This is a genomic window from Moraxella sp. TY6 (genome assembly GCF_048551375.1).
GTDB lineage: Bacteria > Pseudomonadota > Gammaproteobacteria > Pseudomonadales > Moraxellaceae > Faucicola.
This window is the reverse complement of the sequence record NZ_JBLYZJ010000007.1, coordinates 56383-114053: the sequence shown is the minus strand read 5'-3', so window position 1 is coordinate 114053 and position 57671 is coordinate 56383. Positions and strand designations below refer to the sequence as shown.

Sequence of the window (57671 nt, the reverse complement as noted above, 5' to 3'; positions counted from 1 at the left end):
CCACAGCGACCAATGTTGATGGCGTAAAAGCCCAATTTGGTGATGTTGGTGCAAGCTGTAAATCTTGCCATGACAAATTTAAAGCAGACTAATTTAAAGCAGTAGGACTTACGCAAAAGACACTGGATTCCCACATTCGTGGGAATGACGATTGTTTCTTAAATTTCGTCACCCCTGCGAATGCAGGGGTCTAGTGTCTTTTTTAAAGTAGAATCTTTAAGTTTTTGTAAAACCTAAAAATATTAGTTCTTTGCAATTTCTGCCACGTTTAATGGCAACGGACGCAATACCGCCAATTTTTTTAGCAAAGTGGTAGCGTCTGTTGGCAGTTTTTCCCCTGTTTGCCAAAAATGCAACGCTTGCTCACGCACATCGTGAGCAAACGTGCTTTGACTGGTATCAAAATCCGCAAACAAATTATCCTGCGACACCAAAAACCGCTTACCACAACTTAGCGTCAATAAACACTCGATGGCTTGGGGGATGATTTCCACTTTTTCAAAATTACTTTGTTGCTCGGCACTGCGTCCATCTGGGGCGTACCAATAGCCAAAATCATTGAGTAAACGCCGTTGCTTACCTGCTACGCACCAATGGCTGATTTCGTGCAAACTACTGGCAAAAAAGCCATGAGCAAACACAATTTTGGCAGGCTCATCATCAGTGGGGGCAAAATATTCTGGCTCATGCTCCCCTCGTACCAGTATCGTGTTTTTCTCACGAAACCACCCATTAAACTGCTCAATTAACCAATCCACCTCTAACGGCTCAACCGCTTGCCAAAGATAATTGGCAAAATTGGTGGCGTGACGTGGTGGGGCATAGGCTTGGCGAATGGGTAGGGTAGGTGGGGTGGTGATATTTTCGGCTTGATGATAATAAACGAGCGTCAAACAACTATTAAATGGAAGCGTAATAAAGGGAAAAATTGCCAACATGGTGTGCCTTAGAGGGTAAAAATGAAGCTGAATATGATGTAGGATTTACACAGTTTTAACGTTTCCGTTCGTGGTGAGCCTGTCGAACCAAAGGAAGCGTTACCCTTCGACAAGCTCAGGGCGAACGTTTTGTCATTTTCACGTAAGTCCTAAAATGGCTATTATAACAAATTTCTGCCCTTGCTTTTTTGGGCGAATACCATCATATTAATGGTAAATAATTAGAACCCACAGGAGCGAGCCATGACCACCCCCTCAATTTCACAATCCACCGCCACCGCTCTGACAGGTTTGGCAAAATATATCGACCTAAACCGTTGGGAACACAACAACGAAAACCACTACCAATGGCAAGGCGAGATTGCCCTAAGCCAATTCCCACGCCTGTATGACCTGCGTGATCCCAACCACCCCAACGACCAACCGCTAAAAGTTAGCCTCGATATCCAACAAAAAGGCAAAGTGCTATTTTGGCAGTTACAGACCACAGGGGCGATTTGGCAGACTTGTCAACGTTGCCTTGAGCCTGTGGCAGTCAGCCTTGACACCGATAGCCAACTGGCGTTACTCGCTGATGAAAGCCATGTCGCATTACTTGAAGAGGATATGGAATCGATTTTATTATCAGAATTGAGTGATGAGCATAAACTGTGGTTATTGCCGATGATTGAAGATGAATTATTGGTGGATTTGCCGTTAGCCCCTAAGCATGACGATTGCCAAATGGCGGTCAGTGAAGTGGGTGAATTGCCTGAAATCGAAGAAGAACGAGAAAATCCATTTGCAGTATTAGTCAGTCTAAAAATCTAATTTTGTTTGGTAAAAACTAGTTTACTATAGCAATTACGTAAAAGACACTGGATTCCTGCATTCGCAGGAATGACGACATTATTTAGATTAACGTCACCCCTGCGTAGGCAGGGGTCTAGTGTCCGTATTAGCAAGCAATTATTTAAAAACTGAGTAAGTGCTATGTTAAAAAATATGCGAATAAAGACTTTTCAGTTGCGACCGAATAGCGTATAATGTGGCGTTTACAAATTTATCTGATTATCCGTTCTGATAATTTGCCCCACCACATGGGCTAACTCATTGATAGAACGGTGTTTTTATACTGAAGCACAGGAGCTAACCTCATGGCTGTTCAACAAAACCGCAAAAGCCGTTCACGTCGTGATATGCGTCGTTCACATGACCGTATGACCATCAATGCCGTTGCTATCGATGCAACCACTGGCGAAAAACACATTCGTCACCACGCTACCAAAGATGGTTTTTACCGTGGTCGTCAATTATTCAAAGTCGCTGCGGTGGCTGAATAATCACTGATTGACGCATTTGGGTGATGGTTTTTCCGTTGCTATGATGCTAAAAGTGACGATAATAAAAACTGGTGACTGATTTCACCAGTTTTTTTATGCCAAAAATTTTATCCAAAAAATCATTTTTAAATCGCCACAAAATCACTGGCATTTTAATAATTTTATGGCATAATAGCGTTTTATTGAGTGTACAGTTGTACACATTAAATGCTTGTACTTATATAAACAGTATGTTTTGCTTTTACCCCTAACTTTTGTTAAAGTAAAGGCGACAATTTTAGTCAGATTTCCAAAGATAAAGGTAAGGTTATGTCCGTTGCTACCCCATCGCTCACGTCCCCTACGCTTGGCTCGGCTCACTATGCGGTGATTTTTCCGGGGCAAGGCTCACAGTCAGTGGGTATGTTAGCGGATTGGGCGACTCAGTATCCGCAGATTCAGCAGACCTTTGATGAAGCCAGTGAGGCATTGGGGTTTGATTTATGGGCAGTGTGCCAAGGCACGCACCCAACCTTTAATCTTGACGATACTGCTTATACTCAGCCTGCATTGTTGACCGCTAGTATGGCGATTTGGCGTGTGTTGCAAGCTGAATTGGCATTGACCCCCAGTTATTTGGCAGGGCATTCGTTGGGTGAATATAGTGCCTTGTGTGCATCTGGCGTGTTAAGCCTTGCCGATGCGGTGCGATTGGTACACCATCGTGGTCAATATATGACTGAAGCCATGACGAATCAACAAGGCAAAATGTCTGCCATTTTGGGTTTAACGGATGATGAAGTGAGTGATATTTGTCGGCAAGTAGTGGATGATAATGCTAAAGCCGTGGTTAGCCCTGCCAATTTTAATGCCACAGGGCAAGTGGTCATTGCAGGTAATGCCTTGGGTGTGGATTTGGCAAGTGAAGCAGTGTTGGCATTGGGTAAAAAAGCCATGCCATTAAAAGTCAGCGTGCCATCACATTGCCAATTGATGAAACCTGCCAGTGATAAATTGGCAAATCAATTTGATAGCATTGAGTTTGCGTCACCTCGTATTCCTGTGATGCAAAATCGCCATGCCAAAATTGAAACCGATGTATCTGCCATCAAGCAAGCCTTAATTGAGCAATTGAGTGAGCCTGTACTTTGGTCAACCATTGAAGATAACTTAGCCAATCAAGGTGTGACGTTACAGATTGAATGTGGCAGTGGGGCGGTATTGACCAACCTTGCCAAACGTCAAGCCCAAAAAATCCCAACCCTTGCCACTGATAAAGTGGAAAAATTGGAAGCGATTCAACAAGCTATTAATGAGATTAAAAAATAATTTTAACAAAAAGGAACGACTATGAGCCGTCATATCGCATTGGTCACAGGGGCAAGCCGAGGCATTGGCAAAGCCATCGCCCAACGCCTCGCTGATGAGGGATATTTTGTCATTGGTACAGCCACCAGTGAACAAGGAGCGACAGCGATTGGTGACTACCTCAAAGAAGCAGGCGGTCTAGGGCGTGTGCTAAACGTACAACAAGCTGACCAAGTCGAAGCCTTATTTAGCGAAATCGAAAGTACCTATGGTGCGGTGCAAGTATTGGTCAATAATGCAGGGATTACCCAAGACGGTTTATTGATGCGGATGGATGATGACGCTTGGGAAACCGTGCTAAATGTTAATTTAACCGCCGTATATCGCCTTAGCAAACGAGCCATGAAAGGCATGATGAAAGCCCGTCACGGTCGTATCATCAATATCACCTCGGTAGTCGCCACCATGGGCAATGCAGGGCAGACTAACTACGCCGCCACAAAGGCAGGGGTCGAGGGCTTTACTCGTTCATTGGCTCGTGAAATCGGCTCACGTCAAATTACCGTCAACTGTGTTGCCCCTGGATTTATCGAAACGGATATGACCGATAGCCTAGATGAACGCTTGATTAGCTCGATGCTTGCCAATGTGCCACTGGGTCGCTTAGGTCGCCCAGAAGACGTGGCAGCAGCGGTGAAATTTTTAGCCAGTGACGAAGCCAGTTATATCACAGGGGCTGTGCTTGCCGTCAATGGCGGTATGTATATGTAATACTTTACCGCAAAACTGAAACATTGTATTATGATTTGTTTTTACCATCCAACCCCATAACCTATATGCAAGGAGAATCGCATGAGTGAAGTTGAAAGCAAAGTAAAAGCCGCAGTGGCAGAACAATTGGGTATCAATGCCGATGACATCAAAACCGAAGCGTCATTTATGGACGACTTAGGAGCGGATTCGCTTGACCTTGTTGAGCTAGTGATGTCATTTGAAAATGAGTTTGGTATCACCATTCCAGACGAAGATTCAGCTCAATTAACCACGGTTAAAAGTGCCATTGACTACGTTCAATCAAAAATCTAATTGATTTTTACCTAATATTGGCATTATTAAATCCCTCTTTGAATAAAGGGGGATTTTTTTATATTAGGTTGATGTATCAGAACAACCCCCCTCTTTTGTAAATGGGGGTTGGGGGAGATTCAAAAAATAGGGTGCAATATCAATCACCGCCCCAACACAATTTCTAAGACAAATTTCGTCCCCACAAACGCCACTGCCAGCAAAATCACGCCATACAAGGTCATATTACTGGCTTTAATCCCTCGCCAACCTGACCGCCAATGCCCAATCAATAACGCCCCAAACACCAGCCACGACAGCACACTAAATACCGTTTTATGTACCAAGTGTTGTCCCAGCAAGTCTTGCGTATCCATCAGACCAGAGGCTAACGCAAACGACAACAACACAAACCCCACCATTATCATGTCAAATAACAGCGTTTCCATGCTTTGCAGTGAGGGCAGTTTATCCACCCAAATGCGGTGAATGGTTTGGCGTTTCAACTCTTTGATTTGTAAGCGTAACATCACGGCTTGCACCGCTGACATAAACAGCACCGAATAGGCTGCCAATGACAGCAAAATATGCGACTGCAATAGCGGACTGATATGGCTCAACGGTTGATAAGGGGCATTACCTGTATAGCCTAGCACCACCCCAGCCAATGCCAACGGCGTTGCCAAAATCCCCAGTGGCAAAATCGGACGATATAAGCAAAACCCCCAATAAAACAACAACATAAATAACGAGGTCAAGGACAGCACGTTAAATACATTAAAATTTAGCCCATATTGGGTAAAAATCTGTGGGTACAGCAAGCCGACATGAGCCAACAGACCAACGCCAAGCTGACCAAGTACCCAGCCTTTATGAATGGATTTTTTTTGGCTTAACGCCCAAATCAGATACAGGGCGGTCAATCCATAACACACCAATGCCATGACCAAAAGTAAAAACACAATCGCCTCACAGGGTCTTACAAAAAAGAGGGTTTATTGACAATTAAAACCAAGAATTCCCCATTTTAGCAGTAAATGATTAGCAGTTTTAGGCTATTTATCATAAAATAGTAAAAAACTATCTAAAAATTCTATTTCCCAAAATTTGTAATAAGAGAAATCATCATGTTTGATACTTTAACCGAACGACTTTCTGGCAGTTTACGTAACATTGCAGGTACAGGACAACTTACCGAAGACAACATCAAAGACACCTTGCGTGAAGTCCGCATGGCACTGCTAGAGGCAGACGTTGCTTTGCCTGTGACCCGTGACTTTGTCACCCGTGTCAAAGATAAAGCTTTGGGACAAGAAGTCCTCAAAGAACTCGCCCCTGGGCAAGCGTTTGTCAAAATTGTGTATGACGAACTCACCGAGATGATGGGCAGTGCCAATCAAGGCTTAGAAATGACGGGCAAACCGCCTGTGATTTACTTATTAGCAGGCTTGCAAGGGGCAGGGAAGACCACCACTGCAGGTAAACTTGCCAAATACCTCCAAGAACGCCAAAAGAAAAAAGTCATGTTGGTATCAGCGGACGTGTATCGCCCTGCCGCCATCAAACAGCTTGAGCAAGTTGCCGAGCAGGTCAAAGCCCAGTTTGTGCCATCTCATGCGGACGAAAACCCCATCGACATCGCCAAACGTGCCATCGAACAAGCCAAAATTCAATACCAAGACATCTTGATTATCGACACTGCAGGTCGTCTGCACGTTGATGAGGCGATGATGGACGAAATCAAAGCCTTGACTGCTACTGTCAATCCAGCCGAAACGCTATTCGTAGTGGATTCGATGACAGGTCAAGATGCTGCCAATACCGCTAAAGCCTTTAATGACGCATTACCATTGACAGGCGTGATTTTGACCAAGACAGACGGTGATGCTCGTGGTGGTGCAGCCTTGTCGGTGCGTGCGATTACTGGCAAACCGATTAAATTTTTGGGTCGTGGTGAAAAACTCGATGCCCTTGAGCCATTCCACCCAGAGCGTGTGGCACAGCGGATTTTGGGCATGGGTGACGTATTGTCATTGGTCGAAGAAGTCGAAAACAAAATCGACCGTGAAAAAGCCGAAAAAATGGCGAAAAAAATCCAAAAAGGTGGCGAGTTTGACCTTGAGGACTTATTGACCCAATTCCAACAAATGAAAAACTTGGGCGGTATGGCAGGTTTCCTTGATAAAATGCCCGGCATGAGCGGTGCGGATATTCAAAAAGCCGTTGCCGATGCCAAACCAGAAGACAAGGTCAAAGAAATGGAAGCGTTGATTCACTCGATGACCCCATTCGAGCGTCAAAACCCAGACAAAATCAACCCAAGCCGTAAACGCCGTATCGCTGCTGGGGCAGGTAAAGACATTCAACACGTCAACCAACTGCTTAAGCAACACAAGCAAATGGCAAAAATGATGAAAATGCTCTCTGACCCATCAGGTATTAGCAAAATGATGAAAGCCGTACAAGGCTTGACTAAGGGCATGAGCGGTGGTGGAGGCCCTTTGTTTGGGGGAAATAAGCAAGAACAAGAAACTGCCCCTGTGATGGGACAGACCAACTTGCCGACCATGCCACCTGCACCGAAGTTTAAAACTCGCTTTTAAACCAATTTTGATTGATTAATCATTAACCACACCAAAAAACTGATACTCGTTATCAGTTTTTTTATACCCAAAAAATTGTTATCAATCCCAAAAATAGCTTGCAAAAAAAATCGAAATGTTTAACTATGAGTTACCCAATTGTTAAGATTTGTTTTTATTACCAAATACGTCCGATTAATATATAGTCATTTAACTTCAGAATAGTAGTAAATTTAAATTCCGTGGGTTACGCCAAAAAGACGGCTAACCCACGCTACGATGTGTCCTACTTTGAAAGGATTTCACTATAAATAAACAGACGGTATTCATTTAATAGAGTTTTAAGGAGAGGTGCATGGCTGGTATATCACATGACCCATACGCCAATGCCAAAGAGCTGACCTTGCGAGGGATGATTCTTGGGGCAATTATCACGGTGATTTTTACCGCATCCAATGTATATTTGGGGCTAAAAGTGGGTTTGACATTTGCCTCGTCAATTCCTGCGGCAGTGATTTCGATGGCAATTTTGAAATTTGCCAAAGGCAGTAATATTTTAGAAAACAATATGGTGCAAACCCAAGCCTCATCGGCAGGGACGCTGTCATCGATTATTTTTATGTTGCCTGCGTTGTTGATGGTCGGTTATTGGACAAGTTTTCCGTTTTGGCAAACGGCTTTGCTGTGTATTGCAGGCGGTATTTGGGGGGTGATTTTCACGATTCCATTACGCTATGCGATGGTGGTAAATAGCGATTTGCCTTACCCAGAAGGGGTGGCGGCTGCCGAGATTTTGAAGGCAGGCGAGGGCGTGACCGAAGATGAGCATGGTAATTTGGTACATGATGAGTCTGCCAAAGGTGGCACTGGTATCAAAGAAATCGCCATTGGCGGTGCGTTGTCAGGCTTGGTGAGTTTTGCCACAGGCGGACTGCGATTGGTGGCTGATTCAGCCAGTTATTGGTTTAAGGCTGGGGCGGCGATTTTTCAGTTACCGATGGGCTTTTCGCTTGCGTTGTTAGGGGCGGGCTATTTGGTCGGTATCGCAGGCGGTATTGCGATTTTGTTGGGGATTTTTATTGCGTGGGGCGTGGCAGTGCCAATGTTGACCAGCAGTATTCCGCAACCTGCCGATATGGAAATGGTCGCCTTTGCGATGAAACTTTGGAAAGAAAAAGTCCGCTTTATTGGGGCAGGTACGATTGCGATTGCTGCGATTTGGACGTTGATTACCTTGTTTAAACCAATGATGGAAGGTTTCCGTCTGTCAGTTCAAGCCCTCAAAGGTGGCAAAGCAGGCAGTGGTGGTAACCATCGCACGGAGCAAGATTTATCACCCAAAGCCATGTTGGGTTGGGTGTTGGGCATGGGGTTATTGCTTGCCTTGACCTTCTATCAATTTGTGTCAGCCGCCTCATTGCCTGCGACTACCGCATGGTTTTTGGTGGTGGTGTGTACATTATTGGCATTTGTGATTGGCTTTTTGGTGGCGGCAGCTTGCGGTTATATGGCAGGTTTGGTCGGTTCATCGTCTAGCCCAATTTCAGGGATTGGTATTATTTCCATCGTGGCGATTTCGTTGGTATTATTGTTGATTGGCAATGCCAATCCTGCCGTAATGCAAACAGGCGATGGTCAATTTATCACGGCATTGGCGTTGTTCTGTGGCTCGGCAGTGCTATGCGTGGCGACCATTTCTAATGACAATTTACAAGATTTAAAAACAGGTTATCTGGTCAAAGCGACACCGTGGCGACAACAGCTTGCGTTGATTATTGGTGTGGTCGTTGGGGCGTTGGTGATTTCGCCTGTGCTTCAACTACTTTATCAAGCCTATGGCTTTACAGGGGCGATGCCTCGTGAAGGCATGGATGCCACGCAAGCCTTGGGAGCACCACAAGCGACCTTGATGGCGACCATTGCCAAAGGGATTTTTTCGCATAGTCTTGAGTGGAACTATATCTTAATCGGCGTAGCGATTGGCGTGGCATTGATTATCACTGATATTTTGCTCAAAAAAACCTCAGCCAACAAATACAGCCTACCTGTGTTGGCAGTGGGGATGGGTATTTATTTGCCACCTGCGGTCAATATGCCGTTGATTGCTGGCACGGTGTTGGCGTGGTGGGTGAAATCTCGCATTGCCAAACGCAGTAACCCTGCCAATGTGAAACAAAATCTTGACCATGCCGAGCGTACAGGCACACTGTTTGCTGCAGGTCTGATTGTTGGCGAAAGCCTTGTCGGTGTGGTGATGGCGTTTATTATTGCTGCATCTGTGACACAAGGTGGCTCTGATGCACCGCTTGCATTGGCATTGGAAAATTGGGACACCATCGGACAGTGGTTGGGATTGGCTATCTTTGTGGCGGCGACCATTTATTTTGGTAAACGTGTGCTAAATAGTGCCAAAGCCTAAATCAATCTATTGTTCAATTCAAAAAAGCCCAATTGGTTAAATTGGGCTTTTTTTATGGATTTGGATAGACCCTATTGATAACAAGCTTGATTGGCTAAGGCTTTTTTGGCAGTGGGGCTATTTAGGTATTTCCAGTGCCATGCTTCGGTAGCGACGCCACTTTTGCTAGCGACTTTGGTATTAAACGACTGATAAAAACCATATTTATTGGCATTCCCCTTCAACCAACGATAAGACGATGTTTTGCCAAACCCTTGCCCAATGGGAGCAAAATCCACCGCAAACCCTGTATGATGCTCAGAATAGCCAGCAGGGGCTGACCAATGATAGATTTGTTTTGCCGTTAGCCCTTGGGCTTTTTTATGATTGATGAGATTTTGTTGATATTGAATAGAGCGAAAGGCAGAACCAACTTGTAAATTGACTTTATCCTTTGTGGCGGCCTGTCGCATCAGTTTCAAGGCTTTGGCGGCATCTGGGTGTAATTTATCGCCATTGCCAATCGCCACCAAATTCGACTGCTCGGCAAACGCATAATGTAAAATCCCCACTTTATAGGCTTCGGCATTGGGCTTGCAGTTGGTGGGCTTGATAGTGGTTGATTTGATAGTGGTTGATTTGATAGTGGTTGATTTGATAGTGGTTGATTTGATAGTGGTTGATTTGATAGTGGTGGGCTTGATGGTGTTGGGTGATGGTTGCTTGACGACTGTTTTCGTGGGTTTGGTTGATTTTGTCAATTTTGTTAAATTGGCATTGGTGGGCAATGCTGTTTTTTTGCTGGTGGTTTGGCTATTCGTTGGTTTTTTTGTGTTATTGGCTTGCCCTTGATGCCCCAATCCCATGAAAAATATGGCAATGGTGAACCTAACTGGAAAATAAAATGGACGCTGTAATATTGCTTTTGTCATGGGATGATTCAATTTATCTTAATATTTTTGTCATTAGGACTTACGCAAAAGACACTGGATTCCTGCATTCTCAGGATGAGAGCCGTTAAAGCAAAACACAGTTTTGCAGGCTCGCAAGACGAGGGCTATGCCCGAAGTAACGAACATCTTTAATTACTCGTCACCCCTGCGTAGGCAGGGGTCTAGCGTCTTTATTATGCAAGATAAATTTAAAATTTCCGTAAGTCCTAGTCATAATGGTCGCTTATTTGGTTATATTATAGACAAATTAACATAAATTAACATAAATTAACAATAGTTAATTTTTTATGATATGAAAAAGATAGCTATTTAACGCTCATTGATGCTATTTAAATCATACTTTAATGCGTCAAAACACACATCCATCCCAAAACCTCGATATTGTAAAAACCGTAATTGATGGGCTTTTTCTTTTGGGTCGGTAGGGATATTATCGCCATATTTGCGACAGCGTGCTTCGACCGCTTGAGCCAGCCAATCGACTTCATAATCGGCTTGTTCTTCAATATTAGACTGTGTTTCAGCATCATTTTCGATGTCATTAACCAATAAATCATTAAAAAAGTCGCTGTGTTCGGCTATCCAAGTGTTGATACCACTAGCGGATTTGATGGTGGTTAAGCCGTGTTTTTTGAGGGTTTGATAGATGCGAACCGTGCCATATTTTTTGCCGATACTGTCTTTGATGACAGCGGAGGTCATACGTTCGTCAGATTGGTAGCCTTCTTGTTCAAATTCGATGAGTAAGGCTTCAATAGCTTGGGGGTCGCAGTCTTTGGCGAGAAGTTTGTCACGCAGTTCTTTTTTGGATTGCTCTCGTCTGCCGAGATAATAAAACGCCAGCCAACGCATATAGCTCTCGTTTTTGAGTTTATCATGGTGAGCTTGGCGTTCTTCGTCTGTCATTAGCTGACTTTCGATGGTGGCTAGGATAGTTTGAGGATTTGAATTGCTCATTGGTTTATTGTGTTTCTTTTTACATAAAAAATCATCCAAGTAAGGTGCGTCATACGCACCTATTGAAGATATTGATTTTGAATGGTGCGTCAAACGCACCCTACGATAACCGCAAATTATTCCATCCCTTCAACAAACTCTGGCGGTTCGGCATGGTCATCTTCATGGTGTACCAACTCGTCAGGGTGAGCGAGCTTGGCATCACGCACTTTTTGCTCAAGTTCTTGGGCGATTTGTGGATTTTCTTCCAAAAACTTAATCGAATTGGCACGCCCTTGACCGATTTTGCTGTCATTATAGCTGTACCATGCCCCAGATTTTTTGGCAAAGTCCATATCCACCGCAAAATCAAGCACTTCACCCAAATAATTCGTCCCACTGCCATACATGATGTCAAATTTGGTTTCACGGAATGGTGGTGCAAGTTTGTTTTTGATGACTTTGACTTTGGTTTCGTTACCGATGATGGCATCACCATCTTTCACCGAACCAATACGGCGAATGTCAATCCGCACCGAGGCATAGAATTTTAACGCATTACCGCCTGTGGTGGTCTCTGGCGAGCCGAACATCACACCAATTTTCATACGTAATTGGTTGATGAAGACCACCATACAGTTTGAGCGTTTGGCGTTACCTGTGATTTTACGCAACGCTTGGCTCATAAGGCGTGCTTGTAGACCCATGTGACTGTCGCCCATTTCACCTTCGATTTCGGCTTTGGGCGTTAGGGCTGCCACTGAGTCCACTACAATCATATCCACCGCACCCGAACGCACTAGCATATCGGTGATTTCAAGGGCTTGTTCGCCATTGTCGGGTTGAGTTACTAACAAGTTATCCACATCTACGCCAAGTTTTTTGGCATACACAGGGTCAAGGGCGTGTTCAGCGTCAATAAAGGCACACGTTCCGCCTTGTTTTTGGCATTGAGCGATGGCTTGTAGGGTCAGCGTGGTTTTACCTGAGCTTTCTGGCCCGTAGATTTCCACGATACGACCTTTTGGCAAGCCACCAATCCCAAGGGCAATATCTAGCCCCAATGAGCCTGTCGAGATGACATCGACTTTGACTTTGGCAGACTCATCACCCAGACGCATGATGGTGTTTTTGCCGTAAGCTTTTTCGATTTGGGCAAGGGCGGCGGTGAGGGCTTTGGCTTTATTTTCGTCCATAGTAATTTCCTTGTGAATTTAAAAAGTTGTGAATGAGTAAATCGTTTATTCGGTTAAAATTTGGGAGAGATGAAACTTTGTTTTGATGTGGCTATCATAACAAATTTTGGCATAAAAGAAAGGTCAAATAATACATTAAACGACATGTTGTGTCGCATTTGTTTTGATAAGAAGTTTTTGAAGAATAGATTAATGGTTTCAATGACAGGATTTTAAAAAATTAATTGTAAAACCACTAATTATTATATATTATAATATAATATAAATGATTTATTTAAAAATAAGGGATAATGTCATGGATTGGGCAAATTTTACCCCCATAGCCTCATTGATGGGTGGATTACTGATTGGTTTAGCGGCTGCCTTATTGTGGTGGTTTAATGGCAAAATCGCAGGTGTTAGCGGTATTATCGCAGGGCTATTGTCACCCAAGTCAGTTAATTTTAGTTGGCAGGTGTGTTTTGTATTAGGCATATTGCTTGCCCCTTGGTTGTATCAGTTAGTTCGTCCATTACCTGCGGTGACGGTGACTGATTCGCTGTGGCAATATGTGGTGGCAGGGCTGTTGGTTGGGTTTGGCACACGTTTGGGGTCGGGTTGTACCAGTGGGCATGGGATTTGTGGTAATGCTCGCTTGTCAAAACGCTCGATGGTGGCAACGGTTACCTTTATGCTGACTGGGTTTTTGACCGTGTATGTGGGTAAACATATTTTGGGTTTAATATAATAAACGATAAATTAGGAAAGTTTATGCAACAAATTATCGCATTAGTGACAGGGCTGATTTTTGGCATTGGGCTGATTATTGGCGATATGGTGAATCCTGCGAAGGTGCAAGGGTTTTTGGACATATTTGGCAAATGGGATATGTCGCTTGCCTTTGTGATGGGTGGGGGATTGTTGGTGGCGAGTATCAGCTTTGCTTTGGCAAAATCTTGTAGCCGAAGTTTATTGGGTGATGCAATGAGTTTGCCCACTGCGACACAGATTGATAAGCGATTGCTCATCGGTTCGTCACTGTTTGGCATCGGCTGGGGGATTACAGGGATTTGTCCTGCCCCTGCAATGGTACTAGCGAGTACAGGGGCGTGGCAAGGGGTGGTTTTTGTGGTGAGTATGATTTTGGGGATGGGCGTATTTAAATTGACCTTGGAAAAGTATTAGGTTTAATTTTCAGTCAGTTGGGAAATAGCTGTACACTTTATAGATGACATTTTGATGAAATTCATGGATAATAGGGGGGATATTCTTTTGTTATTGGATGACAGCCCTTTTGATTAGGTTTTGTAAAAACTCCCTAATTGTATGGGCTTTTTTGTTATTGCAATATCTTGGTTGCCACTCTGTTTATAGAGGTTTGAATGATTTCAACCGGTGAAGTAACGTCTCTAGCCAATTCCCGTCCAACCCTTGATTACCGCCCCAACAAATTTGCCATGATTGCGTTTTTTGGTCTGCTGATGGCAGGTCTTTTATTCATGGGCTATAGCCTATTTTTTGATATCAGTCATGCTTTTGATACCCCAACCACGATTATGCCGTATGTGTTGCTGGTTTTCGCTTTGCTAATTGCCTTAGGGTTTGAGTTTGTCAATGGTTTTCACGATACTGCCAATGCGGTCGCTACTGTGATTTATACCAATTCCATGCCTGCTCATTATGCCGTGGTGTGGGCAGGTTTTTTTAACTTTTTGGGGGTATTGACCTCCACTGGGTTAGTGGCGTTTGGGATTATTGCGTTGTTGCCTGTTGAGCTGATTTTGCACGTTGGCTCGGCAAGTGGTTTTGCGATGATTTTTGCGTTGCTGTTTGCGGCGATTATTTGGAATCTTGGTACATGGTATTTTGGGATTCCTGCTTCGTCATCCCATACGCTGGTTGGCTCGATTATTGGCGTGGGCGTGGGCAATGCCTTACTGCATGGGCGTGGCTTTACTGCAGGTGTGGATTGGGCACAAGTACAGAAAGTCGGAGCAGCTTTACTGTTTTCACCTTTATTTGGGTTTTGTTTGGCAGCAATTTTGCTACTTATTATCAAACAACTATTCAAACGCCGTCCAGAGCTGTTTGAAGCCCCAAAACCCAACACGCCACCACCGACTTGGGTGCGGAGCATTTTGATTGCTACTTGTACAGGGGTGTCGTTTTTTCATGGCTCAAACGATGGGCAAAAAGGCATGGGTCTGATTATGCTGATTTTGGTTGGGGCGATTCCGATGGTGTATGGGCTAAATGGCAATCTGCAACAGCAACAAATCACCGATTTTGGGCAACACGCCAAAACCGCCTCATTGACCCTGCAACAACAAACGACTACGCCATTAAATAAAGATGCTCGTTTGATTTTATCGGACTATGTCAAAGATAAGAAAATAACCCCTGAAGTCGTACCTGCACTGGCAAGCACGTTGGATACTATCGGTACGCAAATCCAAAAAAATGATAATATTAAGCAATGGGACGGTGCAACGGTGAGCGAAATGCGAAACCAAATGTTCCTAAGCGGTGAAACCATCAAAAACATCCAAAAAAACTCACCAAATGAGTTAAATCCTGCCACCACCAAGCAACTTAAAGCGGTACAAAAAGACATCGACAGTGCCACCAAGTTTATCCCAACATGGGTAAAAGTGATGACGGCAATTGCATTAGGCTTAGGGACGATGATTGGCTGGAAGCGGATTGTGATTACTGTCGGTGAGCGGATTGGCAAGGAACATTTGACCTATGCTCAAGGGGCTTCGGCAGAGTTGGTTGCGATGTCCACCATTGCGGCAGCGGATGGCTTGGGTCTGCCTGTATCGACTACGCATGTGCTGTCATCAGGGGTGGCAGGAACGATGGTCGCCAATGGCTCAGGGCTACAAAAAAGCACCGTGATGAGTTTGTTATCGGCTTGGGTATTGACCTTGCCTGCGACCATGTTGTTATCGGGTGGTTTGTATTGGTTGTTTACTGTGTTGTTTGTGAGGTAACAGTCTAAGAGACTATTAATCTATACCAAAAGCCATTTCAATTATTGAAGTGGCTTTTTTATTATTTTCAATATTACCAAGAATTTTGCTTGTTTGCCAATGATAAAGTGAATGCCTAGCTAAGACACTAATGGTATAATATTGCCAAATTTTTTCCCCACATAAGCGGAACGCCTTACCATGAAAAAAAGCAATAGCACCATTATCGCAGGACACCCATTTTTAACCGATTTCCAAACCCAGCAACTGCTTGACCGCCTTAACCGTCATGCCGACCTCAACTTTACCCAAATCAGCAGTCAGCAAGTCTATGTTTTCTCAAAAGACTTAGCCGAGCATGATTACCAAAAAGCTGTGGATTTACTCAATCATGGCGAGAGTGTCGATTTTGCCAAGTCAAATGACGGTCAGTTGCAAGTCATCGTCAGCCCACGGTTTGGCACGATTAGCCCTTGGGCGAGTAAGGCGACCGATATTTTTAACAACTGTGATGTCAATATCGAGCGTGTCGAGCGAGTGGTGGTCTATACTTTGACAGCGGATAAGCCACTGACAGACAAGCTCCCACACGACCTTGAGCTGATGTTATACGACCGTATGACCCAAAGTTTGTTCTATGATTTGGCAAAAACTCAGCATTTATTTGACGACCACGAACCTGCCCGTTTGCACCATGTCGATGTCATGGGAGCAGGTCGTGAGGCGTTGGTACAAGCCAATACCGAGTTTGGTTTTGCCCTGTCGAGCCAAGATATTGACTACTTAATGAATGCCTATGTCAATGAGCTAAAACGCAATCCGACTGACGTTGAATTGATGATGTTTGCCCAAGCCAATAGCGAACATTGCCGTCATAAGATTTTTAATGCCCAATGGACGATTGACGGTGAATTTCAGCCTAAGTCATTGTTTGGTATGATTAAAAATACCTTTCAACAAAACCCCAACGATATTTTGTCTGCGTATAAAGACAATGCCGCCGTGGTCAAAGGCTCAGATGGACAGCGTTTTTATCCGCTTTTAAACAGTGAAAACAACCACTTAGAATACGGTTTTCACCCACAAGCCATTGATATTTTGATGAAAGTCGAAACCCACAACCACCCAACAGCGATTGCACCGTATTCTGGGGCGGCGACTGGTTCGGGCGGTGAAATCCGTGACGAGGGGGCGACAGGGCGTGGCGGTAAACCAAAAGCAGGTTTGGCAGGTTTTCATGTGTCACATTTGCATTTGCCAGAGATGCCAGAAAAATGGGAGCAGTCTGGCTCAAATGGTAAAGGGGTTTCGACTGCCGATTACGGCAAGCCAGAGCGGATGGCAAGTGCATTGCAAATTATGACCGAAGCCCCATTGGGTTCGGCAGCCTTTAGCAATGAATTTGGTCGTCCGAATTTGGTCGGTTATTTCCGTTCGTTTCAACTAGACACCTCAGCCGAGCAGGACGGTAGCCAAATGCGTGGCTATCATAAGCCGATTATGATTGCAGGCGGTTATGGTAATATCAAACGCAATTTGGTCGAGAAAAATCCAATCCAACAAGGCGATTTACTCATCGTATTGGGTGGTCCTGCGATGCAAATTGGCTTGGGCGGTGGGGCTGCCTCATCGGTGGATAGTGGCGAGCTTGACGAGGGGCTAGACTTTGCCTCGGTGCAACGTGACAATGCCGAGATGGAACGCCGTTGTCAAGAAGTGATTGACCGCTGTTGGGCGATGGCTGGCAACAGTCCTGAAGAAGACAAAAACCCAATCGTGTCGATTCACGATGTTGGGGCAGGTGGTTTGTCAAATGCCATGCCAGAGTTGGTGAATGACCATGAGCTAGGGGCAGTGCTGAACTTGCGGAAAGTGCCGTCACTTGAGCATGGGATGTCACCGATGGCGATTTGGTCGAATGAAGCCCAAGAACGCTATGTATTGGCGATTCGCCCTGAAAGCCGTGAGCTGTTTGATAGTATCTGTGAGCGTGAACGCTGTCCGTATGCGATTTTGGGTGAGGCGACTGATGTCCGTCAGTTGGTGGTTAATGACCCATTGTTGAACAGCAAAGGCGACCAACAACCAGTCGATATGCCATTACAAGTGCTATTGGGCGGTACGCCAAAAATGCAACGCTCATTTAGCCGTAGCACCCCGAATTTAACGCCGTTAAACCTTGAAAATATTGATGTTAAACAGTCGGTCAAAGACGTACTACGTCACCCAACCGTTGCCAGTAAGTCGTTTTTGATTAGCATTGGCGACCGCTCAATCACAGGGATGATAGTGCGTGACCAGTATGTCGGACGCTACCAAGTGCCTGTCGCTGACTGTGCGGTGACTGCCTCTGCCTTGATTAGTCTTGACGGCAAGCCGATGACAGGCGAGGCGATGAGCATGGGCGAGCGTACCCCAGTCGCCTTGATTAATCCGTCTGCGTCTGCACGTTTAGCGGTGGGCGAGGCGATTACCAACATCGCAGGGGCGAATATTGCCAAACTCTCTGACATCACGCTATCCGCCAACTGGATGGCAGGCTGTGGCGAAGACAAAGAAGACCAAGCCTTGTTTGAAGGCGTAAAAGCGGTGGGCGAAGAGCTTTGCCCTGCGTTGGGCATTGCGATTCCTGTCGGTAAAGACAGCCTTTCTATGCGTGCGAATTGGTCAGATGAAAGCGGAAATAAATCAGTCGTATCACCGATGTCATTGATTATCACCGCCTTTGCTCCTGTGCAAAACGTGGCAAAAACTTTGACTCCTGCCCTTGTTGGTGGCGAAACGGCATTGTACCGCCTTGATTTGTCAAAAGGTCAATTCCGTCTAGGCGGTTCGATTCTTGCCCAAACCATGAGCCAACTGGGTGATAATTGCCCAGATTTGGACGACCCACAAGATTTAATCAACTTCTTTAACTTTGTCCAAACCGCCAACAATCAAGGCTTAATCTCTGCCTACCATGACATCGGTGATGGTGGTCTATTGGCAACGGTTGCCGAAATGCAATTCACCAACCGCCAAGGCGTGAAGTTGGTGCTAACTGATGACAACTTGCTAGGTCAATTATTTGCCGAAGAATTGGGTGCGGTGATTCAAGTCAAACCTGAAAACGTCAGCGAGCTACTTGCGGTGGCAGAGCAAACAGGCGTAAGCGACTTGTTAAGCCTAATCGGTCAATCAACCGATGAAGATACTTTGCTGATTCAAACGGCAAAAGAAACACTAGCGTTTAACCGTGCGGAATTGCAACAAGAGTGGTCAAAAGTCAGCTACTATATCGCCAAAGGGCGTGACAATCCTGCTAGCGTTGAGCAAGAATTTGCTTTGATTAGCAATAGCAAACATCAAGGCTTAATCGCCCAAGCCAACTATGACCTAAACCAAGCCATTGAAGCTCCGTATATCAATAGCCGTACCACCCAGCCAAAAGTCGCTATCTTGCGTGAGCAAGGCGTGAACGGTCAGCTTGAGATGGGGGCGGGCTTTGTGCGGGCGGGTTTTGAAGCGGTTGACGTGCATATGAGTGATTTGCTCAAAGGGCGTGTCAATCTGCGTGACTTTGATGGTCTAGTGGCGTGCGGTGGTTTTAGCTACGGTGACGTGCTAGGGGCTGGCTCTGGCTGGGCGAAATCTGTGCTGTTCCATGATGAACTGCGTATGCAGTTTGTGCGGTTCTTCACTCGCCCAGAAACTTTCTCTCTAGGCGTGTGTAACGGCTGTCAAATGATGAGCCAACTCAAAGACTTAATTCCAGGGGCGGAGAATTTCCCACGCTTTATCGCTAACCGTTCGGCACGTTTTGAGGCTCGTACGGTGAATGTGAAAGTCGAGCGTACCAAGTCTGTGCTATTAAAAGGTATGCAAGACAGTATCCTACCGATTGCGGTGGCTCATGGTGAGGGCTTTGCGACCTTGTCGGATGCTGATATCGCAGGTATGTCGGCTCATGGACAGGTGGCGTTACGCTATGTGGATAGCCACGGCACGCCAACTGAGCATTATCCGCTCAATCCAAATGGTTCACCGCAGGGGGTGACAGGGATTTGTAGCACCGATGGGCGTGTTACCTTGATGATGCCACACCCAGAGCGGAATCTGATGGCGTATAACCATAGCTGGAAGCCTGATGAGTGGCAAGAAGATGGGGCGTGGATGCGGATGTTTAGAAATGCAAGGGCTTTCTTGAGATAAATAAAAGAATTTTCACAGTTAAACAAATCAGAGTAATTCTCTAATTACTCTGATTTATCTTTGACAAAATATAATTATCAACTCCGAAACTGTACTGATAATTATTTGAACGATTTGAAATTTCTATAAGAAGTAAAACTAACTGATGTATGTTCGTTATAGGGTTAATAGAATCTACTTTTTGTTGTTGTTTAAATAATTCAGTTGCATTGAAAATTGCAGTTTTATAGTTTCCAGCGATAGAGTTAATGCAACTTTCATTTGTTTCGTAATAGTTTGGGGTATAATTTACTAAAGCATCTTTTACATTAGTTCCTATAGAATTTAGTTGGGTTGATACAAATGGTTTATCATAGAATTCAAAATGTAATATAAACCATAATTCAATACAGGGAAAAGTGTAAACTGGAATGATTTTAGTGTTGTTGTTAGACTTATTATATTTAACTAAAACTTCCAAAAATCTTTTATCTTTAACTGTATCTAAATCAAAAACACAAAAGATATAGCCGAAAAAATCTCCTTCCTTTTCAGCTTTTCTTGCAAGTTTTATAGCTTGAGTTACTATTCCATAACTGTCGGTATGGGTACTCTTTTGAACGGTTACATTTGGAATATCTAAAATGAATTTCAGACTTTCAAAATAATGTTTTTCAGAAATACCTTCAGTTAGTATCAAAATTTTAGGAATAACCTTTCGGGTGTTAGCCTTTCTAGATTCCTTTGCTTTTTTTCTTTTTTCTTTATTTTCAGCTTTTCTGCGTTGTTCAATATTATCAGTTCCCATAACTACTCCTAATTATAATTTCTTAGATTTGGAGTGGCACCAAATGAACCTGAAAGATAACGTAGTTCCCAGTTTTGTCTATCATTTCTGATATTCTCAAATTCCACTAAGGAATAAAGCTCAGAGGCTTGCTCCTTATTTTTCTCAATAAAGTAGATTTGGTCTTTCCTCAAATAATCTTGATTGATTAGATGTGTATCATGAGTCACGCAAATTAATTGATTTTTAGATTTTTGAAAAGATTTAATAAAGTTCCTAACGAGTAATGGGTGTAATGCCGAACTTAACTCGTCAACATAAAATACTTTATTCATCTCTTTGTCATCATTTAGTAATAAAGATGCCAAAGAAAAGAGTTTCTGTGTGCCTTGAGATTCAAGCTCAAAAGGTAAGGGTATATTATTTCCCTCATTATCTTTATGAAAAGTTTGGATTCTATAAGAAAATTTATCTTTATAATCTTCAAGTAGTTTTGTTTTGATTTCAGATGGGATGTCATTAATCTCATTAATTTTATCTAAAAAAGGCAGTTTCTCAATATTTAAATCAACGATATCTACATCTTGCTTACATAAAAAATTCAGTAAATTTTCTTTATTTGAATCTTCATTAGCAATAAATTCAGCCATTTCATCAATATCAAGTTCTTCAGATAAAATAGAATTAAACCAATTATAAATGGGTAAAATTTCCTTACTATTCTCTTGTGAAGCTTTCGATAAGAATAGAACATTCTTTGAGGTTCTTAAAGTAATATCTTCAAAAACTCTCTTTGGTTTTAAATCAGCTCCTAAAGTATATTTGTACTCGCCAGTATCCGATAAATCTCTCATAAAGATATTTCTTTTATAATTTTTGGGATAGTAAGATAAATACTCATGATGAATTTTATGCCTGTCCATACTAATACTATAGTTATAACGAATATTTTCACAATAAAAATTAATTTCAAAAAAAGTTGGTTTTTGGCTACTTCTTTTATCAAATAAAAATGGGATATAGTTAAAAGTGTTATCGGGTTTATTTTTGGTTGAATTTAAGACAAGAGATTTCAAATAGTTTAGAGAGGATAGTAAGTTAGATTTACCAGAAGCATTAGAACCATAAATAACTGCTAGTTTTAACAGTTTTAATTTCTTATCAGGGCTATCTAAGATATGACTTGCGTGGATATCATAAGGTGGTGAAGCAACCATACTTAGTGTTTGGTTATCCTTAAATGAAAGAGAGTTTCCAAGAGTAAAGTCAATAATCATAACAAATTCTCGTATTTTATGGATAATTTATCCAAAATATTAAATAATTTAATTTATACTACTCCTTTTGTGGAATAGATACAATTATAATTGTAAAATGTATCAAAAATCTTATGCTTAATTGGTAAGTCCTTTTATAGTATCATCACCTAAACATAACATAGAGCCACAACCCATGCCAAAACCCAAATCCGACACCCTCACCCTATACCGTTTCAAAGTATCCCTCGACTTTCACCGTAAAGTTCCGATGAAAAAACTACACCGTATTATCTAACAACCCATTTAACATAAAAAAAGCGGTTGTTACACCGCTTTTACTCAAAATAATCCATCAAAAATACCCATTACCAAAATTTCGGAGCATTTTTCACAGTTTTTAGGCTCACTGCACATTTTTCGGCACTGGATTTTTCTTGTCCACCAAACCAACCCACCGCAAACAACGCATTCGGGTCGGTCTTGGCTTTCTCAACATAATGGGCGTGACCCACTACCTTATCATTATAGTCGCCAAGCACATCTTGAGCAGGTTCAAGGTACTGCAAAAAGGCGTTGAGCTTATCCACTTTGCCCTTTTTATTTTTGCTGTCATTGCTTTGAGCGAATAATGGCGAAACAAACTCACTGACATAACGAAGCGTCTTCAAATCCTTACGCACATCATGTTGGGCTTCGGTTTCAAGGTCAGCAAAATGGCTACTTGCCACCGCAATTTTATTGAACAATTTATCCAGTTTTTTGGTCACTGCTGTTTTGGCTTTGGCGTTTTTGCCAGTGGTTGGCTGTGGCAAATGGGTAAAGTTAATTAGTTCCAACAGCACGATTTGGAAGTCATTGGCTCGCACCGCATCAATCGGCATAATCGCCACATCGGTTGACCATTTGATAGGCGGTGAACCGAGGGCTTCGAGCATGGGTTGGGTTTTGGTCTGTAGGATTTCATGGTCACGGTATTCACCTAATAGGCTAAAGGTCTGTTTTAGCACGGTTATCCAGTTGGGGTCGATGCAGTCAGGGCAGAATTTGAATACCTTGAGAGCGGTACGTAGTCGGCGTAAACCCACTCTCAGTTGGTGAACGTGGTTGCCATCTGGGCTACCGTCAGCGATGGCGGTGGCATTGGGCAGGATTTGGGCAAGGCAGTTATTGACGACTTGCTGTAAAAATGCAAATTCCGTGGTGTTTTTATCAACGGCTAACTGCGATAAATTGGCTTTGACAGGGTCGGCAAAGGTCTGTTTTGCCATTAACAAGTTGCCTCGTTGGGCTTTGGTCACGGTAGAAAGATAAAGTTTATATTTCTTACACCAAGTTTTGGCGACTTCGACAAGGTCACTGGCATCGCCTTCAACCAGTTCAAATTCAATTTCATGCACGTCAAATTTTTCGGCTTTGGTTTTACCTGCACCTGTACCGACAGTGCCTAAATCATAGGCAATTTCGATTTTGCTATTGTTCTTTTTGACTATTCGACTGGTGCGGTTGATGTCGGTGAAATACTGCACCGTGAGGCTGTCTGCCAGTTGCTCAAGGGGCATGACTTTGGCAAGTTGTTCGCTCAATTGTTGATTGTCATCAAGTTTGAGTTGTTTTGCCAATTCGCTGACATTGATTTTGGTAGGGGTGTCGCTGATGTCCAAAATAGTATTAAGCTCAAGGCGTTTGGCAACCCCATCACCTGCGGTTTTGAGGGTTTGCACCCATTGATTGTCCTCGTAGCGAATACGTAGGGCAATGCCTCTTTTGGCAAGGTCGTTGTTGGGTGTGTCAAAATAATAGGCGGATAGCCGTTGGCTTTGGGCGGTTTTAGTGGCGATTTGCTTGGCAAGACTGGCTTGGGTAAAAGTAGGAACGCAAAATTTAAGTTCTAGCTCGTGCATGATAAGGCATTTCCCATCAGTTTTGGTAATACTTCAATCATAGCATGATTGGTTATCGCTAACTATCATCGACAACCAACCGTTACAAAACAATGACTTATATAAAGGCTATCTTATCAAAATCAGACTATTTATTGACCAATAGCGTCTAAACCTTCTTCTTTTAGCGATTTTTGTACCGCAGGATTGGCTTCGACATTTTTGACCAATTTTGCTAGGTTTTTCAAGTTTGATAAATCAATTTTCATGCCATTTGCCCAGCGAAGTGTGACGTACAAATACACATCGGCAATGCTAAACTCACCTGCCATGTAGTCTTGATTGGCTAGGTTGTCATCGGCAATTTTATAAATGCTTTGTAGGCGTGCGATGGCGGTTTGGGTGAGTTTGGTTTTTAGCTCATCGGTCAAATCCGCTTCAGCGATAAAGGCGGTTGGGCGGAATAATGGCGTAAAGGCTTTATGCACATCGGCATTGGCGTAGCTTAACCACTGTTGGGCTTTGGCACGTTGGGCGGTGTCGCCAGAACCAAAGATATTGGCAGTTGGGTATTGTTCGTCAAGGTAGTTTAAGATTGCCACGTTTTGCGATAGATAAAAATCACCGTCTTCAAGCAGTGGTACAGCCCCTTGGGGGTTTTTGGCGAGGTATTCTGGGGTTTTTGCATCAGCGTGGCTGATAAGGGCAAGTTCGTAATCCGTGCCTGTGAGGTTTAAGGCGGTATGGGGAACGAATGAGCAAGCCCCTTTGAATGCGTAAAGCTTCATGGTGTTTCCTTTTGGGTGTTGAGTTTTAAATGTTGAACAAGTGCGGTTTTGAGCTATTATAATGATAAGCTTAGAAGGATTTTGTAATTTTAGTTTAAGTTAAATACTGTTTTGTAAATAAAAATTAAAAATAATACGTTATACAGTGTTTTATTCGCCTTATTGGTCTAATCCTTTTATAATGGCTGTTTAAAAATAGCCATATCGCCAAATGTTAGGATAGCCATGAGCCAATCAACCACTAATCAATCAGCCATTACCCAATCCCCAAAAAAGAAAATCAAACCCACCGCCCGAGTACGCAAACGCCTACAAGACGCACCGCCAGTCACTTTAACAATTACCAACCTAGCCCATGATGGGCGTGGCGTGGCGATTTATGGCACTCATCCAGAACATATCGAAGAAAAACACGGCAAAAAAGTCTTTGTCAGCTTTGCCCTACCAAACGAAACCGTCAGCGTGAAAATCACAGGCTCACGCAAAAGCCTTGAAGAGGGCGATACCCTTGAAGTCTTGGCAAACCCCAATGCCGAACGCACCACGCCCCCTTGTCCGCATTTTGGCATATGTGGCGGTTGTAGCTTGCAACATTGGGACGCTGATGGACAGATTAACTTTAAACAATCCGTCCTTGCCGAACTCTTGCAACACCAAGCCAACATTGCCCCAGATAACTGGCTTGCACCGCTCACCGCTGACCGTCTAGGCTACCGCACCAAGGCTCGCATGGGCGTGCGATATGTGGAGAAAAAAGGCACAGCATTGGTTGGATTCCGTGAGCGTAGCAGTAACTTTTTGACCGAACTCAATGAATGCCAAGTATTAGACCCACGTATCGGCTTTGAAATCGAAAATCTCAAGGCTTTGATTAGCGAATTGGATGCTCGTAACGAAATTCCACAGCTTGAAGTGGCGATGGGTGAAACACTTGATGATGTCGCTGATAGCAAAAAATCGGTAGCTGTGATTGTCCGTCACATGGCTGAGTTGGGCGACAGCGATTTGGCAAAATTACAGGCGTTTTTTGCCGAGCGAAATTGGCAGTTATACCTACAATCCAAAGGGGCGGACACGGTGCAACGCATTGACGACCCTAACGGACGTGCCTCAAGCCTGACTGTACCACCGACAGGCGGATTGTTTTATCGTTTGCCAGAGATGGGGATTACCTTTGAGTTTTCACCGCTCGATTTTACCCAAGTCAATCTGTCGATGAACCGCAAAATGACCCAGTTGGCGTTGGATTTGTTGGACTTACAGCAAGGCGAGCGAGTGTTGGACTTGTTCTGTGGTTTGGGCAATTTTAGCTTACCATTGGCAAAGGCAGTGGGCGACACGGGTTTTGTGATTGGCGTTGAAGGCAGTGAGGCAATGACCGAGCGAGCCAAGATGAACGCCAAGGCAAATGGCTTGCACCATACTGACTTTTTTGCACAGGATTTGACCCAAGATTTTTCGGATAAGGAATGGGTCGGTCAAGTCGATGCGTTGCTGATTGACCCACCGAGAAGTGGGGCGATTGAGGTGATGCAGTATTTGGATAAATTCGATGCCAAACGCATTGTGTATGTGTCTTGCAATCCGATTACGCTGGCTCGTGATACGGCTGTGTTGCTAGAAAAAGGCTATCGCTTGACCCATGCAGGGGTGATGGATATGTTCTGCCATACAGGGCATGTGGAAAGTATTGCTAGGTTTGAGAAGATTTGATTTATGTTTATCTGCCGAATTGGTAGTGCCTATTGGGTAAGTGTCATTGATTTACTTTGCTAATCTCCCCCAACCCCCTCTTTAGGAAAGAGGGGGCTATACCCCCATACCCATAACTTAGACTAAAACGGTGGGCAAGCCCCCATTTGGAAAAGGGGGATTTAGGGGGATTAAAACTCACGGTATTTACATTACCGATTCATTTTCGGTTTGATATTACATCAGCAACTATTCTGCGGTTGGTGCTTCTTCGGTTTGGCTGATGGTTTGGTCAACGCCTTTCATGGTCAATTTGATACGACCACGGTTGTCGATGTCTTGTACCAACACATTGACCATTTGCCCTTCTTTTAGCACGTCATTCACCTTTTCGACACGAGCATCGGTGATTTGTGAAATATGTACCAAGCCATCGGTATTTGGCAAGACATTAACAAATGCCCCAAACTCCACCAAACGTACCACTTTACCTGTGTAAACTTTACCAACTTCCACTTCAGCGGTGATGGCTTCGATTTTGGCAATGGCGGCTTTGGTTGACGCTTTGTTTTCACCAAAGATACGGATTGTGCCTTTGTCATCAATATCAATTACCGCACCTGTTTCTTCGGTCAATTGGCGAATGGTTGCACCACCTTTACCAATCACATCACGGATTTTTTCTGGGTCGATGTCGATGACTGCAAAGTTCGGTGCATGGGCGTTGATTTCTTTACGGCTATCATTGATGACTTGATTCATGGCATTCAAGATATGAATACGACCTGCATGGGCTTGGTTTAACGCTTGCTCCATGATGTCAGCGGTGATACCTTCGATTTTGATGTCCATTTGTAGGGCGGTGATACCGTTGGCAGAACCTGCGACTTTAAAGTCCATATCGCCTAGGTGGTCTTCGTCACCTAAAATGTCCGAAAGTACCGCAAAACGTTCGCCTTCTTTGACCAGACCCATCGCAATACCTGCCACAGGGGCTTTTAGCGGTACGCCTGCATCCATCAAGGCAAGGCTTGCACCACAGACAGATGCCATTGATGATGAACCGTTTGATTCGGTGATGTCAGACACGATACGAATCACATAAGGGAAGCGGTCGCTGTCTGGTAGCATGGCTTGCACACCACGGCGGGCAAGGCGACCATGACCGATTTCACGGCGTTTTGGACCACTATCACGACCTGTTTCGCCCACTGAGTAGCTTGGGAAATTATAATGAAGCATAAAGTGGTCTTGCTTCGTGCCAGCTAGGGTGTCAATCATGTTGACATCACGGCTATTGCCAAGCGTGGTGGTAACAAGGGCTTGGGTTTCGCCACGAGTGAACAATGCCGAGCCGTGTGTGTAAGGCAATACGCCCACTTGGATATCCAACGCACGCACGGTTTGTAGGTCACGACCGTCAATACGAGGTTTGCCAGATAGGATGTTGTCACGCACGGTGCGATATTTTAGGGTTTCAAATAATTCTTTGATATCAGCGACTTTATCGGCATAATCTTCAGCGGTTTCATCACCTGCAAGGGCAGTTACGGCTTCGGCTTTGATTTCGTCTAAACGGTTGTAACGGCTGGCTTTTTCGCTGATGGTGTAGGCGTCAGAAATGGCTTGGGCAAATTGGGCTTGGAGGGCATTTTGTAGCTCAACGTTCACAGTTGGGGCGACAAATTCTGCTTTGGCATTACCCACTTGTTTGGCAAAATCATTGATGGCATCAATGACGATTTGTTGTTGCTGATGACCGTATAGCACCGCACCGAGCATTTGGTCTTCTGACAATTCTTTGGCTTCTGACTCGACCATCAAAACGGCAGATTTTGTCCCTGCCACCACCAAATCAAGGTCGCTTTTTTTCATTTCTTCGTAATTTGGGTTTAGCACATATTCGCCATTGATAAAGCCGACTCTTGCCCCACCGATTGGACCATTAAACGGTGCAGATGAAATCGCCAATGCCGCTGATGTACCAATCATGGCAGCGATATCCGCATCTTGTTTTTTGTCTGATGAAATCACAGTCGCAGTGACTTGGATTTCATTGACATAGCCTTCTGGGAATAATGGACGAATCGGACGGTCAATCAAGCGAGAGGTCAAGGTTTCCATCTCTGATGGGCGACCTTCACGTTTGCCGTAGCCCCCCGGAATTTTGCCCGCAGCGTACATTTTTTCTTGATAATTCACGGTCAATGGGAAAAAGTCTTGACCTTCTTTGGCATCGTCTTTGACCACGACAGCGACTAGCACGGTGACACCACCCATGTGGACAAGCACTGAATTGGCTTGACGAGCGACACGCCCTGTTTCTAGGGTAACTTGTTGATTGCCATATTGAAATTCTTTGGTAACGATATTAAACATGATGTTCCTTATAAAAGAGATAACAGGGCTGGCTGAGTAATAGCCCCTAACGTTTGGATTTGTGGGTCGACCGATAAACCCAAACGTTAGAAGCAATCTACTGCTTGCCCAACCCATTGATAATAAAAATAAATATTATTTTGTTAAAATAATGTCATGCCACTATTAATTTTTTGGCATAACCCAACTATTTTACCGATTTTTTGCCAAAACCGCCACCAAAAACCGATAACATTGAGCGTAGAACGTAAAAAACGGCTATCATCACTGATAACCGTTTTTTATAAGCACGTCTGCCAAGCAAAAATTAGCGGCGTAGTCCTAATGCACTGATAAGTGCAGAGTAGCGAGTAGCGTCTTTACGTTTTAGGTAGTCAAGCAAGCTACGGCGAGTGTTTACCATACGAATCAAACCACGACGGCTATGATGGTCAGCTTTGTGGGCTTTGAAGTGTGGTTGTAGGTCGTTGATACGAGCAGTCAATAGGGCTACTTGTACTTCAGGTGAACCAGTGTCATTTTCTGAACGTTTGAATTTGGTGATAACGTCAATACGGTCTTGATTAGTTAACATAACATACTCCAAGGAAAGGCGAGAAAAATCAGGTCAACCACGCCTTTCGGTAGCTGACCGTCTATAAAAATAAGCGTGGTATTTTAACAAAATTTTTAACAAAAACCAAGGTGTTTATTCAAATATCACGCCACCTGCAATTTCTCATGGCTTTCGGCTTTTTTCATCCACCATTGTAACGCCACAATCGCCACGATATACAGCAGTTGTGCTAAAATCGTCTGCACGGTCGGATAAAAGCCAATCGACTCAATTGCAGGCAGGCTTGGCAATACGGTTCGGCTTAAATGCCCCGTCAGTTGTAATGCTGATAAACTCACGCCCAAAATCTTAAAGCCTAAGAAATAAATCACCCATGTTAGCACTTTAAATAATTTGGGAATTGGTAATTTGACCGAAGTTTTAAGCATAACCCATGCCACCACCGCCAAAATCACCAATGCCATGCCAATGCCAAGCAAAAAGTTGCTCATGGTGATATTGGGCAAAATACCAACATAAAAAATAATCGTTTCCGCCCCCTCACGAAATACCGATAAAAAACTCAACCCAAATAGGCTGACAAAACTGCCTGTGGTCAACACTTCGCCCATGTGACGTTTGATAAAGGCGTTCCAACTTTGGATAGACGACTTGCTATGAAGCCATGCCCCAATGCCTATCATCAGCACCACAGCGACAATGCCAATGATTCCCTCAAGCATTTCACGGTTTGCCCCTGAGGTCATCGCAGGGAAAAATTGTTGCAACGCCACCGCCCCTGCGATACTGGCGACCAGTCCTGCACCAACCCCTGCATACACATACTTTTTGCCCTTGGCTTGTTTGGCGACATTCAACGCTGACAGCAAAGCGACAATAATCAGCAACGCCTCCAAGCCCTCACGCAACAAAATCAACATCGAATCCACTGCTGAATATTGGGCAGTGGGGTTGATTTGACGCAATTCATCAATCAATGTTTGTAAATTAGCTTGTTGTTTGGGGTCGTGACCGCTTGCCATCACCACAGGAATTTGGCTTTCTAATCGGCTGTACAGCGAAGGATTGCGTGTGCTGACATCGCCCTCGATACTTGTCCAAATATTGATAAACTCACCCAATTTGGCTTGCCCTGTGGCGGTATCGCCTGTTTGGAATGCCGATAAACCATCTTCGAGTAACTGCACACCTGTGGCAAGGCTCACCCCCTCAACAGGCGTGACAGTGGCGGTGTCACCTGCATTGTAGCTGTCGATGGCTTGTTTGAGTAGGGGCAGTTGGGTGGCAATTTGGGCGGTGTTAATTGGCTGGGTTTCAATTGCCACTCGGAGCAATGCCATCGCCGTTTCGATTTTGCCATAATGCCCCATACTGGTGTTACGCACCACACGCTCATTGGCGAGCCACACCGCATTAAACTGGTTATACGCCGTGCGAAGCTGTGCGACATCGGCATTTGTGGCTTGTAAACTTTGGCTAAACTGCTCATACGCAGGGGCAATTTTTTTGGCAAAATCTTTGCGTTTTTGGCTGTAATCAACTGGATTTTGCTCTTTTTCAAAAGCGTATAAAGCGGTCGATAATGCCGATAAATTCGCCTCGTTGGGGCTGGCAATGGCTTGGCTGATGGCAGTTTTGGCTTGTTGCCCTAGTGGGGAAGTGGTTTGGGGAATGGCGTTAAATTCGCTTTGGATTTGCTCAAGTAACTGCTTGGTGGAGGCGGTATCGCCTGCTTTATTTGCCCCCATCGCATCGGATAATTGGATAAAGATTGGGCTTAAATTGAGTTTTTTAGCCGTATTTGTGTTTACAGTAGCCGAAGCCGTGGTAGTTTTGGTAGTAGTCATGGTTGAAGCAGTCGCAGTTTCGGCATGACTAGTAGTCGCTAAACCTAGACTAAGCAAGGCAGATAAAACAAGGCTTTTGCTAAAATGGGTGGTAAACATAAAATTTTCCCAAAATAAATGGCGGTGACAAATGAAAATCATTAAAGCAGGTAATATAAAAATAGTAAGTGTGTTATTCACTATTTTTTGAATCTCCCCCAACCCCCTCTTTACAAAAGAGGGGGCTTTGTTTTGTCATTAAATTTGATACGAGGGCAAAGTCCCCCTTTTCTAAAGGGGGATTTAGGGGGATTCCACCCTGCAATTTTGCAAATTCAAGCTGAGTTTTTGGCAAAATTACCTTTAACTTTCAAATAACTTCTGCCCCAAATATTCCCCCTGTTTTACCCCACCAAAGCACGCAAACAACCCACTGCCAATATGGGTAATATACTCATTCATTTTATCCACACGCCCTAACGCAGATTGAATCGCCACAAATTGCATGGGGGATTTTTGGAAAGAAATAAACAATAGCCCAGCATCAAACTGACCTGTTTTGCCATCAATGCCACTGCTATACGAATACGAACGGCGAAGCATCTCAATGCCCGTACGTTTGGCAAGCCCCATGTGAGAAATTTCAGGAACGACAGGCTTACCATTGGCATCTTTTTCATGCACATCAAATTCATCAAACTCCGCTTTTTTACCAATGCTCGCCCCTGTGTCACGGTGTCTGCCAAAGGTTTGTTCTTGACCTTTGAGTGACGTTCTATCCCATGTTTCAAGGTGCATTTGGATTTTGCGAGCCACCAAATAAGTGCCACCTTGTAGCCAGTCTGGACTGTCAATCCACAGGTTTTTATCCGCATGTTTAAGGGTATTTTGGTTGGCAGTACCATCTTTAAAACCAAACAAATTACGAGGTGTTTCATGCCCTGTGTCAAAGCCCAAAAAGCCTGCTTGACTCCATTTCATGGTGATATTGCTTCGAGCTTGGCGAACCAACTGACGCACCGCATGAAATGCCACTTGTGGGTCATCGCTACAGGCTTGAATACAGATATCACCACCTGACCATTCTGGGCGAATTTGGTCACGAGGGAATAGTGGCAAATCATTGAAATCTTTAGGTAATTTATCCTCAAGTCCTAGCTTGGTCAAAAACTGACGACTAACCCCAAACGTCAGTGTCAATCCATACGCACCAAGGTTATCCGCTTCACCTGTGTCAGTCGGTGGGACAAATTCGTTGTTGCTATAGGCGTGGATATTTTTACCTTGCGTAAGATTGAGAGAAGCCTGTGTCCAGTCTTTAAACATTTGCTGGATAACTTGACGGTCTTCGGTATGCAAATCCATTACCAAAAAATAAATATGCCGTTGTGATGGCGTGGTAATCCCTGCTTGATGTTCACCATAAAACTCAAACTGATTATCCGCAAAACAATTTTTGGCATTGCTTGCCTCACTGCCTGCGTGTTTGGGATTGGCCTTGGGGTCGCTGTCTTGAGGGGTGTTGGCTTGGGTGGCAGAAGCGGTTGGGTCACTGGCGGATTTTTGGGTAGACTCATTGGTTTTAGCACAGCCGACCAACCCAGCTCCAGTCCCAGCAAGGGCAAGCCCTGCCACCCCAAAATTGCGTAAAAAATGACGGCGATTGGTTTGGTTTGGGGAAAAATCTTCTGCCAAAACCGTAGAATTGCTAGACATGGGTAATGAATCCTTTGATTATTTTGTAAATAGGATTTACGAAAATTATAGCTTCATTTCTCTTAATCAAGACGCTAGACCCCTGTATTCACAGGGGTGACGAGTAATTAAATGTTCGTTACTTCGGGTATAGCCCTCGTCTTGCGAGCCTGCAAAACAGTGTTTTGCTTTAACGGCTCTCATCCTGCGAATGCAGGAATCCAGTGTCTTCTGCGTAATTTCTAATAAAAAACAGTTATTTTAAAATAACACCCATTTGAGCCAATGGTTCTCCCAATTTATTCACCGCTTCGGCTAGGGCTTTGGTGTCATCTTTGGTCAATTGCTCATACGATTTAAAATCTTGTGTACCGACTTGATGTTTGGCAAGCAAATCATTGACCGCCTTAAAGCGTTCTGCCAATGTAGTGGCAAGGGCAGGGTCTTTGGCTTCGATTTTGGGTTTTAGGATTTGGTAAATTTTTTCAGCCCCTTCGATATTGGCTTTAAAATCGTATAAATCGGTTTTGGAAAAAATTTCTTCTTCGCCAGTGATTTTGGTGGTGGATACTTCATTGAGCAAATCCACCGAGCCTTGTACCATTAAATCGCCTGTGACTTCGGCGGTGGGGATTTTGGCACGCAATTCTTTGACATCGGCAATCAACTGTTTACCCAGTGCTTCTGTGCCTTTGGTGGTGTTTTGTGTCCAAAGGATTTTTTCGATGGTGTGAAAACCTGTCCATTTTTCGCCTTGCTCTAGGTCGGCTTCACGGTTGTCAATGCGTGGGTCAAGGTCGCCAAAGCTTTCGGCAATCGGCTCACTGCGTTCAAAGTGCATACGCACCAAGGGATAGAGTTTTTTGGCTTCGGCAACATTACCAGCATTTAGGGCAGTGACGAATTTTTCTGTGCCTACTACCAATTGGTCAATTTCAGCCGTGACCCATGCTTTATACTCAGCCGTTTCTTTACTTAAATCAACCGCAGAAGCAGTCGAAGCAGAAGCGGTGGCAGTCGTTGGGGCTGATGTTGCTGTGCCTGTTGCGGTAGAAGCAGGAGCAGAGGCTGGTGTAGTGTTAGTGGTTTCGGCAGGTTTTTGGCAAGCGGTTAGAGTGGCGAGGGCAAGGCTTAGAGGCAGTAAGGTTTTGATAAATGACATATATTTTTCCTAACAAATTATATAAATAAGAATGATTGTCGGTATTCTAGTACAAATGATAATTGTTATCAATAAATGTTTTAAAAAAAAGCCATACACGAAGGTGTATGGCGGTGGGATTGCTGTAGGGATAAGACGCATCTACATTTGATTTACCCTTGCTTTTTCTCAGCTTTGACAATGGCAATCAAATTATCCACGACTTCTGGTTCAGCAAGGGTCGAGGTATCACCCAAGCCTTCAAACTCATGGGCAGCAAGTTTACGTAAGATACGGCGCATGATTTTGCCAGAGCGAGTTTTTGGCAAGGCTTCGACCAAATACAATGCATCAAGGTTGGCAATCGGTCCAATCTCGGCACGCACATGGCGGTTGATTTCACCTTTGAGCATGTCGCTTGGTTCTTCACCTGCTTTGAGAATCACATAGGCTGCCACGCCTTGCCCTTTAAGGTCGTGAGGCATACCCACAATGGCAGATTCAGCAACCGCTGGGTGCGATACCAAGGCACTTTCAATTTCTGCCGTTCCTAAGCGATGTCCTGATACATTGAGGACATCATCGACACGCCCTGTAATCCAGTAGTGACCGCCTTCATCACGTAATGCCCCATCACCTGTGAAATACGCTCCTTTGTAGGTGCTAAAGTAGGTTTCTAAGAAACGCTGATGGTCGCCCCAAATGGTACGCATTTGTCCTGGCCAGCTGTCCTTGAGAATCAGATTGCCCTCGCATGCTCCTTGTAGTTCATTACCCTCGGCATCGACAATCGCAGGGACGATGCCATATAGCGGATTCATTGCCGAACCCGGTTTGAGGTCAACGGTATTTGGGATTGGGGTCATCAATGCACCGCCCGTTTCGGTTTGCCACCACGTATCAACAATCGGACAGCGACCTTCACCCACCACATTGTAATACCAGCTCCATGCTTCTGGGTTAATCGGCTCACCGACCGAGCCAAGCAAACGCAGGCTTGAGCGATTGGATTTACGCACGAATTCATCACCTTCTTTCATCATGGCACGAATCGCTGTCGGTGCGGTATAAAGAATCGTCACGTCATGTTTGTCAATGATATGACCAATCCTCGCCCAATCTGGGTACTGTGGCACACCCTCAAAAATCACGGTGGTCGTGCCATTGGCAAGCGGTGCATACACCACATAAGTATGACCTGTCACCCAGCCCACATCGGCTGTACACCAAAATACGTCATTGTCTTTGATATCAAACACATCACGGAAGGTGGATAGGGCATAAGTCAAATAACCACCTGTGGTATGTACCACACCTTTTGGCTTGCCTGTACTGCCTGAGGTGTAAAGCAAAAATAGTGGGTCTTCGGCATTCATCGGCTCTGGTGGACAGTCCTCTGACGCATTGTCAATGAGATTGTGATACCAAATATCACGGCGACCACTCATCGGAATGGATTCACCTGTACGGTACACCACGATGACATTTTCGACACATTGCGTACCGTCATGGTCAAGGGCTTTATCCACGTTTTGTTTAAGAGGGGTATGTTTACCACCACGCACCGATTCATCAGCGGTGATGACGATTTTGGATTGGCTGTCGATAATACGGCTGGCAAGGCTTTCGGCAGAAAATCCACCAAATACCAATGAATGCACCGCACCAATTCTAGCACAGGCTAGCATCGCCACGGCGGCTTCTGGAATCATCGGCAAATAGATGGTAACACGGTCGCCTTTTTTGACACCTTTACGGCGTAGGGCATTACCTAGACGGCAGACTTCAGAATGCAATTCTTTATAAGAGATAATTTTGTGCAGGGATGGGTGGTCACCTTCCCAAATGATGGCAGGTTTGTATGGGTTTTCGGCAACATGGCGGTCAAGACAGTTGGCAGATAGGTTTAATTCGCCATCTTCAAACCATTTAATGCTAAAGTTATCAAGGTCATAATTGACGTTTTTGATTTTGGTAGGTTTTTTAATCCAATCGACCAGTTCGGCACGTTTTGCCCAAAAGGCTTCGTTATCCGTGATGGATTCTTGGTAAGTATCGGCGTATTTTTGTGGATTTGAGTTGGCTTTTGCCGAAAATTCAGCACTGTGTGGATAGGTCTTCATTGTACGTTCCCTGTGGTTATGTTGATTGTTATTGGCTAGTGGCATTTTGCTAACAGCTTGATTAATAATTTGATTTTAATTATTTTTCTGTTAAACAAGATGAAATAAGGGCATAACAACCAACGTCCATGAAAATTGCCCTAATGCTAGTGTGGCAAAAAATGAGAAGTTTTGCAATGCCAAATTGGCAAAAAATTGAGGAATTTTTAGATTTTTTGCGAAAGGATGAGAGGGATTATGGAAGGTATTTGAGATTATCTCGTTGTTTAAATCAAAAATAATACAGCGTTTTGTAGGGGCGTATTGTATACGCCCACTAGATTTTTAATTTTAAGTTTGATAGCACTTTTACGCATCATTTTGTTGTGCATGGCTAGGCGGTGCGTCATCAACCTGTAAATCCGCATCATGCGTTGGGGCATGGCTGTGGTGGGTGACTTTGCTTTCTTCATGTGCCATACCACGAGCCGCTTGACGTAGCTCATATTTCTGCACCTTACCTGTGGCAGTTTTTGGCGTAACGGTAAAGATAATATGTTTCGGCACTTGGAAACCTGCCAAATGACGGCGACAATGGGCAATCACATCTTCACGGTCAAGCGTTGCCCCCTCAGTAATCTCGATAAAGGCAACAGGCACTTCACCCCATTTTTCGTGCGGTGCGGCGACCACGCCACAACTGACGATTTCTGGCATACGGTATAAGACGTTTTCAATTTCAATGCTAGAAATATTTTCACCACCAGAGATGATGATGTCTTTCAATCTATCCATGATTTTGATATAGCCGTCTGGGTATTTCACACCCAAATCCCCTGTTTTAAACCAACCACCATCAAAGGCTTCAGCAGTGGCTTTACGGTTTTTGAGGTAGCCTTTCATCACCATATTACCACGAATGGCAAGTTCGCCCATTTCCTCACCGTCCGCTTCGACAGGCTCAGTCGTACCTTGTTTAAACACTTCAAACCCTGCCAATAGGTGGGAGTTTAGCCCTTGGCGTGACTTGAGATTGGCACGTTCACCCACGCTTAATTCATCCCATTCTGGACGCTCGACACAAAAGGTCACAGGCCCATACACTTCGGTCAAGCCATATACATGGGTGATTTTAAAGCCCATTTCTTCCATTTTTTGCAATAATGCCTCTGGCGGTGGTGCACCTGCGACATTGCAACGCACTTCATGTTTAATCGCCTTCTTTAGCTCTTCATTGCCACCTGCAATCATGTTATGCACGATGGGAGCAGAGCTGTAATGGGTGACTTTTTCGTCCGCAATCAAGCGTAAAATCAAGTCGGCATCAATTTTGCGTAAGCATACATTTGCCCCTGCACGCTCGGCAATCGTCCAAGGAAAACTCCAACCATTACAATGAAATAGCGGTAGCGTCCATAGATACACAGGGTGTTTTGGCATATCCCAATCAAGGATGTTTGAAATGGCATTCATGGTCGCCCCACGATGGTGATACACCACACCTTTGGGGATACCTGTCGTGCCAGAGGTGTAATTAAGGGCAATCGCATCCCATTCATCGCTCGGTTTTTCCCAGTTGTTAAGGTCAGTACCACTGGCGATAAACTGCTCATAAGTCATTTGCCCAAACTCACGAGGCGAGGGCATCGCAGGGTCGGTGGCGTGAATAATGATAAGGTCTGGGAAAGATTCTTCAATTAATTCAACGTGTTGCTCAAATTCACTGTCCACAATCAACACTTTGGCTTCACTGTGCTGAAGACAAAATACCAACGCATTGATATCTAGGCGAGTATTGAGGGTACAAAGCACCGCCCCAGCCATTGGCACACCAAACGCCACTTCTACCATCGGTGGGGTGTTGGGCAATAATACAGCGACTGTGTCATCTTTATCAATATCAAGTTTTTTGAGGGCGTCTGCCATCTGACGGCAACGGGTAAAGGTTTCGCCCCATGTTTGGCGTAAATTGTTATGGCTATAATCTTGGTAAATAATGGCAGTGGCATTTGGATAAACTTTGGCACTGCGTTCGATAAATTCAATGGGGGTCAAAGGGACGTAATTGGCAGGGTTTTTATCGAGTCCTGTATGAAAATTTGGCATCATCATTCCTTAATTAATCAATTATCTCAATTGTTGTTCAAGGAAGTGTATGGTCAACGGATTTGTTAAACAATTGGCTACTTCCTTGTAATCCCTTATATTAACAAGGTTTTATGACATTTGATAGGGGGGAAGTATGAAGATTGATAGTTTGTTTTTTTATAATATATAAAAAAATGTTATGAATGATGATGGGTACGCAAGATTTAATAGACTAAAATAGTCATTTGAATGAGAAATACAATTAGTTTTGTAGGGGCGTAATGCTTACGCCCAAAATTTTAACGTGTTCTCTTATCAATTGGCAAAACCCTTAATCTTCGACAAACAATAGCCCCATCGCATATACGCCAATATTCGCAAGGGATACGCTAGCAATCGGCATGACAGGTACATTATACAAGCCCATTGCCCCTAGCATTTGTGACAGTTGCGGTAGATGGGGGTTTTTCTCATAGCTTAACAGGTACAGTTTGCCTGATTTGCCCTGCATTTCGCTGGCAACGATTTCGGCAAGGCGAGATAAGCTTTTGTCAAAACTACGTACTTTTTCATATGCCACAAATTGCCCTTCATCGCCACAAATCACGATGGGTTTGATATTGAGTAGGTTGGCAAAAAACCCTGCTGGGGCAGAGATGCGTTTGGTGCGAATCATGCCTTTGAGGTTATCGACCGTGATAAAGTAGGTGGATTTGGCACGGATTTGATTCAGACGCAAAATGATTTGAGGCACACTGACATCAGGATTTCTGAGCATTTTGGAGGCTTCATATACCAGTACCGCTTCGCCATGTGATACCGAGCGAGTATCGTATAGGTGAATATTGAGTTTACTGGCAAACATTGCTCGAATTTCTTTGATATTTTGATAAGTTTCACTTAAACGTGATGATAGGGATAATATCAATACCTCTTCGTAGCCTTGTTTGACCAGTTCATAAAAAAAATCAATTAACTGGCTTTCGGATGGGGCGGAGGTTTCAGGATAGCTATTGGGGTGTGTCACTAGATAGGTTGCTAATTCATTATTTGTAATAGTTTTTCCATCCAAATAATGATTGCCATTGAGGTGGATATTCATGGGTAGCGTGATGACATTGGCAGGTTTATCAAGGTAATCAAGGCAAGAAGTTGAGGTACTAACGATAATGCGTTTCATGGGTGATGTTAATTCCAAACGATGGTTTATTTTTAGTAAAATTAAATATCGGTATTGTAGTAGAAAGTTAAGTAAAAGTTAATCAATTTTTATAAGGTGTGACAAATGGTAACCGACAAACATTAAAGTCCAATCTACAAATTCACCAGTCACATTTTTTAAAAAAGTTAGTTGTTAAAGCGTGATATGATAAAAGCATTTGCAAATACAAATAGCTATGAATTGTTGCTTTATTCAATAAGGAAATACCATGACAGCCACATCGCCTTATCCTCATATTTTTGAACCCCTTGATTTGGGCTTTACCACACTCAAAAACCGCATGGTGATGGGGTCAATGCACACAGGGCTAGAAGACCGCTTTTTTAATTATGGTAAATTGGCGACCTATTTTGCCGAGCGTGCCAAAGGCGGTGTGGCGATGATGATTACAGGCGGTATCTCGCCCAATCGTGAGGGTTGGTTGATTCCAATGGGTGGGACGCTCAACCAAAAAATTGACGTGTTTAACCATCGCCGTCTGACTAAAGCCGTGCATCAACACGACAGCAAAATCGTCATGCAAATTCTGCACAGTGGACGCTATGGCTATCATCCGTTTGTGGTGTCGGCAAGTGCGACCAAATCGCCGATTTCACCATTCAAACCTCGCCAAATGAGCATCAAAAATATCGAGCAAACCGTCAAAGACTTCGCCCATACCGCAAGCCTTGCCAAACTGGCAGGCTATGATGGCGTGGAAATCATGGGGTCAGAGGGCTATTTGCTCAATCAATTTTTAAGCAACCATGTCAATCAACGCAAAGATGAATATGGCGGTAGTCTAGAAAATCGTATGCGGTTTCCATTAGCCGTGGTGAGAGCGGTGCGTGAGGCGGTTGGCACGGATTTTATCATCACGTTTCGCTTGTCGATGATGGATTTAGTTCCCAATGGCAATACGATGGATGAAGTCATTCAAATTGCCCAAGCCCTTGAGCAGGCAGGCGTGACCATCATTAACACAGGCATTGGCTGGCATGAGGCTCGTGTGCCGACCATTGTCACCTCTGTGCCTCGTGCCACCTTTGCCGATGTGGTGGGCGAGGTCAAAAAGCACGTCAATATCCCTGTGATGGTGGCAAACCGTATCAATATGCCCGAAACTGCCGAACAACTTTTGGCAGATGGCATGGCAGATTTGGTGCAAATGGCTCGTCCGTTTTTGGCAGACCCACATTGGGTCAACAAAGCCGAACAAGGTCAAAGCGAACTTATCAACACCTGTATCGCCTGTAACCAAGCGTGTCTTGACCATACTTTTGAAAATAAACGCTCGACTTGTCTTGTCAATCCGCAAGCCTGTTACGAAACCGAATTGGTGTATAAACCCACCAAAAAACCCAAAAAAATTGCCGTGGTGGGGGCAGGTATGGCAGGGCTTTCCGCCTCGACCGTACTGGCACAGCGTGGGCATCAAGTCACCTTGTTTGAGGCTCAAGACAAGATTGGCGGTCAGTTTAATTATGCCAAAGTCATTCCCGGAAAAGAAGAATTTTATCAAACCATTCGCTACTTTGAGCATTTGTTAAAATCATTGCCAATTGAACTCAAACTGGGGCATAAAGTCACTAAAGCCGAACTCGAAAGCAGTCGTTTTGACGATATTATCATCGCTACAGGGGTCGTGCCTCGCTCGCTCAACATCGAAGGGGCGGAGTTGCCACAGGTCATCAGTTATACCGATTTATTAAGCGGTAAAAAAACCGCAGGGCAAAAAGTCGCTGTGATTGGGGCAGGGGGCATTGGCTTTGATGTCAGTGAGTTTTTGACTTCGCCCCATGTTTTGCCGTTTGACAAAGACCCACAGGGCAATCCGATTGCCAATCCCCATCCGCAAAGCATCGAATCATGGCGTGCCGAGTGGGGCGTGGATAATAATGCCCATTACGACAGCGAGGGCGGACTGGTACAACCTGTCAAAATCGTTCCCATGCGTGAAGTGTATCTCATGCAACGCAAAAAAGGACAACTGGGGCGTGGGCTCAATAAAACCACAGGTTGGGTACACCGCTCACATATCAAAAATCATGGCGTAATTCAGATGGGTGGCATTGCCTACGAAAAAATCACCAACGAAGGCATTTGGATTACCAACATTGAGGGCAATAGCCAACTATTGCGTGTCGATACCATCGTGGTATGTGCAGGGCAAGAGTCGGTAAATGACTTAATGCCCCAAGTAGGCGATAGCCTATCGGGGCAATACCATTTGATTGGTGGGGCGAAATTAGCAGGCGAACTCGATGCCAAACGTGCCATCCGAGAGGGGGCAGAATTGGGAGCGATGTTGTAGTTACCTGTGGATTTTACCAGTTTGGTTTTAACCCATTAATCCATCTTTTTCTTGACCCAATAGTGATATACATTGGCGTAAGGGTCTGGCTCGGCAAGGTTTTGCGGATTGATAAGCTCTTGTTGTTCCAGTAATTCATGCCCAAGATGACGACAAAAGTTCGGAATATCTCGGGTGGTGGCAGGGTCATTGGCGATGATGTGAATGACCTCGCCTGCTTGGGCTTTGCGGATAGTACGGTGCAATAGCATGATGGGTTCTGGGCAAATTAAGCCAAGTGTGTCCAGTTCGTGTTGGGCGATGATTGTATGGGGTTGTTGGTTTGACATAAGATTATAATTCTAAAATGTAGGGTTTAAAAAAATGTATAAATTTTTCAGCATTGACTTTGAACCATTCAAACTGATTCGGTCTATCGGCAATATTTAAAAAATCGCCATTTGTTTTTAAAGTTACAACACAACCTTTGCGATTATTTAATCTATCCCAAATAAGATTTTTGTCGACAGCTTCATAAGATTTGGCTTGAGCAACTTCTGCTAAACGGTCAAAGTTCTCTTTGGCATTATTACCCATAATATTTAACCAAATACCAAGTGAGTTGTCACGAGAACTTACCGTAAAAGAAATATTAAAATAACTTCGACCTATCGCAATATTTGTCCAGTGTTGGGGTAAGGGGTTTTGCATACGAATAGGGCTGTTTGTACTCTCAAAATAGTCTTTCACCGCTTGCCAATATTGTTGTTGTAGAATTTTCGTTTCAGTAACCATTTGATTGGATGTGGTTTTTTTTATAAATTTCGCCCAGTCATTAGGTTGAGAAATCATGTTAAACATGGGGGCAGGTAAGCTATCACCGATTTTATATAATTCTATTTCAATCCCAAAAAAATTAAAGGTTTCATCAGTAATACGGTTTAGCCAATCCAAAGCCGCCCGATGTTCTTCGGTAAATTTTTGAGCAATCCAAATAATTGTGACCGCATCTAGCCCTGCAGCATAAGTCATCAGCTGACCCAAATGGGTGTGGTCAGTTCTTTCTAGCTGATTTTCAATTAATACATAATGGTCGTTAATCGTATCTCGACATAAAATATCAGCACTAAATGCCCCCACTTTTTCTTCTTGAGATAGCACTTCTAGCTCTATACCAATTACTTCACTTAATAATTGGATGTTTTCATTTTTAGCAAGCCAAGGCGTAAAGTCAGTGGCTTCTTTTTGCCAATAATCTCTTAAGTCAAGCTTTTCTAATCTACCTAATGCCATTTAACTAATCCGTAGAATTTTCTTCAATAAAGGTAAAAAACCGCTTTAAATTGGCTTTGAACATAAACGCCACCCCAATCCACGAGGCAAAAGCCACATAACTACTGATGGCAAATAGCCCAAACCCCACACCCAAACAGGTTAAAATCATACTCGGTTGGCTTAAGCGATAGCGGTATAAAATAAACGCCACATAGCAGGATAGCGGAATGGATAAGCCAATCAAGCCATACGGCAGATAATAAAAGCCTTGATAAATTAAGGTGTTATCATGAAACATTGGCAAGCTTTTGAGCGTACCAAATAGCAAAAACAAGCCAATCGCCCCATAAATCAGATAAATGCTAAATTGATTGAGGGTTTTGGCTTGCTCAATCAAGTTGACCACAATCGGCGAAAAACCATGCGTTGATGGGGTGGATGTCGATTGTTCGGACGTACGTTGGCTCATAAAATAACCTTAGATAAAATGACCTTGGGCGTATGCCATACACCCTTACTTGAGAAAATTATGTTAACAATTTTCTGTTAATAATTTTCTCTTAACCAACTACCCAACAAAATCGCCGAGGCGATGCTATCAATCGGTTCTTTTTCACTTTTGATTAAGCCATATTCCCATGCCAAATTTTTGGCTTCACGACTGGTCAAACGTTCATCCGCCATGATGATAGGGCAGGGGATATGAGCCATTTCCAGTTGGTGATTGAGTCTACGCACGAATTTTTTGGCACGGTTGCCCATTTCGGAGGCAGTGCCATCCATGTTGGTGGGGATACCGACCACGATGCTATTGACTTGCCATTCTGCAATCAGTGCCAGCAGTTTTTGCCAATCGGGTACGCCATTACTCATGGGAAATTGCATCAATGGCGTGGCGGTTTGGGTTAAGGTATTGCCCAATGCAATGCCCATTTTTGCCACACCAAAATCTAGCCCCATGATTGTTTTAACAGGGGTTTTAACAGGGGGCTGGATTGCGGTTTTGACAGGTATTTCAACCGATGCTTTCACAGGCGAATGACCATTGTTATCAGACATTATCTCAAGCATGACCAATATCCGTGCTAAATTTATCAAAATTTACCCCAAGTTGGTCAGTGGCAACTTGCCAACGTTCGGCATGAGGTACTTCAAACAACAGTCTGCTATTGGCAGGCATGACCAACCAGTCACCTTGGCTGATTTCCTGTTCCAGTTGCCCTTTTACCCAACTGGTGTGACCAAGACACAGCTCAAAATGCTCCACCCCTTGCCCTATCCCAAGGCTATACAGGATATCTTTACTGGTGGTGATACAGACGTTTTCGGTAATGGCAAATGATGACGACCAGTGGGGTTGCCCTGTGTGTAGCACAAAGCCGACTTCTGGGTTCATTGGACCACCGTCTAGGGGTGTTTTTTGGTAAAGTTTGGGGTCGGTGACGTTGACATCGAGTTCTTCAAATAGCTTGGTAATATGGCTATGTTGAATGGGTTTATTGATGATTAAACCCAGCACGCCTTGGGGGTCGTGGCGACAGATATACACCAATGATTGATGAAAAATCCCCTCATCAATGTTGGGTGAGGCGAGTAAGATGTGGTGAGTAAGATTGTTAAAATTTTTTGACATATTAAATACTTATAATTAGGTTAATCTATAGTCAGTCCAAAATGATAATGAAGACTGCTCGCCCTGAGCTTGTCGAAGGGTAGCGGTCTTCCACTTCGCTAGGCTCGTCTTGCGAAGCAGTGCTTCTCAGGTTCGACAGGCTCACCACGAACGACCTTATGTAATGCAATTCAATTCAAACTATACTAACGGTTTACCAACAAACTCCGAGCGTGTTCCAACGTGGTTTCGGTAATATTGACCCCGCCTGACATCCGAGCCAATTCGTGTACTTGGGCTTCCCCTTGAACAATGCTTAAATGCGATTCGGCTTGGTCGTATTGGGTCTTGTACACCAAAATATGCTGATGGGCTTGCGAGGCAACTTGCGCTTGGTGGGTGATGGCAAGGATTTGTTGCTCTTGCCCCAGTTCACGCAATAGCTCACCGACCACTTGAGCCGTACCACCACTAATCCCCACATCCACCTCATCAAAGACCAGTAATTGCTTGGTGGAATTTGTCTGTTTGGTAGAATTTGGTTGTTTGGTAGAGGCTATCGGTTGATTGATAGATTTACGCTGAGAACCTTGAGCATCAATCACCTGCATCACCAATGCCAAGCGAGATAACTCACCACCCGAGGCGATTTTATGAATCGGTTGCAAAGGCATACCCACGTTGGCACTAAATAATAACTCAATATGGCTAATCCCTTGAGCGGTGGGCTTATCCAGTGGACTAAAGGCAAATTCGGCTTGTACATTTGGCAATGCCAATAATTTTAAACGCTCGACTAAAAGCTGGGTCAACGCCTTGGCATTGGCTTGGCGAGCGGTGTCGAGTTCATTGGCTTTTACCAAAAAGTCTTGATAAGCGGTGTCAATCTGCTCTGCCATCGCTTCTGGCGACATGATGGCGGTCAGTTCGTCCAGTTCGGTTTGCCATGCTTTGCCATCTTCTAGCAAACCCTGTGGCGTGGTTTGGTATTTGCGAGCCAAACGGTGAAAGGTCGAGAGTTTTTCATCTAGTTCCGCTAGTCGTTCTGGGTCAAGGCTTTGCCCTTCAGCATAGTCTATTAAGGTATTATTTACCTCGTCAATTAAGGTTTGGGCTTGGTACAATTGCTCGGCACAATCGACATACGTCTGACTGAGTGACGTTTGGGCTTCACATAGCTTGATGGCCTTGGCAAGTAAGGTGCTGACATCGGGTTCATCGCTATCATTGCCCAGTAGCCCCACCGTGAGGCTGGCTTGTTGCATTAAGCTTTCGAGGTTTGACAATTCATCGTATTCTGCTTCCAATTCCGTATAATTTATATTGGCAATCGGCTCAATATCGGCAAGTTGGTTGGTTAGCAGTTGGATTTGTTGTTGGCGAAAGCGTTCATCTTTGGCATGATTTTCGGCTTGGGTTTTGAGTTTTTCATACTGGCTAAAGACGTGTTTGACATCACTGGCAAGCGAGGTCAAGCCTGTGGCACTGTCAAGCCACTCTGTGACAAACTGCGGACGAAGCAGACTTTGTTGGGCGTGTTGGCTATGGATATTGACCAGTAAACCGCCCAAGGTTTTGAGTTCGCTCATGCTAATCGGTGAGCCATTGAGCCATGCTTTACTGCGAACCGTGCCATTTTGATGAGATAATTGACGGCGAATCAATAAGTTATCTTCTTCCAATGGATGGTTCTGCTCATCTAGCCATGCTTTGACATTTGCCAATTGGCTGACATCAAACTCGGCATATACCTCACTGGTGGTCTGCCCATGCCGAATCAATCCACCATCGGTACGACCGCCCATGCACAGGGTTAATGCGTCCAATAACAATGATTTGCCTGCCCCTGTTTCGCCTGTGATGACGTTAAAGCCTGCATTCATGTCCATCGAGGCATTTTGTACCAATGCCAAATTTTGCAAGGTTAATTGAATCAGCATAACCAGTCCAAGAGAAAAAAATAAGTGTTTGGGTAAAAGGTATTTTTATAATTGGGTCAAATACAAAAATATAAAGCGTTACCCCTAATATCAAGGTATTGCCCACATTAACCCACTGATATACAAAAAAATTTCAAAAAAAACCGATGAAAACACCGTTGAATGGTCTTTTTATCATAAACTTTATGCTAAGATAAACATCGACAAATAGCAATGCTAAACTTGAGTTTTGAGGAAACAATCATGACAGCCACGACCCGTTTTGACCATGTGTCGGTAGAAAAAATTGCCAATGTTTATTATGAAGGGCGTACCTTTAGCCGTACCGTCTGGTTTGAAGACGGACGCAAAAAAATGCTCGGTATCGTACTACCTTGTGACAACGAAATCACCGAATACCTATTCAAAACCGAATCCTCCGAGCGTATCGAAATCTTGGCAGGCGAGTGCGAAGTCAAACGTGCAGACGAAGAAGAATACAGCTATTACCGTGCAGGGCAGGCATTTTTGGTCGAAGGGCATAGTAGCTATGTGATGAAAAATGAAGCCATCGTCCAATATATCTGCCACCTTGAAGGTTAAACGAATACTGTTTTAATTCCCTCTTGCGGAATATATTCCTCACCTTTGAGAAAGGGGGCTTTTCTCTAAGCAAAAATGTATTTACTGGAGAAAGCCCCCTCTTTTGTAAAGAGGGGGTTGGGGGAGATTTAAGAAATATCGAAGAGCAATTACTATTTTTGCATTATCAAGAAGGTCAATCATGGCAAAACCCCTATATTTTTATGGCATTCATGCTGTACAAGCCCTACTCGAACAACGTGGCATGGACGGCGTTGCCCTGTTTGTCCAAGATGGTAAAAAGCCCGATGCTCACCTCGAAGCCATTCTTGAACTTGCCAAACAATACGGCATCAGCGTCCAAACCACCGCCAAAGACCGCCTCACTAAACTTGCCGAAAGCCCCCAACATCAAGGCGTGGTGCTACAAGCTCGCCCTGCCAATTTGCTCGATGAAGCGGATTTAAGACACTTGATTGACAGCCATCAAGCCAAACAGCAACCGATTTTATTGCTAATTCTTGACCAAATCACCGACCCCAACAATCTCGGTGCATGTATTCGCACGGCAGTGGCGATGGGCGTGTCGGCTGTGATTATCCCCAAAAACAACAGCTCAACTATCACGCCTGCGGTGGCAAAAGTGGCAGTTGGGGCGGTGGAAATCATGCCATTTGTACAAGTGACCAACCTCGCTCGCACCTTGACTGAGATTAAAAAACAAGGCGTGTTTGTATTTGGCACGGCTCTTGATGAAACAGCAAAAGCGGTGCAAGACTGTGATTTGACAGGCGATGTGGCGATTGTGATGGGGTCAGAGGGTGATGGGATTCGCCGATTGACGGCAGATACTTGTGACCAGTTGGTGTATATTCCGATGGTGGGTAGTTCGCTTGGGAAAATTGAAAGTTTGAATGTTAGCGTGGCGACTGGCATGGTGCTTTATGAAGCCAGTCGGCAACGTTGTAGGTGGTTTTGTTAAGGATAGTCAAAATTATGAATTATTTATGCTTATATTTTTTTAGTGTGGTTTTATTTCTGTTTTTTTCATCAAGAATTTTTGACTCTATTGTTGGCGTATGTACGGCACTGGTGGCAAGCTTCTGTATTTTATTTATTTTAAAACTTATTAAGCATTCATGGGTATCTTACGGACTGTTCTTTACAATTAGTTTAACATCTTTTGTGGGCATTACTCAAACGCTTACAGGTTCTCACGCTGGTTCTACACTACCATTTTTATTTGGTTTGTCTTTTTATACAACGACATTTGCCTATCTTTCTGCGACAAAAAAAACTTTGAATTTTGTTGATGTATTAAAAGCTTCTAATCCTTTGTTGTTATTAACTGGACCTATTGCTTTATTTGTCAAAGACTATCGCTATAGGGCATTTAAACAAAGATTTAGCTATTTTTTTCCTTATGTCATTGTTGGGGTATTTTTCTATCAAATTATTGCTGTACCCCTTACAAAAACCTTTGAGCTGATAAAATTTACAGATGTTATATCATCTTTGGCTTTTGCAAGTATATTTGAATTATTTGTTTATATGAATTTTTGTGGATTGTCGTTAATCATTTATGGCTTGTTTGGTATTATCGGATACCAAGTACCGCTCAATTTTCGTCAGCCATTTTCAAGTGCTAATATCATTGAGTTTTGGAAAGGATGGCATATTTCACTTTCACTGGTGTTAAAGACGCTTTTTTATGCACCTATAAGAAAAAAGCTTCCTACCAGTATCGCTTTATTAGGGGTTTATATCGCTTCAGCAATGTGGCACGGTGTGACTTTTAATTTTTTATTATGGGGTATTTTTCATGCGTTAATGTTTATACTTACAATCAAACTGTTAAAACATGGTAGAAAATATTTACCTACGATTGTGCTGGTTGTCGCTGTTGTGATAGGACGTCTATTATTCGCTGAGAATCAAACAAATCGCTTATTAGAGAAATTGATGTTTTCTTATGATGGTTTTGGTCATTTGATGAAAGTGTTACTTGAATTACCCAATCATTCAAAAATAGCACTTATATTGGGATTTGGATTGATTTTAATTGAATTTACGCTTAGAAATACTAAGATGGTATCGAGAAGAAATTATAAATTTCTAAGGACACCTATTGCGTTATTAATTCAAGTTACATTATTTATTTTACTAGCAAACGATTTGGGAGGTGGATATGCAGTCTATGGGCAACGTTAATAAAATAATAATGCGGTTTATATTACCACTACTATTTCTAATATATTTTGCATATATTATATTTAATTACACTTATATTGATAACTTTAATAATACAAATAATTTTAATAGAAAGAAAGCATATATTTTGAGTAAAACTAATATTCAAGGGGTTGTTTTGGGGGGGGCAAATGCAGTTTTGGGATTAAGTGCAGAGATATTAACAAAAAATACTAATGATGAATGGGTAAACCTTGCACTTCCGAATGAGGGTTGGTCTGATAATAATTATTGGAATTATGTCGAAAATACATTGACACAAAAACAAAGAACATCTACAAAAATGGTTGTTTATAGTTCATTGTCTTCTACGCGTCTTGGAAACATATCAGAAAGGCTTAATAATAAGAATTATAATGTAATTGGAAAAAAACATATTGCTTTATTGCCTTCTCAAAGTATTTTAAGCCTTTTAAGAAGTTACTATACAAATAAAAAATTAAGAGGAAGCACTAACCCTAAAATTGTTAACCCAAACTTCTACGGTGATTTTGATTTTAGCCCTCATAGCTGTAAGGAATTACCTTCTACTAATAAGGAGCAACTGAATAATAATAGGCAATACAACGAAAATATTCAAGCTATTAAAAAATACATTAAACATCATATTTATTCATATTGGATAGAAAAGCAACTTTCTAAAATACAAGAACTTTTTCCTAATACAACAGTTTACTTCGTGCAACCTAGTGTATTTGATAATAATTTAGATAAAATTAGTTTTATGGAAAATAAGGAAATTATATCCAAGGCTGTCTATGAATATAATCAAAAATTTAATTCACAAGTTATTTTCATAGACCAAGAATATATACCTAATAAAAATTTGTTGTGTGATGCTGGTGGAGTTCACTTAAATGAAACAGGACGGATATGGCGGACGAATAATTTGATTAAGCGTATCTACAAATAGAATGACAAAGGAAAAATCAAAATGCAATTTGCGATTATTGGACTTGGCGTATTTGGGCAAACCAGTGCCAAAGAACTACAAAAACTCGGCAATCAAGTCCTTGCCATCGACATCAACGAAAAGCTCGTGGACGACATCAGCGAATACGTCACTCGTGCGGTCATTGCCGATGCCACGGATAAAGAAACCTTACAAGAACTCGACCTTGCCAACTTTGATGGCGTGCTTGTCAGTATCGGTGACAACCTTGAAGCCAGTCTTCTTTGTACATTAAACCTACTCAGCATGAACGTACGAAACCTATGGGTCAAAGCAAAAACCGACTCGCATCACCAAATCTTGCAAAGCTTGGGCGTCACAAACATCGTGCATCCAGAGCAAGACATGGGTATCAGAATCGCCCAAAAAATGAACTATCCCATGGTCAGACAATACATGGCGTTGGGTGATGAGCAGTTTATGATTCGCCTTGACCCCCCAGAACAATGGCGTGGACATCCTTGGTCAGATATTCAGCAACAACACCCAGACATCCTATTTTTTATGCTAAAACGCAACGGACAACTGTATAACTACCTACCAGCCGATTACTTCTTTCAAGGCGGTGACAAACTCGTGGTAGGGGGCGATGCTGTAAGTTTACGCCGTCTTGCTAAAGCCATTCGTCAAACAGCGATTTAGCGAATAACTGAATAACCGAGCCAATTATGCCGTTTCGTGAAGTCAAAAAAGCCGATAAACCCAAAATTATTGACAAATCCAAACTCACTGCATCCACAATGGGGACTTCGTCAAAACCTACCAAGCCCTCATCAAAGCAAGACGAACCAAGCTCACTGAAACAAGGCTTACAATTATCTTCCCCTGCGATTTTATCGTTGGGGTTTTTAATGCTGATTGCCATTGGTACGGTGTTATTGTCGTTGCCGATTGCCAGTTTCAAGCCGATTAGTGTGTTACAAGCAGGTTTTACCGCCACCTCAGCGGTGACGGTGACAGGGCTAAACGTGGTCGATACCGCCAATTACACCACTTTTGGGCAAATGGTGATTATCGCTTTGATTCAGTTTGGTGGCTTGGGGTTTATGACCTTTGCGATTTTGGTATTGACCAGTTTACAAGGTAAAATGGGGCTATCTGGCTCAATGACTGCCCAAGAAGCCCTCGGTACAAGCGGTAGTGAAATCACCAGTACCGCCAAATCCGTTATCAAAATCGCCTTTATTACCGAGTTTTTGGGATTTATCGCTTTGACCTTGTGCTTATTGCCATTAAAAGGGCTAAAATCCGCCATGTATGAGGCGTTTTTTCTGTGCATTTCGGCATTTAACAACGCAGGTTTTGCCCTCACAGGCAACAACATGACCGAGTATGTGCATACGCCGATGGTTAGTTTTATCATTAGTTTGCTGATTATCACAGGGGGCTTTGGCTTTTTGGTGATTTTGGATATCATCAAACACAAACGCTGGCAAAAATTCACCACCCATACCAAAGTGATGATTATGGGAACGGTGCTACTCAATGTGCTAGGCTGTGTGGGGTATTGGCTACTTGAACGCCACAATCCGCACACGCTTGGCACGTTCAACGGGGTCGAGCAATGGTTTGCGTCATGGTTTATGGCGGTGACTTCTCGTACCGCAGGGTTTAACAATATCGACTACAGCCAAGTGACCGATGCCAGTACCTTGCTGACGTTTATTTTGATGTTTATTGGGGCAGGCTCGATGTCCACAGGGGGCGGTATCAAGATTGGGACGTTTGTCATCATCATGGCGACTACTTGGGCTTACTTGCGTCAAAGGCAACAGGTCACGCTGTTTAACCGTGCGATTCCTGAGCAATTGGTCAAAAAATCCTTTGCAGTAATGAGTATTTCGATTTTGATGATTGGAATGGCAGGGTTTATTTTGACCATTATCGAACCCGAAGGGCATATCGTGGATATTTTGTTTGAGGTTATCTCTGCGTCAGCGACCGTGGGGCTATCTCGCAATTTTACCCCACAGCTCACCGAATTGGGGCAAATCGTCATTATGTTTATGATGTATATGGGGCGATTAGGGCCTCTGACCTTGGCGTATTTTATCGCTACCCCAAAACCCACTCGCATTAAATACCCAGAAACACATACCTTGGTTGGTTAAAAATTAAAAAATAGAAGTTTTACAGCTTGTAAATTCATTTTTTGGTAAGATAAAAATAGAGCGTGTTGTTTACCATTTCTTGAATCTCCCCCAACCCCCTCTTTGCGAAAGAGGGGGCTTTGTCCGCTAAGTAAATTTAATATGGGGGAAAGTCCCCCTTTTTTTAAAGGGGGATTTAGGGGGATTAAAACTGACAATATGTCACATCCATTGTCTTTTGCATAAATACTAATCAATAAAGAAACTATGATGACCGCTTATATTCTCGACACCGAAGCCCATGATTTGACCGCACCGCACGCCACCGAAATCGCCTATATTAAGGTTGGTTTTGTCGATGGCGTGTTGGCATATCTTGACAAAAACGCCTTTGAGCAACGCTACAACCCCCAAAAAGCCATCAGTTTGGGGAGTATGTCCATCACAGGGATTTTTGATGATGATGTGGCGGATATGCCACCGCATACCAGTTTTGAACTGCCGACTGATTGCCAAATTTTGATTGGGCATAATATTGACTTTGATGTCGAAGTGCTTAGTAATGCCGAGTGTGACATGAGCCAAATCAAGCGAGTCTGCACCTTGGCGATGTCACGACATTTTTACCCAAACCTTGATACGCATACGCTTGGGGCAATGCTCTGTCATTTTGAGCCACAAATTGCCAAAAAGAACCTCAAACACGCTCATGGGGCGAAGTATGATATTTGGTTTAATTTTTTGGTGTTAAAGGCGATTTGCCGTGAGCAAGGCATTGATACGATGGATAAATTGGTGGAAATTGCCGAAGTCGCTCGTATTCCTACCGTCATGGGATTTGGTAAGCATAAAGGCGTGGCAATTAAGGATTTGCCAAGTGATTATGTCAGTTGGTTGTTAAAACAGGCGGATTTGGATAGTTATTTGAAATTGGCGTTAGGCAATATCAAGAGTTAGCGGATTTTTGCTTTCGTCGGTGAATGGATTGCCTTATTTCATAAGCTATTAGTGCTACCCAAAAAGCCCAAAACCAATTTAGCATACTGTTAGTCATACCGCCCATGCTAAACCATTTTGGAATAACTTGATTATTTTTAATTTGATAATGATAAACAATAGGGTCGGCAGGGCTATCAGCGTATTCTGTTATTTCCCAATCGTCTTTGATTTGTCTTAAACGAAACGAAAACGCAGGATTATCCTCTTTCGTTTGAGAGGTTTCTTGGGTGCATAAAACGTGATGATTAAGGTCGGTTAATCGGATAAGTGTTGGTTGGTTATTTTCAATGATACAAACACTAAATATCGTATTGGGCTGATGATGTTTGGGAGGCATTAAAGCGTTAAATAATGTGGCTAAAACCGCCCAACACACCATAAATGCCAAAAACTTTAGTAAGCTTTTGACAAATTTATTAGCGAAAATTGGGTGGTTTTTCATCATTTATCCAGTTTTTAATTGCCAAATTGCGGTTTTACAATCACTAAAATCACCACTGCTACCAAAATTAAAGTCGGTGCTTCATTAAACCACCGCCAAAACACATGACTTTTGGCATGAGCATTGGTCATTAACTGCTTGCGATAATGATTCGCCATAAAATGATACACCGTCAATAGCACTACCAACGCAAGCTTAATATGAAGCCAGCCTTGCGTCTTATACGCATCCCAACTCGGCACAAGCATAAGCAACCCAAACGCCCAAGTTGCCACCATTGCAGGGGTCATAATACCTCGATACAGCTTACGCTCCATAATGACAAAACGGTCATGGCTCACTTTATCCTCGCTCATCGCATGATACACAAACAGGCGTGGCAAATAAAACAGCCCTGCAAACCAACAAATCACGCTAATAACGTGCCATGCCTTAAACCATAAAAAATATTCTGCCATAGCCTCACCTGTATTATATTGGTAGATTGAATATATATAATGAGGGTATCATAGCATTGTTTGATAAATATGTGCCAACCATACAAAATAAAGTGATTTTTTATTATTTATAAGTCATTGATAAAAAAGGATATTTTATTTTTCTTTAAAAAAATATCAAAATTTTTGAAAAAAGTGCTTGACGGGGTGTTAAAAATCCTTATAATACGCACCACAACGAAGCGATACTAACTAAGAAAAAGTTAGAAAATAAATCGTAACGTTGACCACCAAATGCGGGAATAGCTCAGTTGGTAGAGCACGACCTTGCCAAGGTCGGGGTCGCGAGTTCGAATCTCGTTTCCCGCTCCATATTAAAGAAAGCCTAACTTAACAGTTAGGCTTTTTTATTGCCTGTAATTCCTCTGATTTCATTCCGTGACCACGATTTTTTATATTTTCCCCAAAATATAATTAAACCAAATTTCCTGTCTATCTACACGATTATCAACTGTTTGCCAAATTTTTAAAGTTTTGATATTTTGCAATTGATTTTCAATAATTTGCCATCGCTGTTCATTGATATCACAAAAAAAACGCCCCTCTTTTTCTCGTTCGCCATCACCGTATTTAAACGAAGCGTATAAAATGCCGTTGGGCGTTAAACAAGTGACTAAATCATTTAAAGTGCTTGGTAAATCGTCAAAAGGCACATGAAGTAAAGACGCACACGCCCAAATACCTGTAAAAGTGTTGAGCCAGTGTTGACGCTGAATTTCATCAAATTTTAAGCATTGCCAATTCACACGTTTATCCGTAACTTTGGCTAAATCAATGAGATTTTGTGAGCCATCAATGGCAGTGACCTCAAAGCCTTGATTAGCAAAAAACACGCTATCACGCCCAGAGCCACAGCCCACATCCAAAATCACTTGCTGACCTTTTGGTAGATGAGCTAAAAATAGCTCATAGATATTTTGCATATCCACATTAATGGTTTGGCTAAAAAAAACGTTAGCGTGGGTCTGATAAAAATTGAGGGTTGTCATCAAAAAATACTCAAGCCTTGTGGTTTTGGTTGCCAAACATGAATCAAATGCTCTTTGGAAAAACGATAGGATTTATTTAGAAAATATTGACGGTCACGCTCATTATTGCCTGTTTGCATAATCAGCGTTTCACGCAAGGGGTGATGACTGCCAATCAAATATTCATTGCGAGTATGTAAACGCTCAAGCAGTTGTAAATCGAAAATTTATTTTAGACTAATCAATAATTCATTTTAGACTAATTTTAAGAAGTTATTTTAGACCAAACCCACTTTATATAGTGAGTTTAATAATTTATTTTATACTAATTATGCAATGCGTCGCCATATATTATACGTCTTGGATGGTTGCACGTTATTATGAGGCTTATCACCACCACTTGAATTTACTGTAAGTAAGTCAGGCTCAGTACCATCATAACCACCATTAGCGAAGTATTTAGAGCCAGAGTCACTGACTGCCGCTAATGTCACATCATGTGAGTGAGTAGGCATTTCATCAATATTAAGTTTATGTTCATATTCACCAAACAATCTGCCATTTTGGCGTGTCCATGCAGGGCTATCAACTTGACTTGAGAAGCCAACGATAGCACGACCCTCTGCTTCACGCTCCCATGTGCCATACCCCTTATATATAGCAACTTCCGCTGGACTATTAAAGTGCTGGCAAGTGACGATAATTTCGCCAATCGCTGTATCTTCAAGCTTACGATTTTCTAACGCTAAAATACGGCTATTTTGTTCAGCGAATTTATTGGAATAATCATTGATTGCCTTTTGTAGTGCGGTATTTTTGGCAAAAGTTGTTATTAGGATGTTAGATAATTGATGATTATCTGCTTTATCTAACGGTACACCTAATCCCTCAATAACGTTGGCAATCTCTTCTTGTACACTATTACACCACATTGGGGTAAGATAGGTGGCATCTTGATTGGGTAAATCAGCATTATCATGGAAGCCGTTTTTACCAGTGCCATTCAGATTTTGGCGAGCGGTGGCTGAGTCAATACGGTGCATAGTTTATCCTGTTGGTTAGTTTTGTACAATCAAATCAATGCGTAAAGCGGCAGGTAAAAAATGACGCTCCAAACATGGCATAGATACGGTTAAAGGGGCTTTGACGGTCACAGTTGCTTTAAATCGTAACCGCTCGCTATTGACTGGGTCGGTGCATTTGCCAGTACATTGCATTGGCACGTAAGTTTTGACGGCTACAATTTGTTGGTTATAACGGTCAAACAGGCTTTGCAAGCCTTGTCGATTCAGCTTAACATGACCTTCTCGCATGACTCGCTCAAGCTCTGCCAAGCGTGTTTGTTCATTGGCTTGGGTATTATCAACGCCACAGCCAAGCGGTAATCCGTACTCACGTTCATAGTCGGCTAAAAGTGCCAAGGGTATGCGTTCGATATTGCTCAAAATCTGCTCATCAGCAGTCAAAATATCGCTGAAAGCCTTGCTGTGAGCCATGATATCATGGTATAATAGCGTGTCTAATGCATTATCATAACTACCACTCGGTAAGTGAGCCATTAAGATATCAGCAATCATTTCTTGGTTGTTTACTGTCATTCTTTTGCCTATTTATTGGGTCACTTGAATTAATCCTGCTCTTATCCAACCCACTTGCTCCATACTGACCGTAGGGTCAAGGTTTTGATTGGGTGTCAGTACCACGTCAGTTACACCAGTCACCCCCAATATCAATGCAGATAACACAGATTCACGGTAGCTTTCCGCAGGTGCAAGACCTGTCAAATACCGCTCAATGATGTTATAAATCTCACCATTATTGATATTTACCCCAACCACTTTGGCAGTGACATCCAATTTAATAACCGTTGGCTTAAAGGCTCGCACGTCCTCAAAGAAAGCAGCAGCGTTTTGTAAGGCGTATTGGGCTTGGGTTAATAGACTATCACTGGGTAAGGTTGCACCATTCGCCCCTGTTGCGGTAATTGCGACATCCACCGAACCCACCCCACGTCTGCGAGGGTAGATAAAGGCATTGGCTACCCCTGCGACTCCTAATACCGCTTGGCGTAAGTCTTCATAGCGTGATAGGGTTTTTCCCAGTTTTTTCTTTTCCCACAGCCGATTTCGCCAGCGTTCAAGGTCTTCACCGTCTGAACCGCCTGATAGGGTGTCAATGGTGACGGTAGGCATGACCCCAGCAATACCAGTGACCCAAAGCAATGAGCCATCACGGTTATAGCTTCCCCCTGCTTTGTCGGCTTGAATTTGCAAGGTCACGGCTTTACCTGCTGTGGTAATGGCTTGATTGGTGGTGTACCAATAGTAGCCTTTGCCATCTGTCAGACGGCTACCGACTGGGATGGTGATACCTGTAATCGTGGCAATGGCTTGGATTTGACCTGTGGCAATACTACCGCCTAAGCGTGGCAAGCCGATTTGGTCAGCGTGGATATATAGATACGGCTCATCAGCAGTTTGTACAAATAATTGACGTACAATGTAAGATTGATGAGCATATAGCCCCTCGACTACCGCAGACGTGCCATCAGCTCGGATACTGGCATCACTGTCATCAGGTATCGCAAGACCAGTCTG

The 57671-nt window shown here is 43.4% G+C and carries 51 protein-coding genes and 1 tRNA gene (2 of these 52 only partly in view); 22 read left to right on the top strand and 30 right to left on the bottom strand.

Annotated elements, in window-relative coordinates; all coding sequences use genetic code 11:
* Positions 1 to 92, top strand: the 3' portion of a protein-coding gene (locus tag ACK1U4_RS07050) for a c-type cytochrome (RefSeq protein ID WP_419400178.1). Its footprint begins 472 nt before the window's first position; only the last 92 of its 564 coding nucleotides appear in the window; its start codon lies beyond the left edge, outside the window; the stop codon is at positions 90 to 92.
* Positions 93 to 242: 150 nt separating this feature from the next.
* Here ACK1U4_RS07050 and ACK1U4_RS07045 read toward each other — a convergent pair whose 3' ends face one another.
* On the bottom strand, positions 243 to 938 hold the full coding sequence (locus ACK1U4_RS07045) for an elongation factor P hydroxylase (protein ID WP_419400177.1): 696 nt from the start codon (positions 936 to 938) through the stop codon (positions 243 to 245).
* A gap of 243 nt (positions 939 to 1181) precedes the next feature.
* Here ACK1U4_RS07045 and ACK1U4_RS07040 point away from each other — a divergent pair, with 243 nt between their 5' ends.
* From ACK1U4_RS07040 to acpP, 5 genes are all read left to right on the top strand, one after another.
* On the top strand, positions 1182 to 1748 hold the full coding sequence (locus ACK1U4_RS07040) for a YceD family protein (protein WP_419400176.1): 567 nt from the start codon (positions 1182 to 1184) through the stop codon (positions 1746 to 1748).
* A 326-nt stretch (positions 1749 to 2074) separates the two neighbouring features.
* Positions 2075 to 2260, top strand: coding sequence for a 50S ribosomal protein L32 (rpmF, locus tag ACK1U4_RS07035; protein ID WP_419400175.1), 186 nt, complete (start codon positions 2075 to 2077; stop codon positions 2258 to 2260).
* Between the two features lie 309 nt (positions 2261 to 2569).
* Complete coding sequence (fabD, locus tag ACK1U4_RS07030) at positions 2570 to 3568, top strand: ACP S-malonyltransferase (RefSeq protein ID WP_419400174.1); 999 nt, start codon at positions 2570 to 2572, stop codon at positions 3566 to 3568.
* Positions 3569 to 3589: 21 nt separating this feature from the next.
* Complete coding sequence (gene fabG / locus ACK1U4_RS07025; RefSeq protein WP_419400173.1) at positions 3590 to 4318, top strand: 3-oxoacyl-ACP reductase FabG; 729 nt, start codon at positions 3590 to 3592, stop codon at positions 4316 to 4318.
* An 81-nt stretch (positions 4319 to 4399) separates the two neighbouring features.
* On the top strand, positions 4400 to 4633 hold the full coding sequence (gene acpP / locus ACK1U4_RS07020) for an acyl carrier protein (RefSeq protein ID WP_419400172.1): 234 nt from the start codon (positions 4400 to 4402) through the stop codon (positions 4631 to 4633).
* A gap of 143 nt (positions 4634 to 4776) precedes the next feature.
* Here acpP and ACK1U4_RS07015 read toward each other — a convergent pair whose 3' ends face one another.
* Positions 4777 to 5574, bottom strand: a complete 798-nt coding sequence (locus tag ACK1U4_RS07015; RefSeq protein ID WP_419400171.1) for a cytochrome C assembly family protein — start codon at positions 5572 to 5574, stop codon at positions 4777 to 4779.
* Between the two features lie 165 nt (positions 5575 to 5739).
* Between ACK1U4_RS07015 and ffh the strand changes: the two genes are divergently transcribed.
* A complete protein-coding gene (ffh, locus tag ACK1U4_RS07010) occupies positions 5740 to 7215 on the top strand; it encodes a signal recognition particle protein (RefSeq protein WP_419400170.1) in 1476 nt (491 codons plus the stop codon).
* A 334-nt stretch (positions 7216 to 7549) separates the two neighbouring features.
* The gene (locus tag ACK1U4_RS07005; protein ID WP_419400169.1) at positions 7550 to 9613 is read left to right on the top strand and encodes an OPT family oligopeptide transporter; all 2064 of its coding nucleotides are present in this window, start codon (positions 7550 to 7552) and stop codon (positions 9611 to 9613) included.
* Between the two features lie 71 nt (positions 9614 to 9684).
* Here the strand turns inward: ACK1U4_RS07005 and ACK1U4_RS07000 are convergent, their stop codons facing one another.
* From ACK1U4_RS07000 to recA, 3 genes are all read right to left on the bottom strand, one after another.
* Complete coding sequence (locus ACK1U4_RS07000; protein WP_419400168.1) at positions 9685 to 10524, bottom strand: D-alanyl-D-alanine carboxypeptidase family protein; 840 nt, start codon at positions 10522 to 10524, stop codon at positions 9685 to 9687.
* A 330-nt stretch (positions 10525 to 10854) separates the two neighbouring features.
* Complete coding sequence (locus ACK1U4_RS06995; RefSeq protein WP_419400167.1) at positions 10855 to 11502, bottom strand: regulatory protein RecX; 648 nt, start codon at positions 11500 to 11502, stop codon at positions 10855 to 10857.
* 116 nt (positions 11503 to 11618) lie between these two features.
* The gene (gene recA, locus ACK1U4_RS06990; protein ID WP_419400166.1) at positions 11619 to 12677 is read right to left on the bottom strand and encodes a recombinase RecA; all 1059 of its coding nucleotides are present in this window, start codon (positions 12675 to 12677) and stop codon (positions 11619 to 11621) included.
* A gap of 295 nt (positions 12678 to 12972) precedes the next feature.
* On the opposite strand from recA, the gene ACK1U4_RS06985 reads away from it, so the two are divergent.
* From ACK1U4_RS06985 to purL, 4 genes are all read left to right on the top strand, one after another.
* A complete protein-coding gene (locus ACK1U4_RS06985) occupies positions 12973 to 13404 on the top strand; it encodes a YeeE/YedE family protein (RefSeq protein ID WP_419400165.1) in 432 nt (143 codons plus the stop codon).
* 23 nt (positions 13405 to 13427) lie between these two features.
* Positions 13428 to 13841, top strand: coding sequence for a DUF6691 family protein (locus ACK1U4_RS06980; RefSeq protein ID WP_419400164.1), 414 nt, complete (start codon positions 13428 to 13430; stop codon positions 13839 to 13841).
* 197 nt (positions 13842 to 14038) lie between these two features.
* A complete protein-coding gene (locus ACK1U4_RS06975) occupies positions 14039 to 15652 on the top strand; it encodes an inorganic phosphate transporter (RefSeq protein ID WP_419400163.1) in 1614 nt (537 codons plus the stop codon).
* A gap of 180 nt (positions 15653 to 15832) precedes the next feature.
* The gene (purL, locus tag ACK1U4_RS06970) at positions 15833 to 19822 is read left to right on the top strand and encodes a phosphoribosylformylglycinamidine synthase (protein WP_419400162.1); all 3990 of its coding nucleotides are present in this window, start codon (positions 15833 to 15835) and stop codon (positions 19820 to 19822) included.
* 40 nt (positions 19823 to 19862) lie between these two features.
* Here purL and ACK1U4_RS06965 read toward each other — a convergent pair whose 3' ends face one another.
* From ACK1U4_RS06965 to ACK1U4_RS06950, 4 genes are all read right to left on the bottom strand, one after another.
* Positions 19863 to 20609, bottom strand: a complete 747-nt coding sequence (locus tag ACK1U4_RS06965) for an RloB family protein (protein ID WP_419400161.1) — start codon at positions 20607 to 20609, stop codon at positions 19863 to 19865.
* 8 nt (positions 20610 to 20617) lie between these two features.
* On the bottom strand, positions 20618 to 21865 hold the full coding sequence (locus ACK1U4_RS06960) for an AAA family ATPase (RefSeq protein ID WP_419400160.1): 1248 nt from the start codon (positions 21863 to 21865) through the stop codon (positions 20618 to 20620).
* A 347-nt stretch (positions 21866 to 22212) separates the two neighbouring features.
* Positions 22213 to 23748 (bottom strand): CHAD domain-containing protein, encoded by a 1536-nt coding sequence (locus tag ACK1U4_RS06955; RefSeq protein WP_419400159.1) that lies wholly within the window; start codon positions 23746 to 23748, stop codon positions 22213 to 22215.
* 131 nt (positions 23749 to 23879) lie between these two features.
* Positions 23880 to 24515: a glutathione S-transferase family protein gene (locus tag ACK1U4_RS06950; protein ID WP_419400158.1), complete on the bottom strand. Its 636-nt coding sequence runs from the start codon at positions 24513 to 24515 to the stop codon at positions 23880 to 23882.
* 225 nt (positions 24516 to 24740) lie between these two features.
* Here ACK1U4_RS06950 and rlmD point away from each other — a divergent pair, with 225 nt between their 5' ends.
* On the top strand, positions 24741 to 26228 hold the full coding sequence (gene rlmD, locus ACK1U4_RS06945) for a 23S rRNA (uracil(1939)-C(5))-methyltransferase RlmD (protein ID WP_419400157.1): 1488 nt from the start codon (positions 24741 to 24743) through the stop codon (positions 26226 to 26228).
* A 228-nt stretch (positions 26229 to 26456) separates the two neighbouring features.
* Here rlmD and pnp read toward each other — a convergent pair whose 3' ends face one another.
* From pnp to ACK1U4_RS06905, 8 genes are all read right to left on the bottom strand, one after another.
* Entirely contained in the window at positions 26457 to 28586 is a 2130-nt protein-coding gene (gene pnp / locus ACK1U4_RS06940) for a polyribonucleotide nucleotidyltransferase (protein WP_419400156.1), read from the bottom strand.
* A gap of 307 nt (positions 28587 to 28893) precedes the next feature.
* On the bottom strand, positions 28894 to 29160 hold the full coding sequence (gene rpsO, locus ACK1U4_RS06935; RefSeq protein WP_419400155.1) for a 30S ribosomal protein S15: 267 nt from the start codon (positions 29158 to 29160) through the stop codon (positions 28894 to 28896).
* A 125-nt stretch (positions 29161 to 29285) separates the two neighbouring features.
* A complete protein-coding gene (locus tag ACK1U4_RS06930; protein WP_419400154.1) occupies positions 29286 to 31088 on the bottom strand; it encodes an FTR1 family iron permease in 1803 nt (600 codons plus the stop codon).
* A gap of 243 nt (positions 31089 to 31331) precedes the next feature.
* The gene (gene efeB, locus ACK1U4_RS06925; RefSeq protein WP_419400153.1) at positions 31332 to 32684 is read right to left on the bottom strand and encodes an iron uptake transporter deferrochelatase/peroxidase subunit; all 1353 of its coding nucleotides are present in this window, start codon (positions 32682 to 32684) and stop codon (positions 31332 to 31334) included.
* Positions 32685 to 32919: 235 nt separating this feature from the next.
* Positions 32920 to 33825 (bottom strand): iron uptake system protein EfeO, encoded by a 906-nt coding sequence (gene efeO / locus ACK1U4_RS06920; RefSeq protein WP_419400152.1) that lies wholly within the window; start codon positions 33823 to 33825, stop codon positions 32920 to 32922.
* 152 nt (positions 33826 to 33977) lie between these two features.
* Complete coding sequence (acs, locus tag ACK1U4_RS06915; protein WP_419400151.1) at positions 33978 to 35927, bottom strand: acetate--CoA ligase; 1950 nt, start codon at positions 35925 to 35927, stop codon at positions 33978 to 33980.
* A 348-nt stretch (positions 35928 to 36275) separates the two neighbouring features.
* Positions 36276 to 38012: an AMP-binding protein gene (locus ACK1U4_RS06910; RefSeq protein ID WP_419400150.1), complete on the bottom strand. Its 1737-nt coding sequence runs from the start codon at positions 38010 to 38012 to the stop codon at positions 36276 to 36278.
* 313 nt (positions 38013 to 38325) lie between these two features.
* Positions 38326 to 39174 carry a DegV family protein gene (locus ACK1U4_RS06905; RefSeq protein ID WP_419400149.1) on the bottom strand — a complete coding sequence of 283 codons (849 nt, stop codon included), beginning with the start codon at positions 39172 to 39174 and terminating at the stop codon, positions 38326 to 38328.
* A gap of 250 nt (positions 39175 to 39424) precedes the next feature.
* On the opposite strand from ACK1U4_RS06905, the gene ACK1U4_RS06900 reads away from it, so the two are divergent.
* On the top strand, positions 39425 to 41509 hold the full coding sequence (locus tag ACK1U4_RS06900) for an FAD-dependent oxidoreductase (RefSeq protein ID WP_419400148.1): 2085 nt from the start codon (positions 39425 to 39427) through the stop codon (positions 41507 to 41509).
* Positions 41510 to 41544: 35 nt separating this feature from the next.
* Here the strand turns inward: ACK1U4_RS06900 and tusA are convergent, their stop codons facing one another.
* From tusA to ACK1U4_RS06870, 6 genes are all read right to left on the bottom strand, one after another.
* Positions 41545 to 41838, bottom strand: coding sequence for a sulfurtransferase TusA (gene tusA / locus ACK1U4_RS06895; protein WP_419400147.1), 294 nt, complete (start codon positions 41836 to 41838; stop codon positions 41545 to 41547).
* A gap of 4 nt (positions 41839 to 41842) precedes the next feature.
* Positions 41843 to 42781 carry a DUF4268 domain-containing protein gene (locus ACK1U4_RS06890; protein WP_419400146.1) on the bottom strand — a complete coding sequence of 313 codons (939 nt, stop codon included), beginning with the start codon at positions 42779 to 42781 and terminating at the stop codon, positions 41843 to 41845.
* Between the two features lie 4 nt (positions 42782 to 42785).
* Positions 42786 to 43232 (bottom strand): hypothetical protein, encoded by a 447-nt coding sequence (locus tag ACK1U4_RS06885; protein ID WP_419400145.1) that lies wholly within the window; start codon positions 43230 to 43232, stop codon positions 42786 to 42788.
* 77 nt (positions 43233 to 43309) lie between these two features.
* On the bottom strand, positions 43310 to 43822 hold the full coding sequence (ruvX, locus tag ACK1U4_RS06880; RefSeq protein ID WP_419400144.1) for a Holliday junction resolvase RuvX: 513 nt from the start codon (positions 43820 to 43822) through the stop codon (positions 43310 to 43312).
* Positions 43823 to 43826: 4 nt separating this feature from the next.
* Positions 43827 to 44396, bottom strand: a complete 570-nt coding sequence (locus ACK1U4_RS06875; protein WP_419400143.1) for a YqgE/AlgH family protein — start codon at positions 44394 to 44396, stop codon at positions 43827 to 43829.
* 185 nt (positions 44397 to 44581) lie between these two features.
* Entirely contained in the window at positions 44582 to 46315 is a 1734-nt protein-coding gene (locus ACK1U4_RS06870; RefSeq protein WP_419400142.1) for a DNA repair protein RecN, read from the bottom strand.
* 243 nt (positions 46316 to 46558) lie between these two features.
* On the opposite strand from ACK1U4_RS06870, the gene ACK1U4_RS06865 reads away from it, so the two are divergent.
* The 7 genes from ACK1U4_RS06865 (at position 46559) to ACK1U4_RS06835 (ending at position 53125) form a co-directional block, all read left to right on the top strand.
* Entirely contained in the window at positions 46559 to 46897 is a 339-nt protein-coding gene (locus ACK1U4_RS06865; protein ID WP_419400141.1) for a pyrimidine/purine nucleoside phosphorylase, read from the top strand.
* 181 nt (positions 46898 to 47078) lie between these two features.
* Positions 47079 to 47858 carry a 23S rRNA (guanosine(2251)-2'-O)-methyltransferase RlmB gene (rlmB, locus tag ACK1U4_RS06860; RefSeq protein WP_419400140.1) on the top strand — a complete coding sequence of 260 codons (780 nt, stop codon included), beginning with the start codon at positions 47079 to 47081 and terminating at the stop codon, positions 47856 to 47858.
* Between the two features lie 14 nt (positions 47859 to 47872).
* Entirely contained in the window at positions 47873 to 49087 is a 1215-nt protein-coding gene (locus ACK1U4_RS06855) for an MBOAT family O-acyltransferase (protein ID WP_419400139.1), read from the top strand.
* Entirely contained in the window at positions 49065 to 50039 is a 975-nt protein-coding gene (locus tag ACK1U4_RS06850) for a hypothetical protein (protein ID WP_419400138.1), read from the top strand. The genes ACK1U4_RS06855 and ACK1U4_RS06850 overlap by 23 nt, the downstream gene beginning before the upstream one ends.
* 21 nt (positions 50040 to 50060) lie before the next feature.
* Positions 50061 to 50720 (top strand): potassium channel family protein, encoded by a 660-nt coding sequence (locus tag ACK1U4_RS06845; RefSeq protein ID WP_419400137.1) that lies wholly within the window; start codon positions 50061 to 50063, stop codon positions 50718 to 50720.
* A gap of 26 nt (positions 50721 to 50746) precedes the next feature.
* Complete coding sequence (locus ACK1U4_RS06840) at positions 50747 to 52189, top strand: TrkH family potassium uptake protein (RefSeq protein ID WP_419400136.1); 1443 nt, start codon at positions 50747 to 50749, stop codon at positions 52187 to 52189.
* Positions 52190 to 52438: 249 nt separating this feature from the next.
* Complete coding sequence (locus ACK1U4_RS06835) at positions 52439 to 53125, top strand: putative quorum-sensing-regulated virulence factor (RefSeq protein ID WP_419400135.1); 687 nt, start codon at positions 52439 to 52441, stop codon at positions 53123 to 53125.
* On the opposite strand, the gene ACK1U4_RS06830 is transcribed toward ACK1U4_RS06835, so the two are convergent.
* Positions 53115 to 53609, bottom strand: a complete 495-nt coding sequence (locus tag ACK1U4_RS06830; RefSeq protein ID WP_419400134.1) for a hypothetical protein — start codon at positions 53607 to 53609, stop codon at positions 53115 to 53117. The two genes, ACK1U4_RS06835 and ACK1U4_RS06830, sit on opposite strands and share 11 nt — an antisense overlap.
* A gap of 14 nt (positions 53610 to 53623) precedes the next feature.
* Positions 53624 to 54067: a protoporphyrinogen oxidase HemJ gene (gene hemJ, locus ACK1U4_RS06825; RefSeq protein ID WP_419400133.1), complete on the bottom strand. Its 444-nt coding sequence runs from the start codon at positions 54065 to 54067 to the stop codon at positions 53624 to 53626.
* 275 nt (positions 54068 to 54342) lie between these two features.
* Here hemJ and ACK1U4_RS06820 point away from each other — a divergent pair.
* Positions 54343 to 54418 (top strand) — tRNA-Gly (locus tag ACK1U4_RS06820).
* An 80-nt stretch (positions 54419 to 54498) separates the two neighbouring features.
* Here ACK1U4_RS06820 and ACK1U4_RS06815 read toward each other — a convergent pair.
* The 5 genes from ACK1U4_RS06815 to ACK1U4_RS06795 all read right to left on the bottom strand — a co-directional run.
* Complete coding sequence (locus ACK1U4_RS06815) at positions 54499 to 55095, bottom strand: class I SAM-dependent methyltransferase (RefSeq protein WP_419400132.1); 597 nt, start codon at positions 55093 to 55095, stop codon at positions 54499 to 54501.
* Complete coding sequence (locus ACK1U4_RS06810) at positions 55095 to 55253, bottom strand: hypothetical protein (RefSeq protein WP_419400131.1); 159 nt, start codon at positions 55251 to 55253, stop codon at positions 55095 to 55097. Before ACK1U4_RS06810 ends, ACK1U4_RS06815 begins: the two co-directional genes overlap by 1 nt.
* A gap of 150 nt (positions 55254 to 55403) precedes the next feature.
* Positions 55404 to 56117: a phage baseplate protein gene (locus tag ACK1U4_RS06805; RefSeq protein ID WP_419400130.1), complete on the bottom strand. Its 714-nt coding sequence runs from the start codon at positions 56115 to 56117 to the stop codon at positions 55404 to 55406.
* Positions 56118 to 56132: 15 nt separating this feature from the next.
* Positions 56133 to 56672 (bottom strand): hypothetical protein, encoded by a 540-nt coding sequence (locus tag ACK1U4_RS06800; protein ID WP_419400129.1) that lies wholly within the window; start codon positions 56670 to 56672, stop codon positions 56133 to 56135.
* 12 nt (positions 56673 to 56684) lie between these two features.
* Positions 56685 to 57671 carry the 3' portion of a baseplate J/gp47 family protein gene (locus ACK1U4_RS06795; protein ID WP_419400128.1) on the bottom strand. Its footprint extends 60 nt past the window's final position, so 987 of the gene's 1047 nt are visible here — the last part of the coding sequence; its start codon lies beyond the right edge, outside the window; it ends in the stop codon at positions 56685 to 56687.

Coding starts and splice junctions, on each gene's coding strand:
- ACK1U4_RS07045 (WP_419400177.1), bottom strand. CDS start 938: ATGTTGGCAATTTTTCCCTTTATTACGCTTCCATTTAATAGTTGTTTG.
- ACK1U4_RS07040 (WP_419400176.1), top strand. CDS start 1,182: ATGACCACCCCCTCAATTTCACAATCCACCGCCACCGCTCTGACAGGT.
- rpmF (WP_419400175.1), top strand. CDS start 2,075: ATGGCTGTTCAACAAAACCGCAAAAGCCGTTCACGTCGTGATATGCGT.
- fabD (WP_419400174.1), top strand. CDS start 2,570: ATGTCCGTTGCTACCCCATCGCTCACGTCCCCTACGCTTGGCTCGGCT.
- fabG (WP_419400173.1), top strand. CDS start 3,590: ATGAGCCGTCATATCGCATTGGTCACAGGGGCAAGCCGAGGCATTGGC.
- acpP (WP_419400172.1), top strand. CDS start 4,400: ATGAGTGAAGTTGAAAGCAAAGTAAAAGCCGCAGTGGCAGAACAATTG.
- ffh (WP_419400170.1), top strand. CDS start 5,740: ATGTTTGATACTTTAACCGAACGACTTTCTGGCAGTTTACGTAACATT.
- ACK1U4_RS07005 (WP_419400169.1), top strand. CDS start 7,550: ATGGCTGGTATATCACATGACCCATACGCCAATGCCAAAGAGCTGACC.
- ACK1U4_RS07000 (WP_419400168.1), bottom strand. CDS start 10,524: ATGACAAAAGCAATATTACAGCGTCCATTTTATTTTCCAGTTAGGTTC.
- ACK1U4_RS06995 (WP_419400167.1), bottom strand. CDS start 11,502: ATGAGCAATTCAAATCCTCAAACTATCCTAGCCACCATCGAAAGTCAG.
- recA (WP_419400166.1), bottom strand. CDS start 12,677: ATGGACGAAAATAAAGCCAAAGCCCTCACCGCCGCCCTTGCCCAAATC.
- ACK1U4_RS06985 (WP_419400165.1), top strand. CDS start 12,973: ATGGATTGGGCAAATTTTACCCCCATAGCCTCATTGATGGGTGGATTA.
- ACK1U4_RS06980 (WP_419400164.1), top strand. CDS start 13,428: ATGCAACAAATTATCGCATTAGTGACAGGGCTGATTTTTGGCATTGGG.
- ACK1U4_RS06975 (WP_419400163.1), top strand. CDS start 14,039: ATGATTTCAACCGGTGAAGTAACGTCTCTAGCCAATTCCCGTCCAACC.
- purL (WP_419400162.1), top strand. CDS start 15,833: ATGAAAAAAAGCAATAGCACCATTATCGCAGGACACCCATTTTTAACC.
- ACK1U4_RS06965 (WP_419400161.1), bottom strand. CDS start 20,609: ATGGGAACTGATAATATTGAACAACGCAGAAAAGCTGAAAATAAAGAA.
- ACK1U4_RS06960 (WP_419400160.1), bottom strand. CDS start 21,865: ATGATTATTGACTTTACTCTTGGAAACTCTCTTTCATTTAAGGATAAC.
- ACK1U4_RS06955 (WP_419400159.1), bottom strand. CDS start 23,748: ATGCACGAGCTAGAACTTAAATTTTGCGTTCCTACTTTTACCCAAGCC.
- ACK1U4_RS06950 (WP_419400158.1), bottom strand. CDS start 24,515: ATGAAGCTTTACGCATTCAAAGGGGCTTGCTCATTCGTTCCCCATACC.
- rlmD (WP_419400157.1), top strand. CDS start 24,741: ATGAGCCAATCAACCACTAATCAATCAGCCATTACCCAATCCCCAAAA.
- pnp (WP_419400156.1), bottom strand. CDS start 28,586: ATGTTTAATATCGTTACCAAAGAATTTCAATATGGCAATCAACAAGTT.
- rpsO (WP_419400155.1), bottom strand. CDS start 29,160: ATGTTAACTAATCAAGACCGTATTGACGTTATCACCAAATTCAAACGT.
- ACK1U4_RS06930 (WP_419400154.1), bottom strand. CDS start 31,088: ATGTTTACCACCCATTTTAGCAAAAGCCTTGTTTTATCTGCCTTGCTT.
- efeB (WP_419400153.1), bottom strand. CDS start 32,684: ATGTCTAGCAATTCTACGGTTTTGGCAGAAGATTTTTCCCCAAACCAA.
- efeO (WP_419400152.1), bottom strand. CDS start 33,825: ATGTCATTTATCAAAACCTTACTGCCTCTAAGCCTTGCCCTCGCCACT.
- acs (WP_419400151.1), bottom strand. CDS start 35,927: ATGAAGACCTATCCACACAGTGCTGAATTTTCGGCAAAAGCCAACTCA.
- ACK1U4_RS06910 (WP_419400150.1), bottom strand. CDS start 38,012: ATGCCAAATTTTCATACAGGACTCGATAAAAACCCTGCCAATTACGTC.
- ACK1U4_RS06905 (WP_419400149.1), bottom strand. CDS start 39,174: ATGAAACGCATTATCGTTAGTACCTCAACTTCTTGCCTTGATTACCTT.
- ACK1U4_RS06900 (WP_419400148.1), top strand. CDS start 39,425: ATGACAGCCACATCGCCTTATCCTCATATTTTTGAACCCCTTGATTTG.
- tusA (WP_419400147.1), bottom strand. CDS start 41,838: ATGTCAAACCAACAACCCCATACAATCATCGCCCAACACGAACTGGAC.
- ACK1U4_RS06890 (WP_419400146.1), bottom strand. CDS start 42,781: ATGGCATTAGGTAGATTAGAAAAGCTTGACTTAAGAGATTATTGGCAA.
- ACK1U4_RS06885 (WP_419400145.1), bottom strand. CDS start 43,232: ATGAGCCAACGTACGTCCGAACAATCGACATCCACCCCATCAACGCAT.
- ruvX (WP_419400144.1), bottom strand. CDS start 43,822: ATGTCTGATAACAATGGTCATTCGCCTGTGAAAGCATCGGTTGAAATA.
- ACK1U4_RS06875 (WP_419400143.1), bottom strand. CDS start 44,396: ATGTCAAAAAATTTTAACAATCTTACTCACCACATCTTACTCGCCTCA.
- ACK1U4_RS06870 (WP_419400142.1), bottom strand. CDS start 46,315: ATGCTGATTCAATTAACCTTGCAAAATTTGGCATTGGTACAAAATGCC.
- ACK1U4_RS06865 (WP_419400141.1), top strand. CDS start 46,559: ATGACAGCCACGACCCGTTTTGACCATGTGTCGGTAGAAAAAATTGCC.
- rlmB (WP_419400140.1), top strand. CDS start 47,079: ATGGCAAAACCCCTATATTTTTATGGCATTCATGCTGTACAAGCCCTA.
- ACK1U4_RS06855 (WP_419400139.1), top strand. CDS start 47,873: ATGAATTATTTATGCTTATATTTTTTTAGTGTGGTTTTATTTCTGTTT.
- ACK1U4_RS06850 (WP_419400138.1), top strand. CDS start 49,065: ATGCAGTCTATGGGCAACGTTAATAAAATAATAATGCGGTTTATATTA.
- ACK1U4_RS06845 (WP_419400137.1), top strand. CDS start 50,061: ATGCAATTTGCGATTATTGGACTTGGCGTATTTGGGCAAACCAGTGCC.
- ACK1U4_RS06840 (WP_419400136.1), top strand. CDS start 50,747: ATGCCGTTTCGTGAAGTCAAAAAAGCCGATAAACCCAAAATTATTGAC.
- ACK1U4_RS06835 (WP_419400135.1), top strand. CDS start 52,439: ATGACCGCTTATATTCTCGACACCGAAGCCCATGATTTGACCGCACCG.
- ACK1U4_RS06830 (WP_419400134.1), bottom strand. CDS start 53,609: ATGAAAAACCACCCAATTTTCGCTAATAAATTTGTCAAAAGCTTACTA.
- hemJ (WP_419400133.1), bottom strand. CDS start 54,067: ATGGCAGAATATTTTTTATGGTTTAAGGCATGGCACGTTATTAGCGTG.
- ACK1U4_RS06815 (WP_419400132.1), bottom strand. CDS start 55,095: ATGACAACCCTCAATTTTTATCAGACCCACGCTAACGTTTTTTTTAGC.
- ACK1U4_RS06805 (WP_419400130.1), bottom strand. CDS start 56,117: ATGCACCGTATTGACTCAGCCACCGCTCGCCAAAATCTGAATGGCACT.
- ACK1U4_RS06800 (WP_419400129.1), bottom strand. CDS start 56,672: ATGACAGTAAACAACCAAGAAATGATTGCTGATATCTTAATGGCTCAC.